Raw genomic sequence first — 55302 nt, 5'->3', positions numbered from 1 at the left:
CGCGGGCGCGCCGAGGTCCTCGACGGTCCGTGCCCACACGACCCGGACACCGCGCGCGCGGGCCGCGCCGGCTTCGGCGACCGAGGTCTTCCCGATGCCCGCCTCGCCCTCCAGCAGCACCATCCGCCCGCTTCCGCGCGCGGCCCCGGCGACGGCGTCGGCGATCGCGGCGAGTTCGCGCTCCCGTCCGACGAGCCGCGACTCCGGTTCCGGCATCGCGGGCGCGGGCACGGCGTCCAGGGCGGGGTCGCGGCGCAGGACCGCGAACTGGAGGTCGCGCAGCGCGGGTCCCGGTTCGAGGCCGAGTTCGGCGTCGAGGAGGTCGCGGCACTCCTGGTATGCGGTGAGCGCGTCGGCCTGGCGGCCGTCCCGGTAGCGGGCGCGCATCAGCAGCTCCCACGACCGCTCGCGCAGCGGCCGCTCCCGGACCAGCGTCTCGGCCTCGGCGGCGGCCTCGGCGGTGCGGTCGAGCCGCAGCAGCGCCTCGGTGCGCAGCTCCACCGCGCGCAGCCGCTGTTCCTCCAGCTCCGCGACGCGCACGGCGAGCTCGGGGTCGGCCTCGATTCCGGCGAACGGTCCACCCCGCCACAGGCCGAGCGCCTCGCCCAGCCGGCGCAGCGCCCCCGCGGCGTCACCGTCCGCCAGCTTCGCCTCGCCCTCCCCGAGGAGGTCGGCGAACCGCAGGGCGTCGAGCTCGGCCGGTTCGGCGGTGAGGACGTAGCCGGGGGCGCGTGTGACGATCCGGCTGGGCCCCGCGCGGCCGGGGTCGAGCGCGCGGCGCAGGTGGGAGACGTGCGCGAGGACGGCGCCGTGCGCGGACGGGGGCGGGCTGCCGTGCCACAGCGCCTCGGCGATCCGGTCCATCGACACGACCCTGCCGGGCTCGGACAGCAGCAGCGCCAGCAGGGTCCGGCGGCCGCCACCGAGCTTGACGGGCGTGCCTGCGGCGTCGGCGACCTCGAGCGGACCGAGCACCCGGAACGGAACGGGGGTCATGCCCCCATGATCCACCGTCCCGCTTGCGGCTTTCGCACCTTCGGACCGCAAGTGGGATGCCATCGAACAGCAAGTGGCTCCTGCGAGAAATGTGACAGACGCCCACCGGGGGCGTCGAAGGAGGAGCAGCATGCACACGTTCTCGGGGGCCGCCGCGCCCGACCTGCGGGCGCTGATGGCGGGGGCCGTCCTGGCGCCCGGCGAGGAGGGGTACGCGGAAGCGGTCGCCCCCTTCAACCTCGCGGTACCGCGCCGGCCCGCGCTCGTCGCCGTCGCGCAGGACGCGGCGGACGTCGCGGCCGCCGTCCGGTTCGCGCGGCGGCACCGGCTCCCGGTCGCCGTCCAGGCCACCGGGCACGGCGCCGTCGGGCCGGACGAAGGGGCCCTGCTGGTCAACACCGCGGCGCTCGACCACATCGCGATCGACCCGGTCGCGCGGACCGCGCGGATCGGCGCGGGCGTCCGGTTCGGCGCGCTGCTGGAGGCCGCGGCGCCGCACGGGCTCGCCCCGCTGACGGGTTCCGCGCCCGCCGTCGGCGTCGTCGGCTACACCCTCGGCGGCGGGCTGAGCCCCGTCGGCCGGGCGCTCGGGTACGCCGCCGACCACGTGCGGGCCTTGGAGGTCGTCACCGCCGACGGACGGATCCGGCAGGTCGACGCCGCGCACGAGCCCGACCTCTTCTGGGCGCTGCGCGGCGGCAAGGGCGGCTTCGGGATCGTCACGTCGATGACGGTCGGGCTGTTCTCGGTGCGGAGCCTGTTCGCGGGCGCCGTGTACTACGCGGGCGAGGACGCGCCCGAGGTCCTGCGCGCCTGGCGGAACTGGTCGGCCGAGCTGCCGGAGCGGTCGACGACCTCGGTCGCGCTGCTGCGCCTGCCGCCGCTGCCCGAGCTGCCCGAGCCGCTGCGCGGCAGGTTCGTCGTCGCGGTCAGGTACGCGCACGTCGGCGCGCCCGAAGAGGGCGCGGCGCTGCTCGTCCGGCTGCACGGCGCGCTCGGCGAGGTCCGGCCGGTCCTCGACGGGACGGGCGAGATCCCCTTCGCCGCCATCGGTTCCGTCCACGCCGATCCGACCGACCCGATGCCCGTGTGGGAGCGCGGCCTGCTCTTCGACGACCTGCCCGAGACCGCGCTCGGCGCGCTGGTGAAGACCGCGGGCGCCGACGCCGACGAGCCGCCGTTCATGGTGGAGATCCGGCAGCTCGGCGGGGCCCTGTCCCGTCAGCCGGAGGGCGGCAACGCGGTCGGAGGCCGCGACGCGGTCTACTCCCTCCTCGTCGTCGGCGCGCCGCCGCCCGAGGAGCTGACCTCCCTCGTCGCGCCCGCCGGGGCCCGCGTCATCGACGCCCTCCGGCCCTGCTCGCGCGACGCGGCCCTGCCCAACTTCCTGGGCTCCGCTCCCTCGCCCGCCGACATCGCGGCGGCCTGGCCCCCCGCCGTCCGCGACCGCCTCCGCGCGGTCAAGGCCGCGTACGACCCCTCCGGGCTGTTCCGTTTCGGCTGCGGGCACTGACGGACCCGCTTCACCGGCCTCCGCCGTCCGCGCTCACGCACGGCGGAGGCCGGCCGCCGCGCCCGCCGGTCCCGTCGGCAACCGGCCTGCCTGTCCGGACACGGACAGGCAGGCCGTCAGGGAAACCGGATGGACGGGCGTCGGGGTCGAAGTGGGTGCCTCCCGATCCCGACCAAAGGAGTTGCGCGTGGTGGCCTCCCCCTCCTCCGGTCCCATTCCTCGGCAAGATGCCCTGTCCGTCGACGAGGGCCTCGCGCGGGTGCACTGGCACCTGCTGCGCGGGGACCAGATGCGCGCCGGGGTGGCCGCCCGCGGCGGTACGGTCCTGAGCACCGACGCCCTGGTCGTCGCCGGGGTCGCGGTGGTGCTCTCGCTCAGCGGGGGGAAGCCCGACATCGTCCTCGTGCTGCTCGCGCTCACGGTGCTGGGCTGCGTCGCGATCTCGGCCTCGAACGCCGTCCTGGCCCTGGTGACCGTGCGCTCCTGGGAGCGGCACTTCGGCGAACCGGACACGCCCACCGCGCCCCTTTACTGTTTCGCCGAATACGGGAGGGCGGGCGAGTCCTTCGAGGATTTCCGGCGCATGGCGACGGAAGCGCCCTCCGCGGACGTGCTCGATCAGGCGGTCGCCGAGCTGTGGAGATGCGGCCGCCTGCACGGATACCGCTACCGGAGGCTGCGGGTGGCGATGCTCTGGCTGCTCGCGGCCCTCGTGTTCCTCCTCGTGGCCGCGGCCTGCGCGGGCCTGAGCTGAGCGATCCGGTCCCGGCCGTGCCGGTGGTCAAGATCACCATGGCGGTGGCGCGGGGGGTCGGGTAGCCATGGGAGGGGGCGGGACCAGTCCCCATGTGCTTCGGTGAGGAGGCTGCCGGTGATCCCCCATTCCGCGACGCTGGAGATCAACGAGAGGGTGCGGGCGCTGCGGCGGGACGGGCGCGACGTGCTCCATCTGGGGTTCGGGGAGGCCGGGCTGCCCGCGCACCCGCGGCTCGTGGAGCTGCTGCGCGAGAACGCCGCGGACAACAGGTACGCGCCGGTCGCGGGCGACGAGGGCGCGCGGCGGGCCGCGGCCGGGTACTGGACTCGGCGCGGGCTGGCGACCGATCCGGACCAGATCCTCTTCGCCCCCGGCAGCAAGCCGCTGCTCTTCGCGGCGCTCGCGGCCCTCGACGGCGACGTCGTGCTGCCCGTGCCGTCGTGGGTGACGTACGCGGCGCAGGCCGCACTGCTCGGCAGGCGCGTCATCGGGGTGCCGGTCCCGGCCGGGTGCGGCGGCGTGCCGGATCCGGACCTGCTGGCCGGTGCGCTGGACCGGGCGCGGGCCGAGGGCGCGGACCCGCGGATCCTCGTCGTGACGCTGCCGGACAATCCGACGGGCACGCTCGCCCCGCCGTCCGTCGTCGAGGCGGTCTGCGCGATCGCCGACCGGCAGGGGCTCGTCGTCGTCTCCGACGAGATCTACCGGGACCTCGTGCACGACGGGAGCGGCGTCCTCAGCCCGGCGAGCCTCCTGCCCGACCGCACGATCGTGACCGCGGGGCTCTCCAAGAACCTCGCGCTGGGCGGCTGGCGCGTCGGCTTCCTGCGCACGCCCGACTCGCCCGAGGGCCACCGCCGGCGGGACGCGCTGCGCGGCATCGCCTCGGAGGTCTGGTCCAACGTGGCGGCCCCGATGCAGGCCGCCGCCGAGTACGCGCTGGACGAGCCGGAGCCGATCCTCCGGCGCGTCGCGGAGAGCCGGCGGCTGCACGGGCGGGTCGCGCGGGCCGTCGCAAGCGTCTTCGAGGCGTCCGGGGCGCTGGTCCGGCCGCCGAGCGCGGGCTTCTACCTCTACCCGGACTTCGCGCCGCTGCGCCCCGCCGTCACCGCGCTCGGCCTCGCGACCGCCGCCGACCTCGGCCGCCACCTCCTGGACCGGCACGGCCTCGCTCTGCTCCCGGGCGACGTCTTCGGCGACGACCCCGCCGCGCTGCGCTTCCGGGTCGCGACGAGCCTCCTGTACGGCGACACCGAGCAGCGCCTGGCCGCGCTGGCCTCCCCGGAGCCCGAGGCGCTCCCCTGGATCGCCGCGTCCCTCCGGCGCCTCGATGGCGTCCTCGCCACCGTGCGTGAGCCCTGACGTCAGGCCGGAGCGCGGATCGCGCGCGCGAGCGGCCGCGCCTGGGCGAGCAGCCGGTCGACCGGGTAGGTGTCCGGCTCGGTGAGGTGGAGGCGGACCAGCTCGTCGGCGACCGCGTGCAGGACGCGGCCGGCGAGGGCCGGGTCGGGGTGCTGCGCGGTGAGGGGCTGGAGGCTCGCCCGGGTGACGGCGCGGGCCTGGGCCAGCCGTTCGTGGAGCGCGGGCGGGCCGCCCTCGGCGGGCAGCAGGAACAGACGCCAGGTGTCCGGGGCAGCGGCGACGGCTTCGAGGATGCCCGCGAGCGCCCAGGTGAAGGGGTCCTCGCCCTCCGGGACGGGCCTGGCCGCGGCCTTGCGGAACCCGGCGAAGGCGAGGTCCACCTCGCGGTCGATGAGCGCGACGAGCAGGCCGGGCAGGCTCGTGAACTGCTGGTAGATGACGGTCCGGGTGACCCCGCACGCCTCGGCGACCCGCTCGATCCCGACCGCGTGGTACCCCTCGCCGACGACGAGCGCACGGGTCACGTCGAGGATCTGGGCACGCCGCTCCGGGCCGCTCAGCCGCTTCCTCGCGCCCACGATCTCCCCCTTGTCCGAATAAGTTACATTCTGTAAGTTAGCGCCCGGCGCATCGGCCGTCCAGCCCCGGTGCCGGGGAGAAGGCGCAGGTGAACGATGGGAACCCCCTACCGCGTGGCCATCTGGGGTCCCGGCGAGGTCGGCGGCGCGATCGCGCGCGCCTGCCACCGCCGCCCCGACACCGCGCTCGTGGGCGCCAAGGTGTTCCGGGAGCGCAAGCACGGCGCGGACCTCGGTGAACTCGTGGGCATCGGCCCGATCGGGGTCGCCGCGACGACCTCGCGCGCGGAGATCCTGGCGCTCGACTGCGACGTCGTCATCGTGACGCCCCGGCCCGGGGTGCTCGGCAACGAACTCGACACCGACGTCATCGCGCTGCTCGAATCAGGCAAGAACGTCATCTCCACCGCCTCGTACCACAACCCGGCCATGCCGAACTGGCTGTCGGCGACCCGGCCGCCGCCGTCACGGCTGCTGAAGGCGTGCCACACGGGCGGGGTCACCCTGCACGGCACGGGGGTGCATCCGACGTTCATGGTCGAGCGGGTCGCGATGACGCTGGCTCGGGCCCTGTCGGAGGTGACCCATGTCCGGTGCGTCGAAGCCGTCGACTTCGCTGCGGCGTCCGGCTCGATGTGGGGAGGGCTGCGCCGCCTCGGGTTCGGCCTCGACCCCGCCGAGGTGAAGGCGGGCGCGCCCCTCGCGCTGTTCGGCGACCTCTACTACGGCGACCTGACGGGCAACGTGGCCCATCACCTGTACGGGGTCGGCATGGACGAGGTGAAGGTGGTGCACGACCTACGGGGCCTGCCCGCCGAGGAGCGCTACACGACGCGTTCGGGCTTCACCGTCGAGCCGGGCCAGACCGCCGCGCTGCACCTCACCCACCGCGGCTTCATCGGCGACCACCACTTCTTCACCAACGAGGAGTGCTGGTACCTCGGCCCGGAGAACGCCTACCTCGGCGACGACCTCCCGTTCGCCGACCACGGGACGCCCGGCCCGATCAACTACACGATCGAGATCACCGGCGAGCCTTCGGTCGTCCGCACCCGGGTCGCCTTCGAGCAGAACCGGGCGGGCGCCAACCCCGACCGGACCAATCCGATCACCGGCGCGTCCGTCCAGGCCGTCCTGGACGCGCTCCCCGCCGTCTGCGCGGCCGCGCCGGGCATCCTCACCGACGACCCGCGCCCGCGCTACGTCCACGACGCCCGCGTCACCCTCGAAGGGGCCGCCTCATGAACGGGCGGCAAGAGGTCGAGGCCTGGACGGAGGTCGTGGAGGCGCTGCGTACGGCGGGCGAGAAGATCGCCGCCTCTACCGAGGGCCTCGGCGAGGAGGAAAGGGCCGACGGGTTCCGGGCGCTGCTGCGCGGGCTGCACCACCAGCTCGCGCGGTTCGAGGTGGACCGGGAGCGGCCCGAGCTCGTCGAGTTCAACGGGTGGCGGCAGAAGTTCTTCATGGACAACCCGGACACCCGGTACTGGGTCGCGGACGTCCGGGACGACCGGTGCTACCGGATCACCGGGCATCCGGGCGGGTCGGTGTACCAGTCGGTGACGGCGTACGCGTCGGCGTCCGGCGGGGTCGGCACGACGGCCCGGATCGACTCCGACGCGATCGCGCTCGATGCCGACGGGGGGTTCACGCTCCTCGTCGGCGGGCCGGAGCCCGGCGACGGAACGGCCTGGCTGCCCCTCCCCGAGGGGGCCAAGCAGCTGTGGGTGCGCCACTTCCACGACGACGTGGCCGCCGACGCGCACGGATGGGCCGCGATCGAGCCCGTCGCCGCCCCGGCCGCGCCACCGCCCCCGATCGACCCCGCGCGCTTTTCGCACGGGTTGAGCCGACTCGCCAAGACCGTCGGGTTCATGCCCGGGGTGTTCGGCGCGGTGCAGGGCCAGGTGCCGGCCAACGCGGTGCACCACTGGGCGGAGATGGCGAACGGGGCGGCCTACACCGAGCCCGGCATCCACTACCTGCGCGGCGCCTGGAAGCTGGAGCCCGGACAGGCCCTCGTCGTCGAAGGCGCGACGGTGCCCTGCCGGCACTGGAGCGTGCTGCTCTACAGCAGGTTCCTCAACTCGCTCGACCACCGGCACCGGCAGGTGTCGCGGACCGGCGGCACCGCCACGGCGCCCGAGGGAACGTACCGGTTCGTCCTGGCCGCCGAGGACCCGGGCGTGCCCGACTGGCTCGACACCGAGGGCCGCGAGTCCGGCCTGTTCGTGCTGCGCTTCCTCCAGGCCGAGCGCGAACCCGTCCTTCCGACGGTGCGGGTGTGCCCGGTCGGCGCGCTGGAGCCCCGATGACGTGGCGGCCGAGCCCGCGAAGCCCGCAGGTGCAGGGCATCTACGCGGCGGCCGAGGCCGACCGGGCCGCGCGACCGGAGAAGTACACGCTCGATCCCGACAACGCGGTCGTCCGGGCTCTGCGCGGCTCGGATCCGGATGAACTCGGCGATCCGGCTCTCTGGCGCGAAGGGCTCGAGAATTACCTAACGTCCGCCAGGAACGACGGACGCCTCAACGCGCTCGGCGTGCAGATGGTCGGCGCCACCGCCGTCGGCCAGCTCAGGGCGCGGCGCGCGATGGCCCGGCTGCCGCGCGCGGACGAGCCGTTGCCCACCCCGCCGATCGTCATCGTCGGCGGCTGGCGGACCGGGACGACGTTCCTGTTCCGGCTGCTGGCCGCCGACCCGAGGCTGCGCGCGCCGCTGTCGGCCGAACTGGGCGCCCCATGGCGCTTCGCGGGCGCCGACGACGCGCGCCGCGAGCGGCTCATCGAGGAGAGCGCCGCGGCTTCCGCGTTCCTCGACACGCTCAACCCGGACCTGGCGACCGTGCACGACTTCGGGGCCCGGCTGCCCGAGGAGTGCGTCGTCGGCATGGGCAGATCGTTCCGCAACTGGGGCTTCAGCTCGACCGTGCGCCTCGACTCCTACAGCACCTGGCTCGCCGACCAGGACCTCTCCGGCACCTACGCGGCCCACCGCCACGCCCTCGCCACCCTGGACCGGGGCGACGGCCGCCGCTGGCTGCTGAAGGCCCCCGCGCACACCCCCGAACTGGCCCGTCTCGCCGAGGCCTTCCCCGGCGCGTGCGTGGTCTTCCTCCACCGCGACATCGTCGAGACCGTCACCTCCGGCGCCAGCCTCTTCTCCGTCTTCCGCGCCACCTACAGCGACGAGGTCGACCCCGCCGACGTCGCCCGCTTCCAGACCGACCAGACCGAGCTCTGGCTCCGCCGCGCCCACGCCTTCCGCGCCTCCCCCGCAGCCTCCTCGATCACCCTCCTCGACCTCGCCTACCGCGACCTCGTCTCGGCCACCGAACCCGTCCTCCGCCGCATCTACGACGCCGCCTCCCTCCCCCCGCCCGACGACCTCCGCGCCATGATCACCGCCTACCACGCCGCCCACCCCCGCACCGCCAAGGGCACCCACCGCTACGCCCCCGCCGACTTCTCCCTCACCGAAGAGACCCTCCGCCCCCGCTTCGCCCCCCTCCTCCCCGCCCCGCCGACCTGACGGGCCCGGACGTTGGGACCGTGCCTGTTCCCGGACAACGGCGAGGTCGACGGACCCGACGCGTGCTTCTCCTACAGCGGTCTCGACCGGCTCCGCACGGCGTTCGCCGAGGCCGAGGGATTCGACCTCGGCGAGATGAGGGGATCCGGGGGGCGACACACCGTGGAACGCCGGTCGAACCGCTCTTCCCGTGAGGGCCGCCCGCGCGGGTCGGGGCGCGGGCGGCCGCGGCGGACCCGCGGGGCCGGAGGCGCGGTCAGCGGCCCCCGTGGGTGAGGGCGTCTATGCAGACGACTACGGCGAGGATGACGGGGAAGTCCTCGCCTTCGGCGATGGCGACGGTGTAGGTGTCGCGGGCCCGGATCCAGCGCTTGGCGATCTGGGCGACGCCGGTGCCGTCACGGGTGAGGCTGTAGTCGTGGTCGAGGATGTTGCCCTGGACGCGCAGTTCGCCGGCCTCGCCGAGGTCGACGCGGAAGCGGTCGCGGATGCCGACGAGGGCCTTGTGGAGGGTCGCGACGGTCTCGCCCGCCCGCTCGATCACGAACGTCTGGCGCAGCCGCAGCGCCTTCTCGTGGATCTTGAGCAGTTCGGCGCCGTGCACGTCCTCCAGCAGGAACGTCCGGCGCAGCCGCAGCATCTTGCCGTTGACCCGGTAGACCCGCTCGCCGACGCCGTTCTCGATCCAGAAGTCGTCGCCGAAGGAGAGCATCCGCTGCTGCATCTGGAACTGCACCGTCGTGGTCGGCGCGGTCTTGGCCTTGTTGCGGAACATCACGAGCCTCCCGGACGAGTCCCACCCCACCAAGACTGACTTTTCCGGACTTATCCCCAAGGCCGTCCCTCGGTCAGGCAAGAACCGCCCCACGACTCGGCCGGGCCCCGCGTGATCAGCCCTCCCCGACGGTCCCGACGGATTCCGTCCTGCCCCGGGTGGCCTCCACGACGACGGAGAAGCGGTCGGGCACGGTCCCGTCGAGCCTGACCAGGAGGTCCGCGGTCGGAGGCGGTTCCGCCGGGGTCGTGATCGAGACGCGGAAGGTCGTCGCAGCGGTGCTCACCCCGGTCACGGACGCCCCGGGCGTCCCCGCCAGCCAGGCCGTCGCCGCGGTCTTGACCCGGTTCTCCCAGACCGCCATGAGGCACGTCAGCGCGGTGTTCGCGACGAGGAGCAGGGTGACGACGACACCGAGGCCGCCCAGCGCGAAGACGGTCCGCCCTCGCGCGGCCGTGCCGACGACGGACGAGGCCCGGTCCAGCACCGCGAAGACGAAGGCCCCGGCGAGGACCATCGACAGGACATTGGACAGGAACAGGACGAACGCGCCGAGCGCCAGGGTGACGGCGCCGTCCCCGAGGCAGACGCCCACCACGACCAGCGGCGGGACGAGCGAGATCGCGATCGCCACGCCGGGCAGGACCGCGCCGACATCGCGGCGGGCGAGCGCGACGGCCCCCGCCAGCCCCGTCGCGAGCGCGCCGAGCAGATCGGTCAGCCCCGGGGACGTCCGCCCGGAGATCTGGCCGTTCGAGAGCAGATCGTAGGACTTCGGCACCACGAGGGACGCCATGAGCCCGACGGCGACGACCGCGACCGCCCCGCCGACCACGAACCGGCCCGCGCCGCCCCTGGCCCTCCGCACCAGCCCGACGGCCACGCCCATGATCGGGGTCGACAGCGGCGCGATGATCATGGCGCCGATGACCGTCGCGGTCGAGTCCGACAGCACGCCGGAGGCGGCGATGACCGAGGACAGCAGGAGCATCGTCCAGAACGCCGACCGCTCGGCCGTGCGGTCGGGGGAGGCCAGGTCCAGATCGTGGTCCAGCTCGGCGAGCGTCCGCCGCTGCGCCGCGGGGACGATCCACTCCCGCACCTTCCCCGTCATCGTCCCGCCGCCCGAGGAAAGCCGCTTCCCCGGGAAGCCCGGTGCGGCGTCACGGGGTGACGATGTCGAAGTCGCGGTCACCTTCGTCGAGCAGGCCCAGCAGGGTGCCGAGCGCGCCGCGGTCGCCCTCGGCCTGGATCCCGTCGAGACTCCCGGTGGCGAGCAGGCCCAGCAGCTGGGGCTTGGTGAGCGTGAGGGCCAGATCGGGCGGGGTGCCGTTGTGGGCGCGGCTCCGGGTGAGGACGCCGTTGGCGAGGCTCAGCCGGAACTCCTCCTTCAGGTCGGTGAGGTTCCAGTCGATGCTGAGCCGGGTGTCCCAGGCGCGCGGGCCGTTCACCCGGATCGCCAGGGAGTCGAAGAGCTGGTCGGTGCTCAGCGCCGCCATGACGTCGGGACTGGCGCTGTCGAGGGTGTTCACCGGCTTGTGCCCGCGCAGTTCGACCGCGCCCTGGAGGTAGAAGTTCCGCCAGGTGCCGTTCTCGCTGCCGTGACCCAGCCGGTCGTACACCTCGGCGAGGAGCTCCCGCGCGTCGGTGTCGCCGGGATCGGCGAACACGACGTAGTCGAGGACCTGGGCGGCCCAGCGCAGCTCGCCCGCCTCGACCGCGGCCCTGGCCTTCACCAGGACCGCCTCGGCGCCGCCCATGAACTCCACGTGCTTGCGCGCCGACTCCTCGGGCGGCAGTTCCCACAGGTGGGCGGGGTTGCCGTCGAACCAGCCCAGGTAGCGCTGGTAGATCGCCTTGACGTTGTGGGAGACCGAGCCGTAGTAGCCGCGCGCGTGCCAGGCGCCTTCGAGGGCCGGCGGCAGCTCGATCAGCTCGGCGATCTCGGTGCCGGTGTACCCCTGGTTGAGCAGCCGCAGGGTCTGGTCGTGCAGGTAGGCGTACAGGTCTCGCTGGTGGGTGAGGAACTCCGTGAGCGCGGCGGTGCTCCAGGTCGGCCAGTGGTGGGAGGCGAACAGGACGTCGGAGTCCCCCGCGAACAGCTGGACCGCCTCGGTGAGGTAGCGGGCCCACACCCGGGGGTCGCGCACCTGGGCGCCGCGCAGCGTCAGCACGTTGTGCAGGGTGTGCGTCGCGTTCTCGGCCATGCACAGCGCGCGGCGCTCGGGGAGGTGGAAGTTCATCTCGGCGGGCGCCTCGGTGCCCGGGGTGAGCTGGAAGACGAACCGGACGCCGTCGAGCACCTCCTCCTGACCGGTCTCGGTGACCGTCAGCGTGGGCTCGATCAGCGAGATCGTCCCGGTCGAGGTCGTCTGGCCGAGGCCCGCGCCGACCTGGCCGGCCGGGCCCTTGGCCAGCTCGGCCCCGTACATGAAGATCGCGCGCCGGTTCATCGCGGTGCCCGCGTAGACGTTCTCGGCGACCGCGTGCTCGAGGAACCCGGCGGGCGCGACGACGGGCACGTCCGCCGAGCCGTCGTGCACGCCGCGGACGCCGCCGAAGTGGTCGGCGTGGGAGTGCGTGTGCACGACCGCGGTCACCGGGCGGCCGCCCCGGTGCTCCCGGTACAGGGCGAGGGCGGCGGCCGCGCACTCGGTGGACAGCAGCGGGTCCACCACGACGACGCCGTGGCGGCCCTCGATGAAGGTCACGTTGGACAGGTCGAAGCCGCGCACCTGGTAGACGCCCTCGGCGACCCGGTAGAGGCCGTGCTTGGCGGTGAGCCTGGACTGCCGCCACAGGCTCGGATGCACCGTGTCCGGGCACTCGCCGTCGAGGAAGGCGTAGGCCGCGAAGTCCCAGACGACGCGGCCCTGGGCGTCCTTGATCACCTGATCCGAGGTGGTCCCGACGAACCCGCGCTCGGCGGAGTGGAAGTCGGTCCGGTCGGCGAACGACGGCAGGACGGCCACGGCATCTCCTCGGGAATCGGCTGGACCACGCCCATGATTCGTTCCCCTGAGCGCGGCCCGCCGGATACCGCGAACCGGCAAAGAAGGCATGGCACGGGACAGGGGGCCGGAACGACCGGCCCCCTTCTCGAGGTGGGTCTCATCATCCGGACGATGACCACGTTCGGGTCGGCCGCGACGATAACGATCAAGAAAGCCTGCGTGGGTGACATGTAACCGATTGAGGTGTTTTGGGTTTTTTTACCCTGACCTGGGGCAGGGATCACCTATGGTTACGAACGCGGAACGGAGTGTGCGAAGCGCGTCGCGCGGCAGTGCGATGGGGGCCGCGGCGCGGCTGGGGCTCGCCGGCAGAGGGGTGTTGTACCTGCTCATGGGGGTGCTGGCACTGCGCGTCGCATTCGGCGCCGGCGGGCAGGAGGCCGACAGTTCCGGCGCGGTGCAGACGCTGGCCCGGCAGCCCGGCGGCGAGGTGATGCTGTGGCTGCTCGTCGCGGGGCTGTTCGGGCTCGCGCTGTGGCGGCTGGCCGAGGCCGCGTTCGGCGCCGCGGGACCCGACGGGCACAAGGCGTCCGCCCGCGCGATGTCGCTCGGACGCGGCGTCTTCTACACCGGGCTCGGCACGACGACCCTGCTGTTCGTCCTCGGGGCGCGCGGCCAGAAGTCCTCCGACGAGCAGTCGCGCGACCTCACCGGACGGGCGATGCACGATCTGCCGGGCGGCCGCTGGCTGGTCCTGCTCGCGGGCGTCGTGCTCGTCGGCGGCGCGCTGTGGATGGCGTACAAGTCGGTGGTGAAGCGCGACTTCATGGATAAGCTTCACGTGTCGGGGCAGGCCAGGCCCGTGGTGGAGACGCTGGGCCGGGTCGGTTACGCCGCGCGCTGCACGGTCTTCACCGGCGTCGGCGTGTTCCTCGCGTACGCGGGCGCGACCGTCGACCCCGGCAAGGCCGAAGGCGTCGACGGAACCCTCCGGGAGCTGGCCGCGGCCCCGTTCGGCCCGTGGCTCCTCGCCGTCGTCGCCGCGGGGCTCACCGTCTTCGGCGTCTATTCCGCCTGCGAGGCCCGCTGGCGGAACGTCACTCCTGGCTGACCGGACGCCCGGAGGCGGCGACCACCCGGGATGGGGCTCACACGGCGTGAGAGCATGCTTCTGGAATTTCGGGAAAGGTGCTTCCGGGCGGGCCGGAGGCCGGGTGCGGGAGGTCGCGGTGGCGGAGGGGAACGGACGGGCCGGAGGCGTCGCCTTCGAGCTGGAAGGCCATGTGCTCGAGGTGATGGGCCTCTACGACGTGCCCGCGCCGGAAGGGGCGGACCTCGCGATGGCGATGGCGCTCACCCCGCGCGTCGTGAACACCAGGGGCGGGCTGCAGGGCGGGCTCGTGGCCACGCTCGTCGACCTGGCCGCGGCCCGTGCCGTCGCCCTCGGACTCGGCGACGGGGAGAGTTCGGCCACCGCCGACTTGAACATCCGCTACCTGTCCTCGGTCTCGGTCGGCCCGGCCGTCGCCGCCGCGCGGGTCCTGCGCCGCGGCCGGAACCTCACGGTCGTCGAGGTCACCGTCCGGGACGAGGGCCGCGACCTCGTCGCCGCGGTCGCGACGCTCTCGTTCTCCATCGTCGCCCTCCGGCCCGGCCAGCCCCATCCCCGCGACCTGTCCCCACGGGACTGACCCCGGCCACGACCGCGGCAGGTCTGATTGTGGCGTTTTATACACTTTGCGAGGTTTGCCGGGATTTCTGGATCGGCGCCGAACCGTCCGGACCTCCCGGGAGCCTTGCATGTACTCTCCGACCGCGCCGGTGCGCCCTGCGCTGCACCGGCTCCTGGCCTACCGCCTGCTCGGCGTGCGTGTGCCCTACCAGAACCGGTACTGGGTCCGCGACGACGTGCTCCGCCCGGGGTTCGCGACCCGCCAGGCCCTCGTCCTCTTTCCGGTCATCTTCGTGGTGTACGGCGTGCTGATCCCCTTCGGGGTCGCCGTGGCCATGTTCCTGCAGTACGGCGAGTTCGAGTACCTCGGCCCACCGATCTGGTGGCCGGTCACCGTCCCGGTCGGCATGGTCCTCCTCGAGACCGCGCTGGACAGGCTGTTCCCTCGGCTCTTCGGCTACAGGCGCCGGAGCATGCTGCGCAGGCACGACTTCCATCCCGACGGCAGCCCGATCGCCTACCCGCCTTTCTGGATCCCCTACCCGCCCATGCCCCCGCGCTGACCCGCCGGCACGCCGGCCCGCCGAGGCCGCGGGGGCAGAGTGGCGGGACGCATCGCGCTGATGCCGGGGACCGCCGCGGTCTTCGGCCGGTTCGTCGGCGGCGTGATCATCGCGGTCGGCCGTTCGGACGCGGCCTGCGCGGCCGTTTCCTCGTCAACGTGCCGATCGGGCTCGCCGTCCTGGCGCTCGAGGTGTTTCCCCTGGTCATATGTGCGGTATCTCGGGTTTATGAGGCTTGTCCGGCTGCCTGGGGTCTACCGGCCGCGCCGGGACACCTGGATCCTGTGCCGGGCCGTGGGCGAGGTCGCCATGCCGCCGGGCGCGCGGGCGCTGGACCTGTGCACCGGGACCGGGCGGGTGGCGATCGCCGCGGCGCGGCGCGGGGCGGCCCGGGTGACCGCCGTCGACATCTCGCGCAGGGCGGTGCTCTGCGCGGCGCTGAACGGCTTTCTCCGACGACTCCGGGTGCGGGTGCGGTGCGGCGACCTGTTCGCGCCCGTCACCGGTGAGCGCTTCGACCTCATCACCGCGAACCCGCCCTACGTGCCGCGCGCCCGCGGGCGTCCGCGCAGGCACGGCAGGGCCCTTGCCTGGGACGCGGGTCCGGACGGACGCGCCGCGGTGGACCGCATCTGCGCCGGGGCCGCCGACCTCCTCACGCCGGGAGGCGTCCTGCTCCTGGTCCACTCCGACCTCTGCGGCGTCGGCCGGACCCTGGCCGCGCTCCGCGCCGCGGGCCTGCGCGCGGCGGTCGTGCACCGCGAGCCCGAGCGGTTCGGTCCGATCATCGGGCCCAGGACCTCCGATCTCCTCGCCCGCGGGCTCATCGAGCCGGGGCAGGACCGCGACGACCTTGTGGTGATCCGTGCCGAGCGCCGGTGACCGGCCGCGCCGCCGGGTCAGGATCGTCCCGCGCGGGCCGCTGCTGATCGAGGGCCCGGTGGAGATCGTGCTGCCCGACGGCACCGAGGTCGTCTGCGACAGGTTCGTGGTCGCGATCTGCCAGTGCCATCGCAGCCGCATCTATCCGCTCTGCGACACCAGCCACCGGCGGGCCCGCCCGTCACGGCGGCGCGAGGAGTGAGCACTCCCCCTCCCGCCATCGGTCCAGCAGATGGGCGCCCAGCCGGTCCTCCAGCCACTCGGTGGCCCCGATGCCGAAGACGACGTCGCCCGCGAGGTCCGGCTCCCGCGCCAGCAGGTCTCCGATGACGTCGTGCCTGAGCACCTGTTCGTGGACGGCGTCGGCCTCGATGTGCTCGGTGTAGAACACCAGCGCCCGCTCGTCGGCGCCGAGGCGGGCGAGGGCGGCGGCCATGCGCCGGGCGCTGGGCGGGGTGGAGATCTCGGCCGCGGCGAAGTGGCCGACCATCGCGCCGCGCAGCGCCCGGTGCAGGCCGAACAGGGACATCATGTTCACGATCGCCAGGGAGACCGCGGGGACCAGGTCGAGATAACGCAGGTAAGAGCCGTCCAGGCCGGTCGCCTCCATGAGGTCGGCGAACAGGCGGGCGTGCACGCGCGCGGCCCGGCCGCCCCCGTACTCGTCGTACTCCACCGCCACCAGGGACGCCTTGGCCTGGCCTTCCAGGCGCGGGATCACGAACGCGTGCGGGTCCGCCTCCTTGAGGTGGTAGGCCGAGCGGTGGACGAGGAACTCGCGCAGCTCCCGCCACGAACCCTCCCGCGCGAGGTGATGGGACGGCCCGCGCGCCGCCGGATCCACCACGAGCAATGGCGCGAGCGCGGCCTCGACGTCCACGCCGTCCGGGACGTTCCCGCGCAACGCGTCGAGGAAGCCGCGCTCCAGCGTCCGGCGCAATCCGAGCAGGCCGACATCCCACTCCCACTCGGGATCCACCCCGGCGAAACCGCGATAATGCAGCTCGTAACAGGTGTACAGGGCGAGCTGCGCGTCCTCTCCCAGCGGGTCGGCGACGCGCGGCACGGACGGCGGCGCCGTCCCCGGCGGTGCGCCGAGCGTCGTGACGACCGCCGCGGAGAGCGGTCCGCGTGGTGCGGGCAGGCGCGCGGAGCCGTGCGTGCGGTCCGGCCTCACCGGTGTCGAGGTCATGTCTCCCCCTCGTCCTCGGTCTCCTTCTGGCTCGTCTGTTCGGCGAGCATCCTCAGCACGGCGGGGATCCCCGCCGCACCCGCGTTGCGCTGCCGTTCCGCGCCGGTGCCTCGGTCCAGGACGCGCCGCAGCAGCCGATCGGTCTCCTTGAAGTCCCCTGCCTCCTCCAGGGCCGGACGGACCGCGGTGAGGAGCGCCGAGACCCGCGTCCGAGCCGGCACCAGCCTTCCCTCGACCGGATCCACGGCGGCGCCGGCGAGCCCGTGGCGCGCGGCGTTCCACTGGCCCGCCGCGCAGATCTGCGGGTCGACGGGGACCGCCTCCCGTCCCGCGGCGAGTTCGGCGAGGGCCGTGGCGACCAATGCCCTGGCCAGCGCCGCCTGCAGGACCGCCTCGTCGACGGTGCCGCAGGCGTCCGCGGCCCGGACCTCGACCGTCGGGTAGCGCGGGGAAGGCCGGGCGGTCCAGAAGGTCATCCCCGCGTCGATGAGAATGCCGCACGCGACGAGCCGGTCGACCGCCCTGTCGTGCTCCGCCGCCGAGCGGAAGCAGGGCGGCGCGCCCCCACCGGGGAAGCGTGCCTGCTCGATCATCCGCCAGCTCGCGTATCCCGAGTCCCTGCCCCGGTCGTACGGCGAGTTCACCGACAGCGCGAGGAGCGTCGGCAGCCACGGGCGGAGATGGCCGACGACGGCCACCGCGGTGTCCCGGTCGGGCACCCCGACGTGGACGTGGCAGCCGCACACCTCATAGCGCCGGGTGACGTCGGCGAAGGCGCGCCGGGCCACGGAGAAGCGCTCACCGGGCGCCACCGGCGGATCCGGCGAAGGGGCCACCGGCGTCCCCGAACTGATCAGCACGAGGCCCTTCGCGCGGGCCGCGTCGGCGAGCATGCCCCTGCCGCGCACGAGATCGCGCCTCAGGTCGGTGAGCCGGGTGTGCACCTCGGTGGCCGACTCGACCTGGGTCGCCTGGAGCTCAGCGTGGAATCCGCCGGGCGGTCGCGGCCCGTGGTCGGCCACTGCGGCGAGCACCTCGGGCCCCCGCCCCCGCGTCTCCCCGCTCTCCGGATCGACCAGGAGGAACTCCTCCTCGACTCCTACCGTGCAGACCGGACGGTCGGCCATGCCGCGCGACCCCTCAGCCGGTGAGATCCCGCCGCAGACCGGTCGGGATCACCCCGTCGTATGCGTTCCTCGGACATGCGGACCATGCCCGGCGATAAACGCACCAAAAGCCATCTTTGCCACTTTTCACCGTCACCACCCGCACTCGAGAACACACCAGCACTCTTAGTGAGTGATGCACTTCGGAATGTGACAGTGTCGTCGCGACGGAGACCCGTGGCGCAGGAGGCGGCGAGTGACGAGACAGACCCCCGCGGCGAGTCCGCCCCAGGCGCTCACCTCGCACCGCAAAGGGGCCCGGCTGAGGAACGTGCTGGCGACCACCGACCACAAGGTCGTCGGGTACCTGTATCTCGCCACCTCCTTCACCATGTTCCTCCTCGCCGGACTGATGGCGATGGTGATGCGCGCGGAACTCCTCGAACCCGGCATGCAGCTCGTGACGCACCAGGGCTACAACGAGCTCCTCACCATCCACGGCACGATCATGCTGCTGCTGTTCGCCACCCCGCTGTTCTCCGGATTCGCCAACGTCCTCATCCCCCTCCAGATCGGGGCGCCCGACGTCGCCTTTCCCCGGCTCAACACCCTCGGCTACTACCTCTTCCTGTTCGGCGCCCTGCTCGTCGTGTCGGGCTTCCTCATCGAAGGCGGGGCCGCGGCCTTCGGCTGGACGGGATACGCGCCGCTGTCCGACTCCTCCCGCTCCCCCGGTGCCGGGCCCGACCTGTGGATCGCCGGCCTCGTCCTGTCCGGGCTCGGCACCATCCTCAGCTCCGTCAACCTCGTCACCACCATCACGGTCATGCGCGCGCCGGGCATGCTGATGTTCCGGATGCCGATCTTCACGTGGAACGTCCTGTTCACCGCGCTCATGGTGCTCATCGCGTTCCCGGTGCTGGCCGCGGCGCTGCTCATGCTGTACGCCGACCGCGAGTTCGGCGCGCACGTCTTCGACGCGGCCAACGGCGGCGCGATCCTCTGGCAGCACCTGTTCTGGTTCTTCGGCCACCCCGAGGTCTACATCGTCGCGCTGCCGTTCTTCGGAGTCGTCACCGAGATCCTTCCGGTGTTCAGCCGCAAGCCCCTCTTCGGCTACTTCGGCATGGTCGGCGCGACCATCGCCATCACCGGCCTGTCGATGACGGTCTGGGCGCACCACATGTTCGCCACCGGCCAGGTGCTCCTCCCGTTCTTCTCCCTGATGTCGTTCTTCATCGCCGTCCCCACCGGCATCAAGTTCTTCAATTGGATCGGCACGATGTGGCACGGCCACCTCACGTTCGAGGCGCCGATGCTGTTCGCGGTCGGCTTCCTCGTGACGTTCCTGTTCGGCGGGCTCACCGGCGTCATCCTCGCCTCGCCGCCGCTTGACTTCGCCACCACCGACAGCTATTTCGTCGTCGGGCACCTGCACTACGTCCTGTTCGGCACCGTCGTCTTCGCGATGTTCGGCGGCTTCTACTTCTGGTGGCCGAAGATGACCGGTAAGAGGCTCGACGAGAAATGGGGGCGCGTCCATTTCTGGGCGCTGTTCACCGGATTCCAGGTGACGTTCCTCGTCCAGCACGTGCTCGGCGCGCAGGGCATGCCGCGCCGGTACGCCGACTACGCGTCGGAGTTCACCGCCCTGAACCTCGTCTCGTCCCTCGGGTCGTTCCTGCTCGGCGCGTCGACGTTCGCCTTCCTCTGGAACGTCTGGATCACCCACCGGCGCGGCGTCCCCGTCGGCGTCGACGACCCGTGGGGCGCGGGCTGCTCCCTGGAATGGGCGACCTCGTGCCCGCCGCCCCGGCACAACTTCGACGCCATCCCCCCGATCCGCAGCAACCGTCCCGCGTTCGACCTCCACCACGGGACCGGCTGACCCCGTCGGGCGTGTCGCGGAACCGCGGTGCGGAAGATCGTCAAATGTTGGAAGGGAGCGGGTGTGTCTGGGCCATCCCGGATTGAGTGATCATGGACGCGGTGATGATCCGTGCATGATCATCACTAGGACGGCGGGCGCTTCCCTTGCCGCTCTCGCCATCACCACCGCCCTGACGGGCACCGCCGAGGCGCGCGCCCCGGAAGGCACCCCGTGCCCCTGGCCCGCCACCGTGACGAACCTCGACGACGACTTCGACAACGACCGCTGCCCGGGTCCCCGCGGCCCGCGCGGCCCGCGTGGACCGCGCGGGCCGGCCGGGCCGGAAGGCGCCACCGGGCCTCGGGGACCCGCAGGGCCACAGGGCGAACAAGGCCCGCGCGGCCCGCAGGGGCTGACGGGCGATCGCGGCCCGCAAGGGCTCCCGGGGGATCGGGGCCCGCAGGGCCTGCCCGGGGAACAAGGGGTCGCCGGGCCCACGCTCCCGCCGGTGATCGTGCCTCCGGCGCAGCCGACCAACATCGCCGCCGGCGCCAGCGCCATCGTCCAGGGGGGCGAGTGCCCGGACGACTACTACCCCGTCAACGGGACCATGACGTACACGGGCATGGGAGTTCCCTATCTGCTGGGGGACTCGAACAACGGGAGCCGCTGGCAGTACAACGTCCTGTCGCTCGCGGGAGGGGCGCAGATCACCGTCACCGTGTCCACGGTGTGCCAGTTCGCGTCGGGCTGACGCCGCGGCGAGCCGCCCCGCGTGCGAGGGCGGCTCTTCCGTCGGCGCGAGCCTCGGCGTCGTGTGTGGGGCGGCGCGTCCGTCAGCCCGCGTCGCCCACTTTCTGGACGGGCGCCGCACCGGCCCAGGCGATGGCGGCGTCGAGATCGGCGTAGTCGAAGTGGCGCACCTCGGCGTGGACGAAGTGGTTCACCAGAGCGGGCGCCAGGTCGGCGACCCTGCTGTCGGACACCAGCGCCGCCCTTCTGACCCTGCGGTGGTGGTCGCGGACGAAGCGGGCGTGCTTGAGGAGTCCCTTCACGTTCTCCCAGCCGGGGAACGTGCGGACGTGCACGACGATCCCGGCGAGTTCGGCGTGCGTCGCGAGCCAGGTGTCGGCGGTCTGCGCCAGCGCCTCGAAGTCCTGCGCCCGCAGGGGCGCCGCGACCTCGATGACCATGACGTTCGACTCGGGAACGAGCCGGTGGGAGACTCCGGGGCCCTCGGGCAGGGTGCTCAGCCACGCGGCCGCGGCTTCGCGCTCGCCCAGCGGGAAGACCCGCACCGGGCAGGGCATGAAGAAGGACGCGAGCCTGGTCGACTCGCGGATCCACTTGGTGTCCGTGACGATCGCGCAGCCCTCGAACAGCCGCAGGGCGCTCGACCCGACCTTGAGGTCCTCCCACATGGCACCCGGGGTGAGCCCGTGGAAATCCGGTCCCACCTCCGACAGCACCCGGAGCTTCCTGCCCTCTTTCCGCGCCTCCTCGACCACCGGGACGATCACCGTCTCGTAGTCCTCCCTTGACAGGGTGCCGACGGCCCTGACCCCGTAGACCCCGGCGGGCAGCCCCTCCAGCCGTTCCAGCATGTCCGTCGCCCTCCTCGCGTCGCCCGGCGCCGACGGGGGGAATCCGACACTCATCACATTCCACCCCTACCCGGAATCTCCGGAAGCGCACCGGGCGGGCCGTCAGAGGCCGGTGCGGTCGGCGATACCGTCGAAGGCCTCCTCGACGACGGCCTCGAGCGGGCCCGCGTCGTCGTGGAGCGCCCAGTGCTCGAGGGCCGTGGTGGCGACGTTGATGAGGAACCCGGCCGTCACCGCGGCCCGGAGCTCCCCGGTCCCGGGGCCGAGCCTGTCGCGGAGGACGGGGGCGAGGAGGTCCTGGGCCTGCCTGCCGGCCGCGAGCCAGCGCGCCTTGAGCGACGGTTCGCCGAGCATGACGCGGGCGATGTTCCGGCTGCCCTCCCCGGTGGGCGCGATGGACTCCACCAGCGCGGCCCGCGCGGACACGGCCAGGGGCTCGCCGACGGGACGGGCCGCCAGCAGCGCGACCATGTCGTGGACGCCCTGGGCGAGCAGCGGGGTCAGGGCGTCGTCCTTGACGGCGCAGTGCCGGTAGAACGTCCGCAGGGAGATGCCCGCGGCCTCCGCGATCTCCTCGACGGTGGTCGCCTGGAGACCCTGCCGCTGGAACAGCTCGGCGGCACGCACGCCGATCACGTGCTGGAGCTCGGCCCTGCGCCGCTCGCGCAGCGTCGGCCGGGCTGCCTCCCGGTTCGCGGTCACCCTGACGGCCTCTCTCGCGGCGACGGACGGCCCATTCTGGCACGTCGCCCCCGCCCCCTCCGATCTTCCGCGGGAGAAGTTGACACGTCATGTCATCTTAATAATTCATGCCATATATACGTAAGATGCCGCTCATGCCGGTGGAGGTGCGGGGCGGGCGGCCCGTGTCGCCGCCCGTCCGCCCCCGGCCGCACCACGAAAGAGGGAACGCACGAACGCCCCACCCCGCCGAAGGGCCATGCATGCCGAGATGGTCGTCGGGGACACGATCAAGCCGATCGCCGAGGTGGTCCGCACCGAGGACGCGCTCGCCACCTGGGGCTGAGTCCTCACGCCGAAAGTTGGGCCCTTGACGGGCGCGTCCGGCGATGTATTTTCGAAGCGATTTCAAAAAATCATTCGGAAATGAGGTCGCAGGTGACCACCCCGCCAACCGAACTCCTCTCCCCTCCGGAACCGCCACCGCCGCGCAACCTCCCCGGCCTGCCCATGCCGGGGGATCCGCGCCTGCTGTTCGAGCCCGAGCGCAGGCCGCGGGTGCTCAAGGAGTCCCGCGGCCGCTTCCCCTTTCCCGTCCCGAACGGCTGGTTCATCGTCGCCGCGTCGGCCGATCTCGCGCCCGGCGACGTGGTGCCGCTGTACTGCTTCGGGCGCGAACTCGTCCTGTTCCGCGGGCTGGACGGCGCGGCGCGGCTCCTCGACGCGCACTGCTCCCACCTCGGCGCGCATCTCGCCGTCGGCGGGCAGGTCGAGGACTCGTGCATCCGCTGCCCGTTCCACGGCTGGAAGTTCCACGGTGCCACCGGCGAGTGCGTCGAGGTGCCTTACGACGACGTCGACCACATCCCCCAGCGCGCCGCCATGCGGGCGTATCCGACGCTCGAGCGGAACCACATGATCTGGGCCTGGCACCACCTCGAAGGCGGCGCGCCGTTCTACGACGTGCCCGAGGTGCCGGAGTTCCACGATCCGGACTGGCTGCCGATCGCCGTCCGCGAGTTCCAGCTCGCCACCTGCTGCCAGGAGATGGCGGAGAACAACGTGGACCGGGCGCACTTCAAGTTCGTACACGGCACCGACGCCGTCCCGGAGGAGGAGTTCCACGTGGACGGCGCCTACAAGCGGGCCGTCGGGCAAGGCGGGGCGTTCGTCCGCGAAGGGTTCGGGCTCGGCCTCGGCGTTCTTCGGGTGCGGGGCCTGACCACGTTCCTGTCGAGCACGACCCCGCTGGACGAGGACACCGTGCACGTCAGATGGATCTTCACCGCACCGCGCGGCAGCGGGGAGGACGCGGCCGAGCAGGCCGCCGAGATGTTCTGCACCGGGCTGAGCCAGGACATCCCGATCTGGGAGAACAAGGTCTATCGCGACCCGCCCGTGCTGCGGCCCATGGAGAAGGACATCAGCGAGCACCGCCGCTGGTCCGCGCAGTTCTATTCGAAGCCGGTCGACGCTCGGCCGGTCGACGCAGAGCAGGAGACGCGATGAGCCTGACCCGCTGGGTCCAGCCCCCGAGCGAGCCGACCGCGAGCCTGACGGACGGGCTGCCCCCGCTGCCCTCCCTGGAGGCCGTCTACCTCACGGACCCCGCGGCCCTAGCCGAGGTCCTGCCGCCCCCGCTGAAGCCGCCCGCCGAACCCCGGGTCCACGTCCGGATCACCGACATCGACCTCGGCTTCGGGACCCACCGGCACAAGGAGCTCGTCGGCTACTTCGCGGTCGAGGCCGAGCTGGACGGGGAGCCCGGCGAGTACCCGCTGCTCATCCCGATCGACCTGGAACCGGCGATCGCGATCAGCCGGGAGCGGTTCGGCGAGCCGAAGAAGCTCGCGGACCTCACGCTCACCCGGAACGGCGCCGACGTCGCGGGCACGGTCACCCGGCAGGGCGTCGCCTTCCTCGAGATGTCCGGACGGGTCACCGGGGAACTCCCGACTCCGGCGCCCTATCCGGCCCGGCAGTTCTGGATCAAGTTCTCGCCATCGGTCTCCGGGGCCGGCTTCGACGGGGATCCGCTGCTGATCGTCGTCGAGCAGACCCGGACGCCGCACGCGATCGAGCGCGTCGAGGGCGATCTCGTCCTGCGGGAGCTGCCCGGCTGCCCGGTCGTCGACCTTCCCGTCCGCGAACTCGTCTCCCTGACGTGGCAGCTCAGGTCCAGCGCGAACACGCCGAAGGTGGTCGGCCCCCTCGACCCCGTGGCGTTCGCCCCGTTCGCCCCGATCCGGTACCAGTGAAGGACACCTCATGAGCGATAGCTATGTCCTCATCTCCACCGACTCCCACGCGGGCCTGCCCGCCGAGGGCTACCGCGACTACATCGACGCCGAGTACCGCGAGGCGTTCGACGCTGCCCAGGAGGAGGCCGAGGCGATGCGGCAGCTCGCCGAGAACGACGAGCACCGCAGTTTCCTCGCCGAGTGGAACGCCGAGATCGGCCACCACGGCGGCATGAAGGGCGCCTACGACCCCGCCGTCCGCACCAAGGAGATGGACCACGACGGGGTCGCCGCCGAGGTCGTCTTCCCCGACGCCGACTCCGCGGGCGTCGGCGGCGTCGCCAAGACCCCGTTCGCCGCGGGCCTCGGCTCCACCGGTGACGACGACGCCGAGATGACCCTCGCCGGAGCCTGGGCGCACAACCGGTGGATCGCCGAGTTCTGCCAGGACAGCCCCGAGCGCCGCGCGGGTGTCGCGATCGTGCCCCTGCACGACGTCGCCGCCGCGGTGAAGATGATCGAGTGGTCGGCCGACCACGGGCTGCGCGGCGGCATCATGATCCCCACCAAGTGGGGAGCCCTGCCGTCGTACAACGACCCCGTCTACGACCCCGTCTGGGCGGCCGCCTCCGCGACCGGCCTTCCGGTGCACACCCACTCCGGCGTAGGACCCGACCCGGATGACTACGGCTACACGCCCGGCCTCATCGCCATCTACGCGACGGAGGCCTACTGGTGGGCCGCGCGGCCGCTGTGGGCGCTCATCCTCGGCGGCGTCTTCGAACGGCACCCCGCGCTCAAGTACGTCGTCGCCGAGAACGGCGCCTGGTGGACGCCGGACATCGTCAGCCGGATGGACAGCAAGTGGGAGGGCCACCACGCGACCCGCAAGTTCGGCCCGGCCGCCTTCCGCGCCGGCCTGACCATGAAACCCGGCGACTACTTCCGCCGGAACTGCTTCATGGCCGCGTCCGTCATGGGCGACGTCGAGGTCGACCGGCGGCACGAGATCGGCGTCGGGAACCTCATGTGGGGCAGCGACTATCCGCACCCCGAAGGCACCTGGCCGAACACGCGGCCGTGGCTGGCCGAGCGGTTCGGGCGCGTCCCGCAGGAGGACGTGCGGCAGATCCTCGGGCTCACCGCCGCGGAGGTGTACGGCTTCGACCTCGACGCGCTGGCCCCGCACGTCGACCGGGTCGGGCCGACCGTCGCCGACATCCACGGGTCCGAACGATGACCGCCCATCTCACCGGCTACGCGGGCCGGACCGTCGTCGTCACCGGGGGCGCTTCCGGCATCGGCCGCGCGCTGGGCGAGGCGTTCGCTGCGGAGCGGGCCCGGGTCGTCCTCTCCGACGTCGAGGAGGCCGCGCTCACCGCGACGGTCGCCGAACTCGTCGCGCAAGGGCACGACGTCGTCGGGGTGCGATGCGACGTCACCGACCCCGCGTCCGTCGAGGCGCTCGCCGAAGGGGTGTTCGCGAGCCACGGGGCGGTCCACGTGCTGGTGAACAACGCCGGCGTGGGCGCCCCGTCGGCCAGGCCCTGGGAGACGACGCCCAACGACTGGCGCTGGGTCCACTCCGTCAACGTGTTCGGGGTCGCCCACGGCGTCCAGGCGTTCGTGCCGCGGATGCTGGCGAGCGGTGAGCCCGGGCACGTCGTCAACACCGCGTCGTCCGACGGGGCGGTGAACCCGCTGCCGGACGCGTCGGTGTACGCGGCGAGCAAGGCCGCCGTGGCGACGCTCACCGAGTGCCTCGCCGCCCAGCTCGAGGCCGAGGCGGCGCCGATCGGCGTCTCGCTGTTCCTTCCGGGCGGCGGCGTCCTGGACACCGGCCTGTGGACCGCCGACCGCAACCGCCCGGCCGACCTCGCCAGAGAGCGGCCCCGCGCGCGGCCCGGCATGACCGTCAAGGAGTTCCAGGCGCTCATGGCCGAGCGCGGCGCGGAACTCCAGCTGAAGCCGCTCGACGAACTCGCCGCCGAACTCCTCGAAGGCGTCCTCAAGGGCGTCTACTGCGTCGCCGACGATCTCGGCGCGGAGGTCGGGAGGCTGCACGCCCGTGCCGACCGGCTCGCGGAGGGGCGGCACCCCACCTTGGAGGCGGGTCTGGGATCCTGACGACCGGACCCCGTCCCGCTACCTTCGGAGCACCGTGAGCGAACGCCAGCCGCCCGGCCCCGCGGACCGGGCGGCCCCGGCGCGGGCCTCGACCCGCAAGGGCCGGCCGCCGCGCATCGACCGGGCCGCCATCGCGGCCGCGGCCGGCGCCCTCCCGCTGACCGACCTCACCATGCGCTCGGTCGCCGAACGCCTCGGCGTGACCGTCTCCAGCCTCTACCACTACGTCGCGGGACGCGACGACCTGTTCGCCCTCGCCGCCGAGCAGACCGCGCACCGGCTCACCCTGCCCGCCGACCACGGGCAGCACTGGGCCGTCTGGTTCCACGAGTGGGCGACCTACATCCAGCGGGCCTTCGTCGCCGATCCCGGTCTGCTCAAGCAGTACATCGACGGCGCCATCAGCGTCGAGGCGATGGCCGACAACATCGACGCGGCCCTCGACCTGTGCGTTCGCCAGGGCTTCACCCCCGCCGAAGCCCTGCACGCCTACGACCTCGTCTCCGAGTGCGCCCTGGGCGCCGCGGTCGCCCGCATCCGAGCCGACGCCGCGGCCTCCGCGGGCCGCGACCTCACCCGCGACGTCCGGCGCCTCATCGCCGACGGCCGCCCCCTCCCCCACCTCTCCGCGCTGGCCTCCACCGGCGCCCTGGACGCCCCGCCCCCCTTCCACGACCACATCACCACGGTCCTCCTCGGCCTCGCCCTTCGCCGCGGCGAGGACCCCGCCGAGACCGTCGCCCTCCTCGAAGCCCAGCGCCCCGTGGCTTAGCCGCCCGGTGAAAGGATGATCGGCATGGCCGTCATCCACCGCACCACCCTCAAGCCGTCCAAGCTCGAACTGCTCACCTCCTGGCTGCCCTCGCGTCCGTGGTACGCGGGCGGCGCGGGCGCGCCGGACCTCGCCAAGGCGGGCGGCTTCCGGCTGGACGACCCGGACGGCGAGGTCGGCATCGAGTTCCTGATCGCCGCCGACCCGACCGCCGCCTACCTCGTGCCGCTCACCTACCGCGGCGCGCCGCTCACGGGCGCGGAACACGCCCTCGTGGGCGTCATGGAACACGGGGTGCTGGGCCGGCGCTGGGCCTACGACGGAGCCCACGACCCGGTCATGGTCGCCCAGCTGCTCGCGCTGATCGAAGGCCGCGTCGAGGCCCAGGACCAGGACACCAGCGATGTCCCCGACCGGGACGTCACCCGGTCCTGCCTCCCCGGCGCGGACCTCGCCGGCTTCACGGCCGCGACCGACACCCCGGAAGGCACCGACTTGTCTGGACGTTCTGGTGCCACGCTCCACCTGCACCGGGTTCTGCGCCCCGCGCCGGACGGCGTCCCCGTCCTCCCGCCGGGCACGGCCGGCCACGTCTCCGGCCCCTGGCGGGGGCCCGACGGCACCCGCTCCCGCGGCCTGTTCGCCACCGTGCGAACCGTCGCCTAGAACGCCCGCCCGGGTCCCGCGCCCGGGCTACCGGGCGGGGAGGGCGAGGCGGAGCTGGCGGGCCGAACCGAGGTGGGCGCCGTCCTCGGACCAGGCGTCGATGTGCTCGTCGATCCAGCCGCCAGGGCTCGCCGAGTGCGTCCTGGCGTGCAGCAGGACCCAGGGCGTGGTCATGGCGTCGAGGGCGGGGCCGATCCGGACGGACAATTCGACCGTGGGAACGAACAGGAGCGTGTCGAGCACCGCGGCGTAGGACGGGGCCAGCGCGTCCATGAGGAAGAGGAAGAGCGCGGCGTCGGGCGGGGTGTCCCTGCCCGCCGGCCTGATCCACGCCGTCAGCGCGGGCTCGGTGCCGCCCGCGTAGGGCCGGTTCGACCCGACGGCCCTGATCTCGCTGTACCGGCCGACGGGCACGAACTCCGGCGGGATCTCGAAGACCTCGCATTCCTCCGGGCGCGGCACCGCGGGCATCGCCGGTGCGAAAGGCGGCCATGCCTCCTCGCGCGCGTGGGCGAAGACCGCCGACGCGTCGACGAGGACTCCCCGCTCGCCTACGGCCTGTGCGGACGCCTCGGTGAGGGTCCGCCCGGCGCGGTCGAGCGACGTCCGCACCTGGAACGCGTCGGAGAGCGACCGGTGGAACCGCGCGGTCGCCGACCGCAGCGCGCCGCCCGCCGCGTGCTCCCGCATCCCCTCCGCCAGCAGCCCGAGCGCCAGGCCTCCGTGCAGCCCGCCGAAACCCCACAACTCCCTCGGCGGTACGACCGCCTCCCCGCTCGGCACCCGCAGCAGATCGAACGACGCGTCGAGACCCATGCCGACTCCCTCATAAGTTTGAAAATCAAACTTAATGTAGCCCGTCGACGGCCTTCGGCTCAACAGCGCACCTCCGCGTGGGCCACAGATCAGGGGGCGAGGGAGCGGGCGAGGCGGAAGCCCACGTCGTCGATGCGAAAGGTCGGGTGGCTGCGGCGGCGGGCCGACGCGCGGCAGCTCCAGTGCTCGTCGAACCATCCGCCACCGCGGAGCACCCGGTAGGCGCCGTAGACCTCCGGGTCGTACAGGTCCCAGCACCAGTCCCAGACGTTGCCGAGCATGTCGTGGAAGCCCCAGGCATTGGCGAGCCTGCCGCCCACCTCATGGACGCGCTCCCCCGAGTTGCCCCGGTGCCACGCGATCTCGTCGAGCGGCCCGTAGCGCGGCCCCTCCGATCCCGCGCGGCAGGCGTACTCCCACTCTGCCTCGGTCGGCAACCGGTACCCGTCGGCTCCCGCATCCCACGAGACGTTGTCGCCGTCCATGCGATAGGCGAGCGCGAGCCCTTCACGCTCGGACAGCGCGTTGCAGAACCGGACCGCGTCCCACCAGGAGACGCCCTCGACGGGCAGGCGATCCCCCCTCGCGGTACTCGGCCGCACCCCGGTGACCCGCTCGTACTGCTCCTGCGTGACCGGGACGACCCCGAGCGCATAGGGCCCGAACTCGACCGACCAACCGCGCTCCGTCCGCCGATCCGACAGGGACACCCGCCCCGACGGAACGGAGATCATCTCGACCCGCACCGACGATTCCATGATCGAACGAGCCTAGCCGGTCCGGCCGCGAGCGGCGTCCCGGCGCGGTTCCGCCGGCTCGGCCGGGGCTCGCACACGGCGAGAGCGCGGTGCGGCGCCCGTCAGCCCGGAGAGCCGGGGAATCGGATCGGCTGCTGCGGCGGGTCGGGGCAGGGCTCGGCGGAGTTCAGGCGGCGGCTGCACAGGGTGCACCAGTCTGCGTCGGACGCGTCGGCTCCCGCCGTCGCTCGCTTCCAGGACTCGACCGCCGCCGGGAGGTCGGCGGCGGTCCGGGTGAAGCAGTTGGCGGTCCAGTCGTCGTCGCCGTACCACCAGCCGTGAAGGCTGAGATGGACGGCGGTGTCCCCGTCGGACCACCACAGGTCGGCGGGGCCCGTAGCGGCGTCGTCGCGGGGCGGGAGGAACGCCTCGGCGAGGACCGGCGCCACCTCAGGCGCGGTCCTGACCCGGAAGGTCGCGTGCGGCAGGCGGCGGACGCTCGCCAGGAGCGCGTGCGCCTCGATCCGCTGGGCCACGTCCCGGTTGACGACCCTGCGACGCCCCTGGAGGGTCATCGTCGTGCGCCCGTCGATCAGCACGTCGAGCGGCCACGTCCAGTCGCCGTCCGAGATCCCCGGGAAGGACCAGCCGTCACCGTCGGCGTGGACCGTCGCGTCCCACTCCAGCCCGTATTCGATGCCGTTCGAGTTGAGCAGGGGGTAGGCCAGTCCCCCGTACCTCTCCTCGAAGCGGATCATCGCCACGACCGCCTCGGCCGGCGCGGGCCCGACGGACCCGTCCGCGGCCTTCGCGCGCCCGGTCTCCCTGATCCGGTCGGCGGGCATCGCCGGATACCTGCGGGCCCCGGCGAGCAGCGCCCGGACCCGGTGCGGGACATCCGGATCGTCGAGAATGTGCACGCGGTCAGAGTAACCGCGCCGGGTGCTACGGCAGGGCGCTGAACCTCGGGATGAGGTGCTCGGCCACCTGCGCGGCCTCCTCGGTGAGGGGCCAGCCGCCGAGGATGAGAGCGGTCAGGCCCGTGCGGGCGCGGAGATCGGCGACGGTGCCGGTCAGGCCGTCCGGGGTGCCCACGAGATAGACGGCGGACGAGCCCGTGCTGAAGATGTCCAGCGGGGACCAGGCGGTGATGCCCGCGTAGAGGTTGTCGCCGATCTTCAGGTCGCGAGGGTGCGGGAGCTGCCCGGCGAGCAGGGTGTCGACCCACTTCTGGCGGAGCGGGTCGCGCGCGGTGAAGGTCTTCAGGTCCTGTGCGCCGTGGGTGCGGCGGCGGACCGCCTGGTCGAGCACCTCGGTCATCCGCTCGATGCCGGTCCGCTCGAAGAGCGACGCGAGGCGGTCCAGCGCCTCGGCCTCGGTCGGGCGGACGATCACCCCGGCGAGGGCGCCGTAGTCCGTGAGCTCGCGGCCCGCGGCCTCGGCCGACGCCCGGGCCGTCGCGAACTTCTCTGCGAGGAAGTCGGGGTGCCGCATCATCGTCAGGTAGGCGTCGAGGACCTGACCGGAGTTCGCCAGACCGGCCTCGGAGTCGCCCGCGCCCCACACCGGCACGCCGTCCGTGGCCGTCGGCTCCATCCGCAGCGGGGTGTTGGGGAAGTTGGAGTCCGCGCCCTCCCCGTACAGGCGGCGGAAGTCCTCCCAGTAGGAGCGGCCGAGCTCGTACCGCTCGTCGTGCTCGGTCTCCATCCCGTACTTGGTGAGGATGTTGTCGCGCCCGTTGACCGAGTTGATGAGCAGGCGACCGTTGCTGAACGCGTCGAACGTCAGGGCCTTCTCGGCGAGGAGCCGCGCGGGGATCATCCGGGCGTACACCGCGACCAGGAACTTCATCGACGTGGTGTGCAGGGCCGCCATGGAGGCCGAGACGAACGGGTCGTTCGGCCAGGTGGCGACCAGTGCGCCTTCGAAGCCGCCCTGGTCGATGGCCTTCGCCAGGCCGACATAGCGCGCTGGGTCGAACTCGTAGAGGCCGTCCGGGCTCCACGGGTACTCGCCGTCCGCGGCGCTGAGGTACCAGAAGGTCTTGACGGTCATGCGATCACCCGTTCGATGCGGGCGCTGCGCCGCAGGTCGTCCGGCGTGACCGAGGCGAGCGCGTCGAGGAAGGCCGGGGCGAAGGTGCCGGGGCCCGCGGAGTTCTGGGCGGCGAGCTCGGACGCCACGGCGAAGTGCGCGTGCGCGGCGACCAGGCCGGTGAAGGGGTCGGCGACGGCCAGGTAGGCCGCCGAGAGCGCGCCGAGCGAGCAGCCGGTGGCGGTCACCCGCGGCAGGAGGTCGCTCCCGCCGAGGACCCGGACGGTCTGCGGGGCGTCCCCGACCCGTCCGACGACGTAGTCCACCGGGCCGGAGGCCGAGACCGCCCCGGCGACGTCCAGGAGGGCCAGCGCGGCGGGGACCGCGTCGGCCGCGTCGGCGGCGCTGTCGACCCCGCGGCCCTCGCCGCCGAGCCCGGCGACCGCGGCGATCTCCGAGCCGTTGCCGCGGATCGCGGTGGGCCGGTGCGTCAGCAGCTCGGCGGCGAGCTTGGTGCGCCAGGGCAGGCCGCCGACGCCGACCGGGTCGAGCACCCACGGGGTGCCCTTCTCGTGCGCGGTCCGCGCGGCTTCTTCGAAGGCCGCGGCCTGGAAGTCGGTCGGGGTGCCGAGGTTGACCAGGACGCCCCCGGCGATCCCGGCGAAGAACGCGGCCTCGTGCGGGTTGTCGATGACGGCGTTGGTGGCGCCCGCCGCGAGGAGCACGTTGGTCAGGTAGTTGGCCGACACGATGTTGGTGAGCGACTGGACGAGCGGGACGGTCTCGCGCAGGCGCTCGAGCGCGACGGCCGAGGTCTCGGCGGAGGGCGTCACGGCGGCGGTGGAGGTCATGGAAGGTTCCCTTCGGTAGGGGAGGTCGGGGGGATCAAGAGAAGACGAGAGGCAGAGACGGGTCGGCGCTCCACTCGTCGAGGGAGCCGTCGTAGACGCGCACATCGCTGTACCCGCCGAGGACGAGGCCGAGGGCGGTGAGACAGGCCGAGACGCCGCCGCCGCAGTAGACGACGATGGGCTCGTCCAGCCGTCCCTCGACGGGCCGTAGCGCCGAGGAGAGCGCCTCGCCGGAGAGCACGGTGCCTTCGGGGCCGATGAGGCTCTTGGCGGGGAGGCTCAGGCTGCCGGGGATGTGGCCGCGGCGGGTGTAGCGGGTGGGGACTGTGCCGGCGAGGTATTCGGGGCCCAGCGCGCACACGAGCTCGTCGGGGACCTTGCCGAGGCTGATCGCCTCGACCTCCGCGCGGTCCGCCCACAGGCCGCGGCTCTCGCCCGGGTCGGGCAGGTGCCCGGCGGAACGGGCGGGCTCCTCGCCCGAGGCGAAGGGGCCCTGCCAGGCGGGGAGGCCGCCGTCCAGGATGCGGGCGTCGAATCCCGCGTCCCTGAGCGTCCACCACGCGCGCGAGGCCCACTGCATGGATCCCGCGTCGTACAGGACGACGGGGGTGCCCGGGACGGCGCCGAGAGCGGCGAGTTCGGCGGCCACCTGGGCGGGGGAGGGCTTTCCGAAGTGGTAGGACGCGGCCGGGTCGGCGAAGACCGTCCGCAGGTCCACGTGCGCCGAACCGGGGATGTGCCGGTCGAGCCAGAGGCCCCGGCCGGACTCCGACCGGTAGTCGCCGTCGAACTCGGGCGCGGCCAGCTGCACGGTCACGTCGAGGACGAGGGCGTCGGTGGTGGCGGCCAGCTCGGCCGCGGAGATCAACGCCTGCACTCCGGAAACTCCCCCTTGTGTCTGAGTGTGTCGAACCATGTCGACGCGTGTCGACACATGCCTCCATAAGACTACACAGTTGGTAGGATTACCCGAACCCTCCCGGAGGCCCGCTTGACCGAGACGCCGCACCCCGACCGACTCACCCACTACTGGCAGCTCCGCCAGGACATCCTGGACGGCGCGTTCCCGCGCGACTCCCCGCTGCTGGAGACGTCGCTCAGCGCCCGCTACGGGACGTCTCGGGCGCCGATCCGCGAAGCGCTCGGCCTGCTGGAGCACGACGGGCTGATCGAGCGGGCCGTCCGCGGGTACCGGGTCCGATCGGGGCGGCCCGAGGACGTCGTGGAGATCTACGAGGCCCGGATCGCCCTGGAGGCCGAGGCCGCCGGGGCCGCGGCACTGCGCCGCACCGATCTCGACCTGGCCCGGCTGGCCAGGCAACACGACCTGTGCCGCACCGCACCGGACGACGCCACCGGCCGGGCCGGGCACTTCCGCTTCCACGAAGCCCTGTGGCAGGCCGCGCACAATGTGACGATCACCTCACTGCTGGAGCGGCTCACCACCCGGCTGCGGATCTACGACAGCGGACCGCCCGCCTCCTATGGCGACCCCGACCTCCTCAACGCCGAGCACGAGCAGATCATGGCCGCCCTGCGGGCCCGCGACGCCGAGACCGCCCGCGCCGAGATGCGCGGCCACCTCCAGCGCAGCCTCGACCTCCGGATCCAGTCCATCGCCGAAGAGAACTGAGCCCTGACGCGAGATCTCCCGCCCGCAAGATCACTCGCGCGAGGGAGGCGAGGGTCCGTCCAGCCGCGATGACATGGGTTCATCGGCGATGACGCCGGGGAACGCATCGGGGGGACGAAATGGGCACATGGCGAAGGATCTTGCGCTTCGGTCGAAGGCTGCTCCGGCTTGACGGGAGACCGGACCCCGGTAGGGCACTCGGGATGCCCTCCGCCCCCGCGCGAACGGACGTCCTGGGGGCGACCCGGCGGTCGGTGATCCCTGACCGATCAGATATCAATGCGGGCTATGAGCGAACAGACCATGCCGCACCCCTCCGCGCCCGAGAGCTGGGGCGTCATCTGGCCCGCGGATCACGGCGGCCCGGACTTCGCGCCGATGATCGAGGCGCTGCGGGTGCTGAACGACCGGCTGATCGCGGCCGACGTGCCGCCGACGCTCGCCGCCGAGATGCGGGGCCAGTTCGAGCGGATCTCGGCGCAACTCGCCGCGCACCGGGTCCCCGAGTCCCTCCAGGTGGTCGGGCACCTCGACGCCCCGGGTCAGGGCCAGACCTTCGTCCCGGTCTACGCCGTGGACCACTGCGACGCCACGTCCCTCCGGGGCCGGGTCACCTTCGGCCGCCACTACCTGGGCCGTGCCTCCGCCGTCCACGGCGGCGCCATCACCCTGCTGTTCGACGCCCTCCTCGGCCACCTGGCCAACTCCTCCGGCACCCGCCCGCCCTCGCGCACCGCCTACCTCAACACCTCGTTCCGCGCCATCACCCCCATCGAGACCGAACTCCACTTCGAGCTCGACTACACCCGCGAGGAAGGCCGCAAGCGCTTCGCCCACGGCCGCCTCCTCCACGACACCACCCTCTGCTCCGAATTCGAGGGCCTCTCCGTCCAACTCAACCCCGGCCAACGCTGACCCTCCCCCGGCCACACCGCTCGCCGTCGGCCCCGTCGGGTCCGCGACCCCGACGCCGCAAGCGCGGAGGACTCGCGAACCCGATGTCTCAGCACGGAGGTCTGGCGAACACGACGGGCTCGCCCGGCTCGAGTAGCGGGGCCGACTCGGTGCTGGAGCCGGTGGCGACCGTCCGACGGCACCTCGTCGGCTCTTACGACGAGCCCCGCGGCCAGGCGGTCGCCTCGGGGGCCTGATTCGCTGATGAGGACGTGGGACGAGGAGGGGGAGGCCGAACCGCCAGGTGATCGGGTTCCAGATGATGGCGCCGGTGCCGACACCCTTCCCGGCCGAAAGCCGGGCCGACGGTAGCGGCACGGTCGGCAGCACTCGCCTTGCGGGGTGGGTCCCGCACGAATCGGGGAGCCCTCGGGCCGAGCCGTGAGCAATGCGCGAGGTGGGTCCCGCGCACAGATCGAGGAGCCCTCGGGCCGAGCCGTGAGCGATGCGTGGTGGGTTCGTGGGGGGCGGGGGTCAGCGGAGTCCCGGGCTGTTCCGTAGGCGGTGCGCGGGGCGGTGGGGTTCGTGGAGGTGCGGGTCAGTGGGGGGTCCAGGGGCGGTCGAACCAGCGGTGGACTCGGGTGGTGCCGAAGGAGGATTTGTCGTGGGCGGTGGTGCGGTCGGGGGGGTCGAAGGTGCCGTTCGGGGGGTGTCCGGGGAGGAAGGTCACTTCCACACGGGCGACTCGGTCGGCGCCGAACTCCAGATAGCAGGTGCCTGTGCCGTTGTACGTCGCGGAGTCTGCGCCGCTGCGGGCGCGGGCGATGAGCCGGGCGGCGACGACTCCGGCTTGGCCTTCGGCGAAGACGCCCGCCTTGGGGGTGCCGACGCTGGTGACGTCGCCTACGGCGTAGACGTTCGGGTAGCGGGTCTCCAGGGTGCGGGGGTCGACCGGGATCCAGCCGTCCTCGCACATCCCGGAGGCCAGGACGACGTCGGGGGCCCGGTGGACGGGGACGCCGAGGAACAGGTCGAACGGCAGCTCCGCGCCGTCGGCCAGGACGGCGACCTTGCGGTCCGGGTCGAGGGCGCGGACCAGGCGTTCGGGGTGCCAGGAGATGCCTCGTTCCGCGAAGGCCGTGAGCAGGGCCGCCGAAGCGGCCGGGGAGGGCGGGATCGGGGTGCCGAGCGGCATGACGAGCGCGATCTCCGACGTCTCGCGCAATCCACGCGCCGTGAGGAAGTCGTGCAGCATCAGCGCGGTCTCGCTCGGGGCGGGCGGGCACTTGAACGGGGTGGAGGTCACGCCCACGACGACCCGGCCGCCCCCGAAAGAGGCCAGGACGTCGCGGAGCGCGAACGCACCGGGCACCGTGTAGAACTCGTGGCCCGCCTCCACGAGGCCGGGCGTCGCCGACGGGTCGAGGTCGGCGCCGAGCGCGACCACCATCACGTCGGCCTCGAACGGGCCCGCGTCCGTCTCGACCCGCACCCGCTCCGGGTCGATCACCCGGATCGTGGTCCGTATGAAGCGCACGCCCGGCTTGACCACGTCGGCGTACGCGTGCCGCACCTCCTCGGCGGAAGTGCGGCCGAACATCACATCGAGCTTCGAGAAGCCGAAGACGAATCCTTCGGCCTTGTCGATGAGCACGATGTCGGCGGTGTCCCCCAGCTCCTCCGAGAGCCGCGCCGTCAACTCGAGGCCGCCGAAGCCGGCGCCCAGCACGAGAACTCGCATCCTGTCCCTCCACCTGTCTCTCACGGAAAAGACCGCGGCCCTTGCCCGGCGACCGCGGTCGGCTCTGCTCCCCCGGCCCCCGCCGGTCGCCGGTACCCGAAGAACGAAGCCCATCGCTCTGGGCGGGCCCGCGACGCCGGGCCGGACCGTACGCGGCCCCTCCCGGCCCACCGGCCCGCCGGGACGGCGGGCGGGCGGGCGGTCGGGGAAGGCGCGGGGCTACTTCGGCTGGGGGACGATGCGGATGTAGGGCTTGGGCTCGGCCCAGGTGCCGAAGATGTCCTTGGCCTGGTCGTTGGAGACCGAGCCGGCGATGACGACGTCCTCGCCCTGCTGCCAGTTCACCGGGGTGGCGACCTTGTGCTTGGCGGTGAGCTGGAGCGAGTCGATGACGCGGAGGATCTCGTCGAAATTGCGGCCCGTGGTCATCGGGTAGAGCATGATCAGCTTGATCTTCTTGTCCGGGCCGATGACGAAGACGCCGCGTACCGTCTGGTTGTCGGCGGCGGTGCGGTCGGCGGGGTCGCCGCTGACGTCGGCGCCGAGCATGCCGTAGGCCTTGGAGACGGTGAAGTCGGCGTCGCCGATCATCGGGTAGTTCGGGGCGGTGCCCTGGGTCTCCTCGATGTCGGCGGCCCACGCGGCGTGCTTGTCGACGGGGTCGACGGACAGCGCCATGATCTTCACGCCGCGCCGGTCGAACTCGGGCTTGACCTTCGCCATGTAGCCGAGTTCGGTGGTGCAGATCGGGGTGAAGTCCTTGGGGTGCGAGAACAGCACCGCCCAGGAGTCGCCGATCCACTCGTGGAACGAGATCGCGCCGTCGGTGGTGGCCGCGACGAAGTCGGGGGCGGTGTCGCCGATGGTGAGGCTCATGAGATTCTCCGTCTCGTCAAGGCGTCCGGCCCCCGTATGGGGCCGGACCGCCCTGTTGAAGAAGAACCTACGGACTCCGCGTTCCCTGAGCGTTCCCTCGGGCTATCCGGCGCCGACCGTGTCCCGCTGCGCGAGGGAACGGGCCGCCCAGAACGGGTGGTCCGCCTTCTCGTAGAGGACCGCCGCGGCCTGGAACCGCGCGCGGGCCGCGTCGAGGTCTCCGTCGGTGACGGCGGCGCTCGCGGAGGTCGCCTCGGCCATCGCACTCCACGCCGAGCTGGGGAAGGACTCGGCGAACTGGGCCGCGGACAGGGCGAGGGCGTGCGCGCCCTCCCGGTCGCCGACCAGGGCGAAGGCCTGCGCGCCGACGGGATTGAGGAGCGCGCTGCACGTGGGGCAGTCGCCGTAACGGGCTGCCGCCTTCTGGGTGGCGCGGACCGCGCGGATGGCGTCCTCCGGCGCGCCGCGCTCCATGGCCGCCAGCGCGGCGGTGGCGTGCAGCCGCGCCCACGCGTGCCTGGCCATCGGGGTGACCATCGCGATCGAGGTCGCGCGCCGCAGGTAGGCCGAGGCGTCGGCGTGCGCGCCCGTGCAGGCCGCGAGTTCCGCGCGGCGCAGCCACGGGAGCGCGACCGAGCGGCTGCCCAGCGGCGTGTACAGCTCGCAGCTCCGTTCGAGGCAGGCGTCCGCTTCGTCCCAGACGGCGCGCAGCAGGAGCGACTCGCCGAGCAGGCACCAGGCGAACGCCTGCGCGGGGACGGCGTCGGTCCGCTCGGCGACGGCGAGCGTCTCCCTGGCGTACTCCTCGACGCTGTCGGCGAAGTCGTCGCCGTGCAGCTGGTACTGCGCGAGGCAGTGGTTGAAGTCGCAGAACCTCGCGACGCGGACGCCGAGGGCCACGCCGGCGAGCCCTTCGATCTGGGCGTGCAGGCCGGGCCGCCAGTCCCCCTGGACGTGCGAGATGAACGCGAGCGCCTCCAGGGCGGCGGCGACGTCGCTCGGGTCGTCTTCGGCGCGGGCGATGTCGTGGGCCTGCTCGGCGAGACCGCGGGCCGCGGTGAAGTCACCGCGCTCCCAGGCGAGGTTCGCGCGCAGGCAGAGGAGCCGTCCGCGCTCGGCGGGGTCCGGTGCGCGGCCCTCGGCGGCCGTGAGGTGCGGCTCGGCCGCGTCGGGCCGGTGCCGCATCAGCCACGCGCTCGCGGACTTGCGGTGGATGCGCCCGGCCGTGGCGTCGTCGGCGGCGGTGGTGAGCGCCTGGTCGAACGCCTTCACCGCCCCGTCCGGGTCGCCCGACTGCACACGGAGGTCGCCGACGCGTTCCCACAGCTCCGTCGTCAGGTCGGGTTCGGCGGTCTCGGCGCTGCTGATCTCCGCGTGCTGCCGCTGGGTCTCCGGGCTCGGCTCGACGCCGAGCTCGGTGTCGAGCACCTCTTCCAGCCGCGCGTACTGGCGGCGGGCCTCGTCGCGGCGTCCGGCGAGTGCGTACAGCCGCATCAGCCAGACGTGCGCGGTCTCGCGCAGCGGGTCCGCCGCGACGATGCGCTGCACCGCCCGCGCCGCGCCGTTGAGATCACCGCGGGCCTCCAGCAGCCCGGCGAACTCCTCGGCGGCGGCCATCCAGTCGAGCCGGAGCTCATCGCGCGGCGCGGCGGCCCAGTCCTCGTAGACGTCCTCGGGAAGCAGCCCGTCCCGGTAGATCTCGAGCGCCGCGGCGTAGGAGTCGGCCTCCCGGGTCTTGCGGGCGGCGGCCATGAGCGACCAGTACTCGGCGACGTCCACCGAAAGGCCCGAGGAAGGCAAACAAAGCAGATCCCCCGCAGACAAGATTATATCTGCGCCTTTGTCGGCGTGCAGACTGCGACGTGCAGAATGCAATGCCTTGCGGAGATTCGCCCCCGCCGCGCGCTGGTCGAGCTCCGGCCACAGCGCGTCCATCACCTGCTCCCGGCGCAGCCGGTGCCCCGGTGCCAGCGCCAGCAGCTTGACCAGCGCCGCGGGCTTCCGCTGCGACCACGCCTCAGGCGGGACGGCACGCCCGTCCACCTCCACCCGAAACCCACCGAACAGGCCGATCCGAAAATGCGTCACCAAACCCCCGAGCCCGATCTCTCCCTGATGATCAAAATAATGACATAACCACCCACGACCCGAGTCTCGTCCACGAACCGCCGAACCACCCAGAATCGTCCAATCACCCTGTTTCGGCAAATAACGGGACGACGTGGCCGGTGGGCGGGGTCAGGGAATGAGGAAGGTGGTGAGGTCGGTGGCCAGTTCGGCGGGGTGCTCGCCGTTGAGGGCGTGGGAGGCGTGCGGGTAGAGCTTGACGGTGGCGTGCGGGAGGGCGCGTTCGGCGACGGTGCGGGAGGTGGCGGGGTCGTGCATCACCGAGTCGCCGGCGAGGATCGCCAGGACCGGCATGGTGAGGCGGCGCAGATCCTTCTCGGGGAGGAGGGCGGGCTGCGGGAGACGCCGGGTGTGGTTGCGCATGCCGGATTCGATCATCGCGGCGACGGGCACGTCGGTGACGGCGGCGCCGCCTGCGGTGTAGGAGGTGAAGGAGTCGCGCCAGGACTTGGGCAGCCAGGGGACGGCGGCCGGGATCGCGCGGAGCGCCGTAGCGAACGGGATGTCGGAGAACGTGTAGACCGGGTCGATGAGCGTCAGGGTGGCGACGCGCCGGGGCGCGCGGAGCGCGAGGTGCACCGCGGCCCATCCGCCGATCGACAGCCCTACGACGTGAAAGGCGTGCTCCGGCAGTCGCTCGAGCACCTGGTCCAGCCAGGCCGCCTGGTCGGCCGCGGAGGTGATCGGCGCGTCCTGGACGCTCCGGCCCGGCTCGCCGAGCAGGTCGAGCGTGTAAACGTCGCCGATCCGGAGCAGGGACGGCATGTTGTCCGCCCAGACCGGTGACGCCGAGGCCCTGCCCGGCAGCAGCACGAGCGGTTCCGCCCGGCCCGCGGCACCCGCGTACCGATAGACCCGGACGAATCCGAAATCGGTCGGCACATCGAGCGTCGCCGCGGGACGCGGCATCGCGGCCATCGCCCGGTCATAGGCGGCCAGGAAGTCCGCGCGGCCCTCGGCGCTGTTCCAGTGCCCGACCGGCGACGGTGCGCGCAGCGCGAAGGCCACCGCGACGACCGCTCCGGCGACGGCACCCGCCGTGATCCTCAACGCGCGGCGCCGACGGCGTCCACCCCCGGGCCGCGTCTCCTCCACGGGCTCGTCGCCCCGCCCGATGCCCGCCACAGCGCCCCCCGCTGAACGTCGGCCGAAGTCCCGACCGTATGGCCGTACGGGGCCCGCGCCCCGGAGCGGTCACCGAGCGCCGCCGATTCCTCCCCGCAATCGGCATCCCCAGGACGGGCCGCATACATGTGCCGCTCAACCGACCGGGCTTCGCGGAGCCGAGGGTGCGGACCGTCAGGTCCGGTGGCCGGGCTCAGCCCGCACGGGGACGGCGGGATGCGTCATCGCCGCACGGCGCGAGTACCCGAGCCCCCGGCCTCGGCCCGGCCGCCGGCGGACGCGGGTCGGCCGGGGCGTCAGGCGTCGAACCAGTGGATGTGGCGGCAGCGGGCGCAGATGAGGAGGGTGGCGTTCCGGTTGGCCCAGGCGAGGTTCATGAACTCCATGCCCGTGGAGTTGAGCTTGCGGGTGTCCCGCTCGAAGAGCTCGTGCGCGCAGACCACACAGACGAGATTCACGCCGTGCGGCAACTGGTATTCGGAGGGCTCAGGGTCTCGGGCGGGGCTCATCACGGCAGTTTAGGCGACATGGCGGCCAAGCCTTCCCGTCGATCCCCCCACCGACGGCAGCCGCTCGATCAGCGCGCTGTTGTCCTCCACCACGTGCTCCGGCGCCCCCGCCCGGAACACCGCCGGCCGGTACGGCTCCGCAGCGTCGAAGACCACCTTCCACCCCAGCGCCATGTCCTCCCCCTCACCACGTCGGGTGCTCCCGGCATCCCGCCGAGAACCGTCCGCTCCCCCGAGGTATCAGCCCCCTCCGGCGGTTTCCCGAACCCGCGCGTCAGCCCCCCTCATCGGGTTCCCGCCCCTGGTCCCGCGCGATCGCCGCGCGCGCCCACCCGCTCATCCGCAACCGCGGCACGACGTCCGGGGCGAACCAGTGGAACATGATGCCCTCTCCGACGGGCAGGGCCGCCGCGTCGCCGTTCCACACCGCGCGGAACACCTGGACGCGCCCCTTCGCGAGACCGTCGTGCCCCACGCTCTCCGCGACGGTGAACCGCACGAGATCCGGCAGGTCCAGCCCGGCCTCTTCCTTCAGTTCTCGGCGGATCGTCTCCTCGGAGGTCTCCCCGGAATCGCGGTTCCCGCCGATGAGCGACCAGGCACCCGGATCACAGATGCCCGGAATGTCGTCCCGAAGGTGCAGCAGGTACTCGCCCGCGTCGTTCACCACGAGCGCCCCGGCTCCCCTGGCCTCTTCCGCGTCGTCGTCCATGCCTCGAGGATGCCCGGACGCGGCGGCCGTGTCCGCCGACCCGCCGGTCAGTCCGTCAGGCGGATGAGGCGGCGGTCGGCGGCGGTGGTGACGGCGGCGGTGCGGGAGTCGACGCCGAGTTTGGCGTAGATGTGGAGGAGGTGGGTCTTGACGGTGGCTTCGCTGATGTAGAGGTGGCGGGCCAGGTCGCGGTTGGTGCGGCCTTCGGCGAGGAGGGTGAGGATCTCTATCTCGCGGGGGGTGAGGGAGACGGACGGGCGGCGGACGCGGTTCATGAGCTTGCCGGCGACCTTGGGAGACAGCGCGGTCTCGCCTCGGGCGGCGGCGCGGACGCCGGCGAAGAGCTCGTCGGGCGGGCCCGCCTTGAGGAGGTAGCCGGTGGCGCCGGCGTCGATCGCGCGGGCGAGGTCGGCGTCGGAGTCGTAGGTGGTGAGGACGAGGACGTGCGGTGGGGCGGGCAGGGCGAGGACGCGCCGGGTGGCCTCGACGCCGTCGATGCCGCCGTCGAGCCGGAGGTCCATGAGGACGACGTCGGGCGCGTCGAGGGCGGCGCGCCGGACGGCCTCCTCCCCGTCGGACGCCTCGGCGACGAGTTCGAGGTCGTCCTCCCCGGCCAGGAGCGCCCGCAGCCCGGCCCGGACGACCGCGTGATCGTCGACGATCATCACTCGGACGGTCACGGCGTCCTCCGGGGCACCGTCGCGGCGATCGTGGTGCCCTCGCCTGGAGCGGTCTCGACGGTCAGGGTCCCGGCGACGGCGTCGAGCCTGTCCCGCATGGCGCGCAGCCCGAAGCCGCGGCCGGGGGCGCTCGTGACGGAGGTCCGGTCGAAGCCCGAGCCGTCGTCGTAGACGTCGAGCGTGACGGTGTCGTCGAGGTAGGACAGGGTGATCACGACCCGTTCGGCGGTCGCGTGCTCGGCGGCGTTGGCGAGCGCGCCCTGCGCGACCCGCAGCAGCGCCTCCCGCTGATCGGGTGGCAGGTCGTACTCGGCGCCTTCCGTCCGCACCTCGACGGGGGCGAGGCCGCGGCCCGCCAGCGCGCGCAGGGCGTCGGGCAGGCTTCCCTCCGGCGCGTTGAGGCCGCGCAGGAACCGGCGGGCGTCCTCCAGGCTCGCCGAGGCGGTGCCGGCGGCCTGGGCGGCGAGGGCCCGCGCCCGTGCCGGATCGTGGTCGAAGGCCCGGTCGGCGGCCTGGAGCAGCATGCCCATGCTGGTCAGGCCCTGGGCCAGGCTGTCGTGGATCTCCCTGGCGAGCCTTTCACGCTCGGCCAGGACGCCCGCCGCGCGCTGGGCCGTGGCGAGTTCCCCGCGGGTCCGGGTGAGATCGTCGATCAGCCGCTCGAGCACCACGAACACCGTCGACGTCATCGCCGCGACGCCGATCGGCGCGAGGACGAGGCTGGGGTCGAATCTGTCGGCGACCTGGATCTGCACCGAGATCACCGCCACGGTGAGGACGAGCACCACGACCGCGGTGAACCGGTGCGGCAGCACCCGCAGGCTGACGAAGAAGAGCGGGATCGCACACCAGCTGAAGCTCGGCGCGATCTCGGTGAGCGCCAGCCAGCAGCCGACGAGCGCGAGCAGCCACCGGACGCGGTGGCGGCCGAGCGCCTCCCAGCACAGGACGCCCGCGCCGTACAGGACGGCGAGGACCGCGGAGAGGGTCAGCGGCAGGACCGTGTACTCGACCGCCCCGTGCCGGGTGATCATGCGCAGCACTGAGGCGAGGAGCAGCAGGTAGAAGCCCGCGCTGACGGCCGCCGTCAGCCTCTTGTCCGATTCACCCATCATCACCTTCCGTAGCCGACCAGATCCGGGACGTCGGCGCATCCACCTTACGGCCGATATCGACCTCCACCTACCGGCGTTTTCGGATCGGCCTTTTCCCCGACGGATCGGGAGGCGTCCGGGCGAAGAGTGGGAGGTGCGAGGCCGCAGGGGCCCTCGCAGAACTGGAGGAACCCCATGAAGAAGCTGGTCGCCGCCGTCGCCGGAGGGCTCGTCCTCACCGCCGGGACCGCGGCCTTCACGGCGGCTTCGGCCTCCGCCGCGCCCGACCGCGACACCGTCGTCACCGGGAGCACGCTGACGGCCGAGGCCGCCCTCCGGGCCGCCGACGCGGTGCAGAAGGCCGCGGGCAAGGAGAACCAGCGGGTGACGGTCGCCATCGTGGAGCGCTCGGGTGCGGTCAAGATCATCCTGCGCGGGGACGGCGCGGGCCCGCAGACCGAGGAGTCGGCCAAGCGCAAGGCGTTCACCTCGGTCAGCTTCGGCCGCCCGACCGCCGAACTCGCCGCGAACGTCACGGGCTCGGGGGCCACCCTCCGCGACATTCCGGGCACCCTGTTCCTGGGCGGCGGGCTGCCGATCGCGTCGGGTGGCGCCCCGATCGCGGGGATCGGCGTCGCGGGCGCGCCGTCCGGCGACATCGACGCGCGCCTCGCCCAGGAGGGCCTCAAGGCCATCCAGCGCGGGCTGAACTGACCTTGCCAGGGGCCGCGGGTCCTCCCGCGGCCCCTCTTCGCGGGGACGAGAGGGGAAGATGTGACGATGGGCAGGCGGGCGTTCCTCGCGTCGCCGGTCGCGCTGACCGGCTGCGGCGCGGCCCCGCGGAACGAAGGGAGCACCGGCGTGGATCTACTGGAGGCCGCCGCGGCGGGCGACGCGCGGGCGGTCAGGGTCGCGCTGGCCGACGGCGCCGAGCTCGAGGCCCGCGACCCCGCGGGACGGACCGCGCTCCTCCTCGCCGCGACCTACGACCGTGTCGAGGCCGCCGAAGCACTCGTCGCGGCCGGGGCCGACCCCGACGCCCTCGACGGCCGCCACGACACCCCCTTCCTCGTCACCGGCGTGACCGGCAGCGTCGCCATGCTGCGCACCCTGCTCCCGGCCCGCCCCGACCTGACGATCCGCAACCGCTACGGCGGCATCGCTCTCATCCCCGCCTGCGAACGCGGCCACGTCCCCTATGTCCGCGAACTCCTGAAGACCGCGATCGACGTCGACCACGTCAACGACCTGGGCTGGACCGCCCTCCTCGAGGCGATCATCCTCGGCGACGGCTCCCGCCCCTACGTGGAGATCGTCACCCTCCTCATCGCCGCAGGAGCCGACCTCTCCATCGCCGACGACGACGGCATCACCCCTCGGCGCCACGCCGAGGCCCGCCGCCAGACCGGGATCGCCGCCCTCCTCGAAGCCGCCGGAGCCCGTTGAGCCCCGGCACCGCGTGCGGGCACGTCACGGGCGGAGCATCGGCGGCCGCGTCCCGAAGGCACCCGGTAGGCCCTCGCGGACGGGAGGATCCGCTGCCTCGCGTCCGCCCGGGACGCCCCCCGTCGTCGGCCGGCAGGGGAGGGCGAGGGCTTCGGCCAGACGGGTGCGGAGGACGGTGAGGCGGGCGATCTCGCTGTCGAGGGCGGCGAGGCGGGCTGCGGCGATGCCCTGGGAGGCGTCGCAGGCGGGGCCGCCGTGAGCAGGGAGTCCGTCGCCTTCGAAGGCGTCCAGCCGCGCGGCGGAGGAGTGGACGTCCTCGACGGTGAGGCCGAGCGAAAGCAGGAGGCGAATGGTGCGGATACGACCGAGTTCGGGTGGTCCGTACTCGCGCTGACCGGACGGGGTGCGCGGCACCGTCAGCAGGCCGCGCTCCTCGTAGAACCGCAGCGCTCGCGGCGTCGTTCCGGTGACCGCCGCCGCGTCGCCTATGCGCATGGCCCCTCCCGGGTCACAGCTCCACGATGACGGCGCCGAGGTGGACGCCCGCCAGCAGTTCGGTCAACGCCCGGGGCGCGCCGGACAATCCCGCCACCCGGGTGTGCGGGAAGGAGATCCGGCCCTCGCGCAGCCACACGCCGAGCCGCTCGGTGCCCGATCGGCGTTCGTCCGGCGAGAGGCCGCGGAACCCGCGCAGCGTGACCGCCTTGGCGACGAGCTGGAAGGTGTCCAGCTCGACCGGCGCGTCGGTGCCGGTCCGGCCCGGGGCGAGCTGGCCGCCGAGCGTGCCGACCAGCACGATCCGCGCCCCCGGACGCGCGGCGGCGACGGCGGCGCGCAACTGCGCTCCCCCGACGGTGTCGATGACGACGTCGAGCCCTTCCGGCGCGGCCTCGGCGAGCCCTTCCGCATCCCGCGGCACCACGGCGTCATAGCCCAGCTCCGCCTTCATCCGCCGGGCCTTGTCCGGCGACCCCGTGCTCCCGACGACCCTTCCGGCACCGAGCAGCCGCGCCACCTGACCCGCCATCGACCCGACGGCCCCCGCCCCGCCCGTCACGAACACCGTCTCGCCCGGCCGCAGATCGGCGTCCCGCGTCAGCGCCGCGTACGCCAGTGCCCCCTGCGAGAGCTCCGCCGCCGGATCGGGCAGCACGTCGTCCAGCGGAACGGCCTGCGCCACCGGCACCGCGGCGTACTCCCGCCACCCCAGGAAGTGCGCCACCAGCGTCCCGGGCACCGGCCCGCCCGCGGCCGAGGCGACGACCTCCCCGACCGCGGGCCCGAACAGCGCGTCTCCCACCCGCAGCGCCGGGAACGGCGTCCCCGGCACCCCTCCCCCCAGCAGCGTCCGCACCGCGGGGAACACCGCGAACCACCGGTTCCGCACCAGCATCTCCCCTTCCCCCACCGCCGGAACCGGCGCCTCCACCACCGCGAAGTCCTCCTCCGACGGCAGCCCCTCCCGCACCGCCGCCACCCGGATCTCCCGCATCACGTCACCCCGCACCACGGCACCCATCACGAACCTCCCTGACGTCCCGGGCCCGCCCCTCGGACCCGGCGCCCGGCACCGTAACCCCTCACCCGCACGTCAGGGTCAACCGTTCCTGAGCACTGTCCAGGAGTGTTCCTCCCGGGGCCAGTGCGTCTGTCCCGAACGGTGCTGGACAGACTGGTCCCCGGCTTTCACGCGCCCGGTGGAGCGGCGGATCGTGTCCGCCCTCCGGTTCGAGCGGGGCGGGGTTCCTCACACCCGAGGCCGTGGTGCCGGGCCTGGAGGGTCCGATGCCCGGCACCATCGCTCTGGTGGTGTCGGGGCGGTGCCGTCCGTCGCCGGGCGCCATGTCCTTGGGCGCGCCGTCCGATCACGAGGCTCGCGGCCTCATGTCGGCTGGTCTTGTGTGCGGGTGTGCTGGTGGGCTGCTGCCGATGCTGGGCTCCCCACCGGCTGGTGTAGGCCGCATCCACCGCCACCGAGGCGATCGCGTGTTCGGCGGCCATCGACACCAGCCGGGCCTCCAACCGGGCCGTCGGGATTCCGTGGACGACCTGGCGCAGGCGCCGTCTGCCGTGCTTCTCGCGGGTTTTGACGTCGGTGAAGTCGAGATCCTCCACAGCGATCGCCGCGACGCCGAGGTGGCGGGTCCAGTTCAGGAGCCGGGTGAGGGCGTGGCGGAGTTGCGCGTCGCGGTGCGAGGCGGTGCCCGACAGGTCGTAGGAGAACCGGCGCGGCCTCCCCACCGGGTTACCGTGAACGTCCAGGTGCCAGGCCGCGAGGTGGTCGGCGTTGGTGTCGATTCCGATCACACCCGCAGCCAGTGCCGCCTCCAGCGAGATCGTCTGCACGGGCGGGCGCTGCCAGGACACGTCCACGTACCAGCGGCCCCGTGCGGGGTCCACGTGGATGCGGTAGGCCACCGCCCGGTCCGCCTCGACCCGATCTGCCCACTCCCGGCCGCAATGGGCGAAGGAGGCGCGGGCGGACACTGTGTACCGGCCGTGGGGCGCGTTCGCGAGGTCCGCCAGTGGGGCGGGCAGCTTGATGAAGACCTGTCCGTCGGGCGTGATGCGGAGGGTTTCGTTGCCGTGCCGTTTGCCGGTCTCACCGTCGGCGGACAGGAACCAGCGGGCCGCCTCCCACCGACCCCTCCACTCCTGCTCACTCACCCCGGCCGCCTCCAGATGATGCCGGCCACGAGCGAGGCTCTTTCCGCCGTCCACTGTGCCCCAGACCGTCAGCGCACCGCGCCTTGAGGTCCCGGGAAGCGAGCGATCCCAGATGCGCGCCGACCCTCCGCAGCACCTCCTCGTCCTGGGCGGTGAGGCCTTTCAGACGGGTCCGCACCGACACCCCGCAGGCCTCGGAGATCACGAACGGCGCCGCCATCGACCGGAGCGGCATCGACCCCACCCACAGCAGACGACCCCCTCACCCGGCCGATATCACTCAATGTGATCAATCGAGAACCTACTCCCGGTGCCGGGGCCATGTCCGGGGAATCGGGCAACACACATTCCCTGCCATGCTGCCGGAACCAGCGGCCGTGCACCCCGGCCAGGGAGACAACGACGATCAGCACCACGGACACCACGGACACCACGGACACGACCTTGTGGGCGCTTCCGAACACTCCTGAACACTCAACGGGCAACGGTTCAGAACCCCTTCCGGGCGGTCCGCACGTTCAAGGAAGCCGAGTCGTCAGTCGAAATGGGCGTCGCCGAGGAAGGGGTCGTCGAAGGAGCCCGTGTCGTGGGCGCGAAGGTACGGGGCCCAGGGCGGGTTCGCCCGGTGGAGGGTCAGTGTCCGGGCGCCGCGGGCGCGCAGCCGCCGCAGGTAGAAGGTGGCGAACCACAGCGACGCCACGAGGCTCAGGACGCTCGCACCGATCAGGCCCGCGACGAAGAGCGTGTTGTCGGCGTCCGTGGTCTCACCATCGCCCACCTTCAAGGCCACGCCGAAGAACACGGCGATCCAGGAGCAGAACGCCGCCGTCACCAGCACGACGGCAAAGACCCCGATCCAGATGCCCACCCCGGCCAGAACGCGGCGGCCGCGCAGCCGCAGCCCGTCGGGCGGCCCTAGGTCGAGCATCCCCGTGCACACCTCGCGGGAGAAGGCGTGCAGAGTGTCGCGGTCGAACGGCGCCGACGGGGAGGGGACCAGCGTGGCGAGGCGGTCTGCCACCGCGTCGGACAGCCGCTGCCGCTCCTCCTCCGGCAGGTCCGGCCAGAGGCCGCGCAGGTGGGCGAAGGTCGGCTCGCTCTCCAGGGGGTCGGTCAGTAGCGCGGAGTAGGCGTCCGTGGCCAGGCTAGGCGCCAGGCGGGCCGCGGCCCGGATCTGGCTCGGCCGGCCCTGGGCCAGCGACGAGGCGAGCCGCCAGGAGAGATCCGAATCCCCGGACACCAGCGTGGACGCCTCGGGCAGGCCCCCGTCCGTCCGGGCGAGGACCCCGGCCCGCATCAGGACCACCCGGCGATCGTCCGGGCAGAGCCGCAGCGCGGTCCCGCTCTGGGTGTCGTTCACCTCGCCGGGATCGGTCCGGTACCGCTCGACGAGCGCCTCCACCCAGGCCCCGGCGATCCCCGGGTCGTCGGGGGCCAGGGCGAACGCCTCGTCGTGGTGGCCGTCCTCGTCCAGGGCCCGGGCGTAGGTGAGGGTGAACTCGGAGTCCTCCGGGTCGATCTCGTACGCGAGTTCGAGGTCCTCGAGCCCGTCGCCTTCGCGCAGCGCCCGCTCGGCGAGGCCGCGCACGCGGTGGCAGCGGGCCTCGTCCCGGGTCAGCCGCAGGGCCTCCTGGCCGTCGGCGCGCGCCAGGCCCTGGTCGGCGTACCGGATCGCGAGGGCGTAGCGGCCCCTGCGCAGGGCCTCCTCGGCCATCGCCGCGAACCCGGCGGATCCCGAGGCCAGGTCGGCGCCCTGGCTCATCGCCTGGCCGTCCGTCAGGGTCCCCGGCAGCCCGGTGAGGAGGCCCAGCACCCGCCGTGCGGTCGGCCGGCGCCGCGGGTCGGCCGACAGGCACTCGGCCACCGCGTCGGCGAGCGGCCGGTCCAGGGCGGTCGGGACGGGTGCGCCCGCACCCACCTTCGCGAGGATGTCGCGCACCGAGCCGCCGCGGAAGACATCGCGGCCGGTCGCGGCGAACACCATCGTGAGCGCCCACGCCCACAGGTCGGTGGCGGGGCCGGGCAGGACGTCCCCGTGCGCCTGCTCCGGGGCCATGTAGGCGGGCGTGCCGATGCGGGCCGCGCCACCGGTGATGGTCTCCCGCAGCCGCGCGATGCCGAAGTCGATCACCCGCGGGCCATCGGCGCCGACGATGATGTTCGCGGGCTTGAAGTCGAGGTGGACCACATCCGCCTGGTGGATGGCGATCAGCGCGGTCGCCGTGGCGACGGCGAGCCGGTCCAGGTCGCCGCCCGTGTGCGGGCCCCTCCGGCGGACCGCCGCCGCCAGCGACGGCCCCGGAACGTACTCGCTGACCACGTAGGGCGGGTCCGCGTACGCGTCGGCCGCGAGGACCGCCGCGATGCAGAACCGGGGAACGCGCATGACGTGCTCGGCCTCGGCCGCGAACCGCTCCCGAGCGATGCCGCTGGGAGCGCGCAGGGTTTTCACCGCGACGTGCCGCCCGCTCCCGTCCGCGCCCAGGTAGACGACACCCTGGCCGCCCGCGCCGAGCCTGCCGTGCAGGCGGTACCCACCTAGCGCGCGTGGATCCTCAGGGGTGAGCGGTGCCGTCTCCGCGTGCCACGCCATGGTCGCATTGTGGTGGTGCCGGACGCCCCGCCGAAGCGCCTGTCCGCTGTGGGCCACCGGCGGTCCGACACCCGTGGCAGGACAGGTCACTCCGGCATTCGCGCTTCATCGAAACCGAGCTCGTCCTCGACGCCCAGCCCGACCGGATCCGCTTCGAGGATCCCGCAGAGCTCCGCACCCAGCCCGGGAGGGGCGAGCGGAGCCGCGAGATTCGCCAGCCTCTCCACCCTCCGCCAGTTCCCCGCAGCGGCCGCATCGCGGATCCACCCGACCACCGACCCGACGACCTCGGGATACTCGCGCGCGATCCCGTCCGCCATCTCCATCGTGACGAACCCCGTGACCGCCGCCTCCACCAGGGAAACCAGCGCCCCGCCGTCCCCGAACTCGGCGTTCAGGAATTCGGTGAACGACTCCCATTCCCGGGCGATCCCGTCGTCGCCCTCCTGGTAGAAGAAGACCTTCGGGTCGTCGGCGGACACGTCCTCCATCCAGTAGACCTGGTAGCCCTGGTGCATGGCGAAGACGAGCGCCCCGGGCGGAATGCCCTCGAACGCCGTCCCCTCGGAGAGTTCGGGTGCGCTCTTCTTGAGCCCGAAGATCGCGGGATGGAACGCGTCGGTACCCGCCAGAAGCCTTCCCGCGCGGCGCCCCATCAGGGCGAGGAACTCACGATAGGCGCCCGGCAACCGGCCCAGTCCCTGGTCTGCCATGACCGCGAGGATCTCTTCTTCGCCGACCCCCACTAACGCGCCCGCCCCGTCCCGGACCCGCACGGCGTCTGCGATCCTCTGCACGCCCGCATTCGGCATCTTCCGCACCTTCCCGAGCAGAGGCCGACCGTACAGGGCGTCGGCGGGCGCAGGCCATGGTCCGATCGCGCTCGACCATCCTCGAGTTCCGTTCCGGGTGGTGTCTGGGGTGGGTCAGGTGGAGGTTCTGGGGGGAGGGGGTTCTTCCGGGTTCTTGTGGGCGGGGGTTAAGGGGTGGTCATGTGGGGAGCGGCGGGGTGGGGGGTGGCGGCATTGTCGCGGGCATGACGACGGGGTATGTGGATGAGGACGACAGGCTGCTCAGGGCGGTTCTGGATGTGCTCGGGGTGCTGGATCCGCCGGCGGAGTCGCGGATGTGGCGGTGGGCCGAGGAGCTGTTCGACGGGGCCGCCTGAGGACGACCGAAGGCCCGGGGCCGTCTGGGACGGCGCCCGGGCCGGAAGATCGGAAAGGGTCAGCGGTAGCCGGAGGCTTCGGGTTCGTGGCCGTTGACGAAGTAGCGGCCCAGCTCGTGCTGCTTGTAGGCGACCGGGTCGTGGAGGCTCAGGGTGCGGAGGTCGCGCCAGAAGCGGCCGAGGCCGACGTCGGTGGCGGTGGACCGGGCGCCGGTCAGGTCGAACAGCTCCGACGCGGCGGTCAGCGAAGCCTCCGTGGAGGAGATCTTCAAGCTCACGATCGTCTCGGCGACCGCCGCGCGCTCGGCGGGTGTCGCCTCCTCGCCGCGCTCGTAGAGCCAGAGCAGCGCCTTCTCGGCCCGGTCGACCAGCGCGGAGACCGCCTGGAGCCGGGCGACGTGGCCGCCGTAGCCCTGGAGGATGAACGGCTCGTCGCTGCCCTTCTCCACGAGCGAGTGGTACCAGGGCCTGGTGCGGGTCCGCGTGTACTCGGCGCCCTCCAGCAGCGCGCCCTCGGCGACGCCCAGTTGCAGCGTGCCGAAGATGAGCTGGAAGTTGAGCACGCCGAGCGCCTGGTACGGCGGCGGCGCGGCGTCCAGTGGCCCGAGGTCGGCGAGGATCGCGGCGTCGGGGACGGGCACCTCGGTCAGCGTGATCTCGCGGCTCGCGGTGAGGCGCTGCCCGAGCACGTCCCAGGTCCCGGTGTAGGCGATGCCCTCGGCGGCGGCGTCCAGCGCGACGGCCATCGCACGCCCGGTCCCGGCGTGCACGACGCGGGTGAAGATCCGGTCGCAGACCGGGGCTCCCGTGGCGAAGCCGCTGTCACCGGTGACGACCTGGCCGCCTTCGACCGGGATCAGCTTGGGGAACCCCGCCCGGTTGTGCCCCGGGCTCGCCCACACCAGCCCGCGCGCGGCGGTCTCGCGGAGCTGCCCGTCGGACTCGGGCGTCCGGAAGTACTCCAGCACCCGCAGCCACGCGTAGTGGTAGGCGAGGATGTGCGCGACGGAGGCGTCGGTGCGGGCGATGAGCCGGGAGACCTGGAGGCCCGTCCGCCACGGCTGCCCGTGCCCGCCGAACTCGGCCGGGACGGTCAGCGAGAGCAGCCCGTGCTCGCGCAGCAGCGCCATCTCGGTGTGCGGCTCCATGTTCGCCGCGTCGCGCTCGATGACGTCGGCGCGCAGCTTCGCGGCGACCTCGGCGGCGACGCCGGTCCAGTGGCGCAGCGCGGGGTCGTCCGGGACGCTCGGGTCCGGGATGAGGTCCAGCTCGTTCACTTCCGTACTCCCACGATCCACGAGTAGGCCGGGGCCGCCTGGTTCACCAGGTGGTCGCCGACCACGCGTTCCTTGTAGATGACCGGGTTGTGCACCGCGAGGGTGCGCGCGTTGCGCCAGTGCCGGTCGAGCGCCTTGGTGCGCTGGACGGTCGAGGCGCCCCCGGTCTCGAACAGCAGGTTCGCCGCCCGCAGGACGGTGTCGGCGACCGTGATGTGCGCCTGCGACGCGGCGATCTCGGCCGCGTCGAAGACCTCCTGCGGCACCTCCCCCGCGGCGCGGAGCGCGTTGATCGCCTCGAGCCGGGCGACGGCGGCGAGGGTCGTCGCCTCGGCCGCGAACGCCAGCCCGGAGATCCGCCCGACGACCTGCTGGACCAGCGGGTCCTCCGCCGGGGACGGGCCGCTGCCGTGGCTGAACACCCGCTTGCGCCCGCGGACGTACTCGGCGGCGTCCCGCACGACGGCCCGGCCGATCCCGCTGAGCGTCGCCAGGTGGAACAGCTGGTAGAAGGCGATCATGTAGTTGGGGCCGCGGTCGGCGAACCAGAACACGTCGGCGGGCTCGACCTCGGCGCCTTCCAGCACGGTGGTGCCCGAGCCGGTGAGGCGCTGGCCGAAGCCGTCCCAGTCGTCGATCCGTTCGACGCCCGGGGCGTCGGCGGCGACCAGCGCGAAGCCCTGCGCCTCCTCGCCGCGCCGGGCGAGGACCGCGATCCAGTCGGCGTACAGGCTGCCGGTGCTGTAGTGCTTGGTGCCGGTCAGCTCCCACGTCGGCCCGTCGCCGGTGAGCGTGGTCCCGACGGCGCCGAGGGCGCCGCCGCCGATCTCGGTCGTGGCGTTCCCGATGATCGCGCCCGCGCCGATCCGCTTCAGCCAGCGTTCGCGGGCGTCGCCGTCGGCGTCGTGCAGCCGCTCTTCGAGCAGGCCGAAGTGGGCGCGCAGGATCTGCGGCAGGTTGGAGTCGGCCTCGCCGAGCTCGACGAGCAGCCGGAACAGCTGGGTGACGGACGCGCCGGACCCGCCGAGCTCGACCGGCACCCGCACCGCGCCGAACCCGGCCTCTTTCAACCACGCGACGGGTTCGTGGGCGAGGCCGCGGTGGAGCTCCCGGTCCACCGTGCCCTCCGCGATCCGCGCGAAGACGGGGCGGAACCGCGCCGCGAGCCGCTCGTAGGCGGCCTCGTCATCGGCGACGGGGAGCGGGGCGGTCATCGGGACTCCTTGAACGCGCCGCGGTGGCGGGCGGCGGGGTGGCGGTCGTTGATCAGGTCGGTGCCGAACAGCTTCTTGCGCAGCGAGCCCTCGGTGTACTCCTCCTGGGCGAGCCCGCGCTTGCGCAGGACGGGCATGACGTGGTCGATGAACTCCTGGTAGGAGCCGGGAAGCCGCCAGTTGACGACGTTGATGCCGTCGACTCCGGCGTCCTTCCAGACCTGGAGGCCGTCAGCGATCTGCTCGGGCGTCCCGACGAGCCGGGTGGCCCGCCTGGCGACGATGTCGGCGAGGTCGGCGACGGTCGGCTCCCGGTCGGTGACGCTGCGCCGCAGCCACTCCAGGATGCCCTTGCTGGTCTCGGTGTCGATGTCCTTGAGGAGCGTCTCGGGCGGGTAGGCGGTGCCGTCGGGCCGCGTCCCGAAGTTCATGTGGGCGAGCATGCCCTCGGCGCTGATGTACTCCTCGAGGTCCGCCTCCTTGCGCCTCGCCTCCTCCTCGGTGCTGCCGACGACGAACGAGATGCCCTGGAAGAACTTGATGTCGGAGGCGAGCCGTCCCGCCTCCACGGCGAGCCGCCGGGTCTCGGTGATGCCTTCGGCGGCGACCTCGGGGCTGGGCGCCGCGATGAACACGGCCTCCGCGTGCCGGGCGGCGAAGGACCGCCCGGTGGCCGACGCGCCGGCCTGGAACAGCAGAGGGGTGCGCTGGCGCGACGGCGAAGGCAGGTGCGGGCCCTCGACGGAGTAGAACTCGCCCTTGTGCCGGATCTTGTGGATCTTGGACGCGTCCGCGTAGACGCCGCGCGCCCGGTCCTTCAGCAGCGCGCCGTCGTCCCAGGAGCCCTCCCAGAGCTGGTAGGTGACGTCCACGAACTCCTCGGCCTGCCGGTAGCGCTCATCGTGCGGGATGAGCCCGGGCAGCCCGAGGTTGCGGGCGCCGTTCTCCTGGGTGCCGGTGACGACGTTCCAGGCGACCCGGCCGCGGGAGATGTGGTCGAGGGTGGAGATCTGCCGGGCGAAGGTGAACGGCGGCATCTGGAGGATGCCGCTGGTGTAGGCGAGACCGAGGTGCTCGGTGTTGACCGCGAGCGCCGACAGCAGCACCGCCGGGTCGTTGCTGGGGATCTGGAGCCCGTTGCGGGCGTGCACCTCGTAGTCGCCGTCGGCGGGCCCGTACAGCCCGGACACGTCGGCGAAGAAGATCGCGTCGAAGCGGCCCGCCTCCAGCCGCTTGGCGAGATCGACCCAGAAATCGACGTCGTCG

Annotated in this window: 57 protein-coding genes (2 of these 57 only partly in view); 25 read left to right on the top strand and 32 right to left on the bottom strand. The window is 72.9% G+C overall.

From position 1 onward, the window contains the following. Nucleotides 1-996, bottom strand: the start of a protein-coding gene (locus EDD29_RS14820; RefSeq protein WP_170201411.1) for an ATP-binding protein. The gene continues 2205 nt to the left of window position 1, outside the view; only the first 996 of its 3201 coding nucleotides appear in the window; it begins with the start codon at nt 994-996; its stop codon lies beyond the left edge, outside the window. Between the two features lie 130 nt (nt 997-1126). Between EDD29_RS14820 and EDD29_RS14815 the strand changes: the two genes are divergently transcribed. From EDD29_RS14815 to EDD29_RS14805, 3 genes are all read left to right on the top strand, one after another. Next, nucleotides 1127-2509 (top strand): FAD-binding oxidoreductase, encoded by a 1383-nt coding sequence (locus EDD29_RS14815; protein WP_123664966.1) that lies wholly within the window; start codon nt 1127-1129, stop codon nt 2507-2509. A 187-nt stretch (nt 2510-2696) separates the two neighbouring features. Continuing rightward, nucleotides 2697-3263 (top strand): Pycsar system effector family protein, encoded by a 567-nt coding sequence (locus EDD29_RS14810; protein WP_123664965.1) that lies wholly within the window; start codon nt 2697-2699, stop codon nt 3261-3263. Nucleotides 3264-3380: 117 nt separating this feature from the next. Then, nucleotides 3381-4628, top strand: coding sequence for a pyridoxal phosphate-dependent aminotransferase (locus tag EDD29_RS14805; protein ID WP_123664964.1), 1248 nt, complete (start codon nt 3381-3383; stop codon nt 4626-4628). A gap of 2 nt (nt 4629-4630) precedes the next feature. Here the strand turns inward: EDD29_RS14805 and EDD29_RS14800 are convergent, their stop codons facing one another. Continuing rightward, nucleotides 4631-5206, bottom strand: a complete 576-nt coding sequence (locus tag EDD29_RS14800; protein WP_211359725.1) for a TetR/AcrR family transcriptional regulator — start codon at nt 5204-5206, stop codon at nt 4631-4633. 96 nt (nt 5207-5302) lie between these two features. Between EDD29_RS14800 and EDD29_RS14795 the strand changes: the two genes are divergently transcribed. Genes EDD29_RS14795 through EDD29_RS14780 form a run of 3 tightly spaced genes read left to right on the top strand, consistent with a single transcriptional unit; the run spans nt 5303 to nt 8738 of the window. Beyond that, nucleotides 5303-6451, top strand: a complete 1149-nt coding sequence (locus EDD29_RS14795; RefSeq protein ID WP_123664963.1) for a hypothetical protein — start codon at nt 5303-5305, stop codon at nt 6449-6451. Beyond that, nucleotides 6448-7521 (top strand): DUF1214 domain-containing protein, encoded by a 1074-nt coding sequence (locus tag EDD29_RS45460; RefSeq protein ID WP_170201410.1) that lies wholly within the window; start codon nt 6448-6450, stop codon nt 7519-7521. The genes EDD29_RS14795 and EDD29_RS45460 overlap by 4 nt, the downstream gene beginning before the upstream one ends. After that, on the top strand, nt 7518-8738 hold the full coding sequence (locus tag EDD29_RS14780) for a sulfotransferase family protein (protein ID WP_123664961.1): 1221 nt from the start codon (nt 7518-7520) through the stop codon (nt 8736-8738). Before EDD29_RS45460 ends, EDD29_RS14780 begins: the two co-directional genes overlap by 4 nt. A 256-nt stretch (nt 8739-8994) precedes the next feature. Here the strand turns inward: EDD29_RS14780 and EDD29_RS14770 are convergent, their stop codons facing one another. From EDD29_RS14770 to EDD29_RS14760, 3 genes are all read right to left on the bottom strand, one after another. Next, nucleotides 8995-9513, bottom strand: coding sequence for an LURP-one-related/scramblase family protein (locus tag EDD29_RS14770; RefSeq protein WP_211359724.1), 519 nt, complete (start codon nt 9511-9513; stop codon nt 8995-8997). Between the two features lie 115 nt (nt 9514-9628). Continuing rightward, complete coding sequence (locus tag EDD29_RS14765) at nt 9629-10627, bottom strand: DUF389 domain-containing protein (protein ID WP_123664959.1); 999 nt, start codon at nt 10625-10627, stop codon at nt 9629-9631. A gap of 49 nt (nt 10628-10676) precedes the next feature. Then, a complete protein-coding gene (locus EDD29_RS14760) occupies nt 10677-12485 on the bottom strand; it encodes an alkyl/aryl-sulfatase (RefSeq protein ID WP_246052771.1) in 1809 nt (602 codons plus the stop codon). 292 nt (nt 12486-12777) lie between these two features. Here EDD29_RS14760 and EDD29_RS14755 point away from each other — a divergent pair, with 292 nt between their 5' ends. The 5 genes from EDD29_RS14755 to EDD29_RS14735 all read left to right on the top strand — a co-directional run bounded on the left by EDD29_RS14755 (nt 12778) and on the right by EDD29_RS14735 (nt 15786). Then, nucleotides 12778-13578, top strand: a complete 801-nt coding sequence (locus EDD29_RS14755; protein WP_211359723.1) for a DUF1206 domain-containing protein — start codon at nt 12778-12780, stop codon at nt 13576-13578. A 118-nt stretch (nt 13579-13696) separates the two neighbouring features. Then, nucleotides 13697-14158 carry a PaaI family thioesterase gene (locus tag EDD29_RS14750; protein WP_148085962.1) on the top strand — a complete coding sequence of 154 codons (462 nt, stop codon included), beginning with the start codon at nt 13697-13699 and terminating at the stop codon, nt 14156-14158. A 109-nt stretch (nt 14159-14267) separates the two neighbouring features. After that, a complete protein-coding gene (locus tag EDD29_RS14745; RefSeq protein ID WP_123664955.1) occupies nt 14268-14702 on the top strand; it encodes a hypothetical protein in 435 nt (144 codons plus the stop codon). Nucleotides 14703-14930: 228 nt separating this feature from the next. Beyond that, nucleotides 14931-15584 carry a HemK2/MTQ2 family protein methyltransferase gene (locus EDD29_RS14740; RefSeq protein WP_123664954.1) on the top strand — a complete coding sequence of 218 codons (654 nt, stop codon included), beginning with the start codon at nt 14931-14933 and terminating at the stop codon, nt 15582-15584. After that, nucleotides 15568-15786: a CDGSH iron-sulfur domain-containing protein gene (locus tag EDD29_RS14735; RefSeq protein WP_123664953.1), complete on the top strand. Its 219-nt coding sequence runs from the start codon at nt 15568-15570 to the stop codon at nt 15784-15786. Before EDD29_RS14740 ends, EDD29_RS14735 begins: the two co-directional genes overlap by 17 nt. Here the strand turns inward: EDD29_RS14735 and EDD29_RS14730 are convergent. Together EDD29_RS14730 and EDD29_RS14725 are read right to left on the bottom strand one after the other, a co-directional pair. After that, complete coding sequence (locus tag EDD29_RS14730; RefSeq protein WP_123664952.1) at nt 15766-16776, bottom strand: iron-containing redox enzyme family protein; 1011 nt, start codon at nt 16774-16776, stop codon at nt 15766-15768. The two genes, EDD29_RS14735 and EDD29_RS14730, sit on opposite strands and share 21 nt — an antisense overlap. Then, nucleotides 16773-17903 carry a carboxylate-amine ligase gene (locus EDD29_RS14725; RefSeq protein WP_123664951.1) on the bottom strand — a complete coding sequence of 377 codons (1131 nt, stop codon included), beginning with the start codon at nt 17901-17903 and terminating at the stop codon, nt 16773-16775. Before EDD29_RS14725 ends, EDD29_RS14730 begins: the two co-directional genes overlap by 4 nt. A 235-nt stretch (nt 17904-18138) precedes the next feature. On the opposite strand from EDD29_RS14725, the gene ctaD reads away from it, so the two are divergent. Both ctaD and EDD29_RS45455 read left to right on the top strand, forming a co-directional pair. Continuing rightward, nucleotides 18139-19770, top strand: a complete 1632-nt coding sequence (gene ctaD, locus EDD29_RS14720; RefSeq protein ID WP_123664950.1) for an aa3-type cytochrome oxidase subunit I — start codon at nt 18139-18141, stop codon at nt 19768-19770. A 115-nt stretch (nt 19771-19885) separates the two neighbouring features. Then, on the top strand, nt 19886-20506 hold the full coding sequence (locus EDD29_RS45455; RefSeq protein ID WP_170201409.1) for a collagen-like protein: 621 nt from the start codon (nt 19886-19888) through the stop codon (nt 20504-20506). Between the two features lie 82 nt (nt 20507-20588). Here EDD29_RS45455 and EDD29_RS14705 read toward each other — a convergent pair whose 3' ends face one another. Then, nucleotides 20589-21410: a SpoIIAA family protein gene (locus EDD29_RS14705; RefSeq protein WP_246052769.1), complete on the bottom strand. Its 822-nt coding sequence runs from the start codon at nt 21408-21410 to the stop codon at nt 20589-20591. A gap of 48 nt (nt 21411-21458) precedes the next feature. After that, nucleotides 21459-22058, bottom strand: a complete 600-nt coding sequence (locus EDD29_RS14700) for a TetR/AcrR family transcriptional regulator (protein ID WP_123664946.1) — start codon at nt 22056-22058, stop codon at nt 21459-21461. 417 nt (nt 22059-22475) lie between these two features. Between EDD29_RS14700 and EDD29_RS14695 the strand changes: the two genes are divergently transcribed. The 6 genes from EDD29_RS14695 to EDD29_RS14670 are packed head-to-tail and all read left to right on the top strand — an operon-like array spanning nt 22476 to nt 27842. Then, nucleotides 22476-23546, top strand: a complete 1071-nt coding sequence (locus tag EDD29_RS14695; RefSeq protein WP_246052767.1) for a Rieske 2Fe-2S domain-containing protein — start codon at nt 22476-22478, stop codon at nt 23544-23546. Then, complete coding sequence (locus tag EDD29_RS14690; protein ID WP_123664944.1) at nt 23543-24295, top strand: acetoacetate decarboxylase family protein; 753 nt, start codon at nt 23543-23545, stop codon at nt 24293-24295. Before EDD29_RS14695 ends, EDD29_RS14690 begins: the two co-directional genes overlap by 4 nt. 10 nt (nt 24296-24305) lie before the next feature. Then, nucleotides 24306-25517, top strand: coding sequence for an amidohydrolase family protein (locus tag EDD29_RS14685; RefSeq protein WP_123664943.1), 1212 nt, complete (start codon nt 24306-24308; stop codon nt 25515-25517). Continuing rightward, nucleotides 25514-26404 (top strand): SDR family NAD(P)-dependent oxidoreductase, encoded by an 891-nt coding sequence (locus EDD29_RS14680; RefSeq protein ID WP_123664942.1) that lies wholly within the window; start codon nt 25514-25516, stop codon nt 26402-26404. The genes EDD29_RS14685 and EDD29_RS14680 overlap by 4 nt, the downstream gene beginning before the upstream one ends. A 34-nt stretch (nt 26405-26438) precedes the next feature. Then, nucleotides 26439-27176 (top strand): TetR/AcrR family transcriptional regulator, encoded by a 738-nt coding sequence (locus tag EDD29_RS14675; protein ID WP_123664941.1) that lies wholly within the window; start codon nt 26439-26441, stop codon nt 27174-27176. A gap of 24 nt (nt 27177-27200) precedes the next feature. Then, nucleotides 27201-27842, top strand: coding sequence for a maltokinase N-terminal cap-like domain-containing protein (locus tag EDD29_RS14670; protein WP_123664940.1), 642 nt, complete (start codon nt 27201-27203; stop codon nt 27840-27842). Nucleotides 27843-27869: 27 nt separating this feature from the next. Here the strand turns inward: EDD29_RS14670 and EDD29_RS14665 are convergent, their stop codons facing one another. The 6 genes from EDD29_RS14665 to EDD29_RS14640 all read right to left on the bottom strand — a co-directional run bounded on the left by EDD29_RS14665 (nt 27870) and on the right by EDD29_RS14640 (nt 33157). Beyond that, the gene (locus EDD29_RS14665) at nt 27870-28658 is read right to left on the bottom strand and encodes a thioesterase family protein (protein WP_123664939.1); all 789 of its coding nucleotides are present in this window, start codon (nt 28656-28658) and stop codon (nt 27870-27872) included. Between the two features lie 89 nt (nt 28659-28747). After that, nucleotides 28748-29416 (bottom strand): formylglycine-generating enzyme family protein, encoded by a 669-nt coding sequence (locus EDD29_RS14660; RefSeq protein ID WP_123664938.1) that lies wholly within the window; start codon nt 29414-29416, stop codon nt 28748-28750. A 101-nt stretch (nt 29417-29517) separates the two neighbouring features. Continuing rightward, nucleotides 29518-30315, bottom strand: coding sequence for a hypothetical protein (locus EDD29_RS14655; RefSeq protein ID WP_123664937.1), 798 nt, complete (start codon nt 30313-30315; stop codon nt 29518-29520). Nucleotides 30316-30340: 25 nt separating this feature from the next. Beyond that, the gene (locus tag EDD29_RS14650; RefSeq protein WP_123664936.1) at nt 30341-31450 is read right to left on the bottom strand and encodes an LLM class flavin-dependent oxidoreductase; all 1110 of its coding nucleotides are present in this window, start codon (nt 31448-31450) and stop codon (nt 30341-30343) included. After that, on the bottom strand, nt 31447-32280 hold the full coding sequence (gene thiM / locus EDD29_RS14645) for a hydroxyethylthiazole kinase (protein WP_123664935.1): 834 nt from the start codon (nt 32278-32280) through the stop codon (nt 31447-31449). The genes EDD29_RS14650 and thiM overlap by 4 nt, the downstream gene beginning before the upstream one ends. Nucleotides 32281-32314: 34 nt before the next feature. Then, nucleotides 32315-33157 carry a sulfurtransferase gene (locus tag EDD29_RS14640; RefSeq protein ID WP_211359722.1) on the bottom strand — a complete coding sequence of 281 codons (843 nt, stop codon included), beginning with the start codon at nt 33155-33157 and terminating at the stop codon, nt 32315-32317. Between the two features lie 114 nt (nt 33158-33271). On the opposite strand from EDD29_RS14640, the gene EDD29_RS14635 reads away from it, so the two are divergent. From EDD29_RS14635 to EDD29_RS45450, 3 genes are all read left to right on the top strand, one after another. After that, nucleotides 33272-33913 (top strand): GntR family transcriptional regulator, encoded by a 642-nt coding sequence (locus tag EDD29_RS14635; RefSeq protein WP_211359721.1) that lies wholly within the window; start codon nt 33272-33274, stop codon nt 33911-33913. A 288-nt stretch (nt 33914-34201) separates the two neighbouring features. Continuing rightward, nucleotides 34202-34828 (top strand): PaaI family thioesterase, encoded by a 627-nt coding sequence (locus tag EDD29_RS14630; protein ID WP_148085961.1) that lies wholly within the window; start codon nt 34202-34204, stop codon nt 34826-34828. A gap of 83 nt (nt 34829-34911) precedes the next feature. Continuing rightward, entirely contained in the window at nt 34912-35064 is a 153-nt protein-coding gene (locus tag EDD29_RS45450) for a hypothetical protein (RefSeq protein ID WP_170201408.1), read from the top strand. A 341-nt stretch (nt 35065-35405) separates the two neighbouring features. On the opposite strand, the gene EDD29_RS14625 is transcribed toward EDD29_RS45450, so the two are convergent. The 9 genes from EDD29_RS14625 to EDD29_RS14590 form a co-directional block, all read right to left on the bottom strand. Continuing rightward, nucleotides 35406-36548: an NAD(P)/FAD-dependent oxidoreductase gene (locus EDD29_RS14625; RefSeq protein WP_123664931.1), complete on the bottom strand. Its 1143-nt coding sequence runs from the start codon at nt 36546-36548 to the stop codon at nt 35406-35408. A 219-nt stretch (nt 36549-36767) separates the two neighbouring features. After that, nucleotides 36768-37424 carry a peroxiredoxin gene (locus EDD29_RS14620; RefSeq protein ID WP_123664930.1) on the bottom strand — a complete coding sequence of 219 codons (657 nt, stop codon included), beginning with the start codon at nt 37422-37424 and terminating at the stop codon, nt 36768-36770. Between the two features lie 102 nt (nt 37425-37526). After that, nucleotides 37527-39467, bottom strand: a complete 1941-nt coding sequence (locus EDD29_RS14615; protein ID WP_211359720.1) for a BTAD domain-containing putative transcriptional regulator — start codon at nt 39465-39467, stop codon at nt 37527-37529. Nucleotides 39468-39662: 195 nt separating this feature from the next. Beyond that, on the bottom strand, nt 39663-40601 hold the full coding sequence (locus EDD29_RS14610; protein ID WP_246052765.1) for an alpha/beta fold hydrolase: 939 nt from the start codon (nt 40599-40601) through the stop codon (nt 39663-39665). A gap of 371 nt (nt 40602-40972) precedes the next feature. Further along, nucleotides 40973-41185, bottom strand: coding sequence for a hypothetical protein (locus EDD29_RS14605; RefSeq protein WP_123664929.1), 213 nt, complete (start codon nt 41183-41185; stop codon nt 40973-40975). Between the two features lie 9 nt (nt 41186-41194). After that, nucleotides 41195-41359 carry a hypothetical protein gene (locus tag EDD29_RS45445; RefSeq protein ID WP_170201407.1) on the bottom strand — a complete coding sequence of 55 codons (165 nt, stop codon included), beginning with the start codon at nt 41357-41359 and terminating at the stop codon, nt 41195-41197. Nucleotides 41360-41459: 100 nt separating this feature from the next. Next, a complete protein-coding gene (locus EDD29_RS14600; RefSeq protein ID WP_123664928.1) occupies nt 41460-41897 on the bottom strand; it encodes an NUDIX domain-containing protein in 438 nt (145 codons plus the stop codon). Nucleotides 41898-41944: 47 nt separating this feature from the next. Then, entirely contained in the window at nt 41945-42562 is a 618-nt protein-coding gene (locus tag EDD29_RS14595; RefSeq protein WP_123670479.1) for a response regulator, read from the bottom strand. A gap of 11 nt (nt 42563-42573) precedes the next feature. Next, a complete protein-coding gene (locus EDD29_RS14590) occupies nt 42574-43692 on the bottom strand; it encodes a sensor histidine kinase (protein WP_123664927.1) in 1119 nt (372 codons plus the stop codon). Nucleotides 43693-43866: 174 nt separating this feature from the next. Here EDD29_RS14590 and EDD29_RS14585 point away from each other — a divergent pair, with 174 nt between their 5' ends. Both EDD29_RS14585 and EDD29_RS14580 read left to right on the top strand, forming a co-directional pair. Next, complete coding sequence (locus EDD29_RS14585) at nt 43867-44385, top strand: GlcG/HbpS family heme-binding protein (protein WP_123664926.1); 519 nt, start codon at nt 43867-43869, stop codon at nt 44383-44385. Nucleotides 44386-44451: 66 nt separating this feature from the next. After that, entirely contained in the window at nt 44452-45117 is a 666-nt protein-coding gene (locus tag EDD29_RS14580) for an ankyrin repeat domain-containing protein (protein WP_123664925.1), read from the top strand. A gap of 24 nt (nt 45118-45141) precedes the next feature. Here the strand turns inward: EDD29_RS14580 and EDD29_RS14575 are convergent, their stop codons facing one another. From EDD29_RS14575 to EDD29_RS14555, 5 genes are all read right to left on the bottom strand, one after another. Continuing rightward, nucleotides 45142-45612: a MerR family transcriptional regulator gene (locus EDD29_RS14575; protein ID WP_123664924.1), complete on the bottom strand. Its 471-nt coding sequence runs from the start codon at nt 45610-45612 to the stop codon at nt 45142-45144. A gap of 13 nt (nt 45613-45625) precedes the next feature. Further along, nucleotides 45626-46636: an MDR family NADP-dependent oxidoreductase gene (locus tag EDD29_RS14570; protein WP_123664923.1), complete on the bottom strand. Its 1011-nt coding sequence runs from the start codon at nt 46634-46636 to the stop codon at nt 45626-45628. Between the two features lie 167 nt (nt 46637-46803). Continuing rightward, entirely contained in the window at nt 46804-47784 is a 981-nt protein-coding gene (locus EDD29_RS14565; protein ID WP_211359719.1) for a hypothetical protein, read from the bottom strand. A 535-nt stretch (nt 47785-48319) separates the two neighbouring features. Next, nucleotides 48320-50377 (bottom strand): serine/threonine-protein kinase, encoded by a 2058-nt coding sequence (locus EDD29_RS14560; protein WP_148085960.1) that lies wholly within the window; start codon nt 50375-50377, stop codon nt 48320-48322. Nucleotides 50378-50463: 86 nt separating this feature from the next. Further along, on the bottom strand, nt 50464-51174 hold the full coding sequence (locus EDD29_RS14555; RefSeq protein ID WP_148085959.1) for an SMI1/KNR4 family protein: 711 nt from the start codon (nt 51172-51174) through the stop codon (nt 50464-50466). 239 nt (nt 51175-51413) lie between these two features. Here EDD29_RS14555 and EDD29_RS47680 point away from each other — a divergent pair, with 239 nt between their 5' ends. Then, nucleotides 51414-51545, top strand: coding sequence for a hypothetical protein (locus EDD29_RS47680; RefSeq protein WP_281280890.1), 132 nt, complete (start codon nt 51414-51416; stop codon nt 51543-51545). Nucleotides 51546-51604: 59 nt separating this feature from the next. On the opposite strand, the gene EDD29_RS45440 is transcribed toward EDD29_RS47680, so the two are convergent. The 3 genes in view from EDD29_RS45440 to EDD29_RS14535 are tightly spaced (each overlapping or abutting the next) and all read right to left on the bottom strand, a layout consistent with a single transcriptional unit that may run on beyond the window. Next, nucleotides 51605-52822: an acyl-CoA dehydrogenase family protein gene (locus EDD29_RS45440; RefSeq protein ID WP_170201405.1), complete on the bottom strand. Its 1218-nt coding sequence runs from the start codon at nt 52820-52822 to the stop codon at nt 51605-51607. Continuing rightward, on the bottom strand, nt 52819-54036 hold the full coding sequence (locus EDD29_RS14540; RefSeq protein WP_123664920.1) for an acyl-CoA dehydrogenase family protein: 1218 nt from the start codon (nt 54034-54036) through the stop codon (nt 52819-52821). Before EDD29_RS14540 ends, EDD29_RS45440 begins: the two co-directional genes overlap by 4 nt. Continuing rightward, nucleotides 54033-55302, bottom strand: partial view of an LLM class flavin-dependent oxidoreductase gene (locus EDD29_RS14535; RefSeq protein WP_123664919.1) — the 3' portion only. 92 nt of this gene lie beyond the right edge of the window; 1270 of the gene's 1362 nt are visible here — the last part of the coding sequence; the start codon falls outside the window, past its right edge; the stop codon is at nt 54033-54035. The genes EDD29_RS14540 and EDD29_RS14535 overlap by 4 nt, the downstream gene beginning before the upstream one ends.

Origin of the sequence: Actinocorallia herbida, from assembly GCF_003751225.1 — a bacterium.
Taxonomy (GTDB): Bacteria; Actinomycetota; Actinomycetes; order Streptosporangiales; family Streptosporangiaceae; genus Actinocorallia; species Actinocorallia herbida.
Note: the sequence above shows the minus strand (reverse complement) of the source record. Positions and strands in the feature narration are given on the sequence as shown.

Bases quoted from the DNA above. Each gene is read 5' to 3' on its own strand.
- EDD29_RS47680 (WP_281280890.1), top strand. From the start codon at position 51,414: ATGACGACGGGGTATGTGGATGAGGACGACAGGCTGCTCAGGGCGGTT.
- EDD29_RS14570 (WP_123664923.1), bottom strand. From the start codon at position 46,636: ATGGGTGCCGTGGTGCGGGGTGACGTGATGCGGGAGATCCGGGTGGCG.
- EDD29_RS14680 (WP_123664942.1), top strand. From the start codon at position 25,514: ATGACCGCCCATCTCACCGGCTACGCGGGCCGGACCGTCGTCGTCACC.
- EDD29_RS14670 (WP_123664940.1), top strand. From the start codon at position 27,201: ATGGCCGTCATCCACCGCACCACCCTCAAGCCGTCCAAGCTCGAACTG.
- EDD29_RS14770 (WP_211359724.1), bottom strand. From the start codon at position 9,513: ATGTTCCGCAACAAGGCCAAGACCGCGCCGACCACGACGGTGCAGTTC.
- EDD29_RS14630 (WP_148085961.1), top strand. From the start codon at position 34,202: ATGAGCGAACAGACCATGCCGCACCCCTCCGCGCCCGAGAGCTGGGGC.
- EDD29_RS14685 (WP_123664943.1), top strand. From the start codon at position 24,306: ATGAGCGATAGCTATGTCCTCATCTCCACCGACTCCCACGCGGGCCTG.
- EDD29_RS14665 (WP_123664939.1), bottom strand. From the start codon at position 28,658: ATGGGTCTCGACGCGTCGTTCGATCTGCTGCGGGTGCCGAGCGGGGAG.
- EDD29_RS14595 (WP_123670479.1), bottom strand. From the start codon at position 42,562: ATGATCGTCGACGATCACGCGGTCGTCCGGGCCGGGCTGCGGGCGCTC.
- EDD29_RS14740 (WP_123664954.1), top strand. From the start codon at position 14,931: ATGAGGCTTGTCCGGCTGCCTGGGGTCTACCGGCCGCGCCGGGACACC.
- EDD29_RS14730 (WP_123664952.1), bottom strand. From the start codon at position 16,776: ATGACCTCGACACCGGTGAGGCCGGACCGCACGCACGGCTCCGCGCGC.
- EDD29_RS45450 (WP_170201408.1), top strand. From the start codon at position 34,912: ATGTCTCAGCACGGAGGTCTGGCGAACACGACGGGCTCGCCCGGCTCG.
- EDD29_RS14620 (WP_123664930.1), bottom strand. From the start codon at position 37,424: ATGAGCCTCACCATCGGCGACACCGCCCCCGACTTCGTCGCGGCCACC.
- EDD29_RS14585 (WP_123664926.1), top strand. From the start codon at position 43,867: ATGAAGAAGCTGGTCGCCGCCGTCGCCGGAGGGCTCGTCCTCACCGCC.
- EDD29_RS14590 (WP_123664927.1), bottom strand. From the start codon at position 43,692: ATGATGGGTGAATCGGACAAGAGGCTGACGGCGGCCGTCAGCGCGGGC.
- EDD29_RS14605 (WP_123664929.1), bottom strand. From the start codon at position 41,185: ATGAGCCCCGCCCGAGACCCTGAGCCCTCCGAATACCAGTTGCCGCAC.
- EDD29_RS45455 (WP_170201409.1), top strand. From the start codon at position 19,886: ATGATCATCACTAGGACGGCGGGCGCTTCCCTTGCCGCTCTCGCCATC.
- EDD29_RS14650 (WP_123664936.1), bottom strand. From the start codon at position 31,450: ATGACCGTCAAGACCTTCTGGTACCTCAGCGCCGCGGACGGCGAGTAC.
- thiM (WP_123664935.1), bottom strand. From the start codon at position 32,280: ATGACCTCCACCGCCGCCGTGACGCCCTCCGCCGAGACCTCGGCCGTC.
- EDD29_RS14690 (WP_123664944.1), top strand. From the start codon at position 23,543: ATGAGCCTGACCCGCTGGGTCCAGCCCCCGAGCGAGCCGACCGCGAGC.
- EDD29_RS14575 (WP_123664924.1), bottom strand. From the start codon at position 45,612: ATGCGCATAGGCGACGCGGCGGCGGTCACCGGAACGACGCCGCGAGCG.
- EDD29_RS14540 (WP_123664920.1), bottom strand. From the start codon at position 54,036: ATGACCGCCCCGCTCCCCGTCGCCGATGACGAGGCCGCCTACGAGCGG.
- EDD29_RS14745 (WP_123664955.1), top strand. From the start codon at position 14,268: ATGTACTCTCCGACCGCGCCGGTGCGCCCTGCGCTGCACCGGCTCCTG.
- EDD29_RS14765 (WP_123664959.1), bottom strand. From the start codon at position 10,627: ATGACGGGGAAGGTGCGGGAGTGGATCGTCCCCGCGGCGCAGCGGCGG.
- EDD29_RS14580 (WP_123664925.1), top strand. From the start codon at position 44,452: ATGGGCAGGCGGGCGTTCCTCGCGTCGCCGGTCGCGCTGACCGGCTGC.
- EDD29_RS45445 (WP_170201407.1), bottom strand. From the start codon at position 41,359: ATGGCGCTGGGGTGGAAGGTGGTCTTCGACGCTGCGGAGCCGTACCGG.
- EDD29_RS14600 (WP_123664928.1), bottom strand. From the start codon at position 41,897: ATGGACGACGACGCGGAAGAGGCCAGGGGAGCCGGGGCGCTCGTGGTG.
- EDD29_RS45460 (WP_170201410.1), top strand. From the start codon at position 6,448: ATGAACGGGCGGCAAGAGGTCGAGGCCTGGACGGAGGTCGTGGAGGCG.
- EDD29_RS14560 (WP_148085960.1), bottom strand. From the start codon at position 50,377: ATGGCGTGGCACGCGGAGACGGCACCGCTCACCCCTGAGGATCCACGC.
- EDD29_RS14725 (WP_123664951.1), bottom strand. From the start codon at position 17,903: ATGGCCGACCGTCCGGTCTGCACGGTAGGAGTCGAGGAGGAGTTCCTC.
- EDD29_RS14795 (WP_123664963.1), top strand. From the start codon at position 5,303: ATGGGAACCCCCTACCGCGTGGCCATCTGGGGTCCCGGCGAGGTCGGC.
- EDD29_RS14660 (WP_123664938.1), bottom strand. From the start codon at position 29,416: ATGGAATCGTCGGTGCGGGTCGAGATGATCTCCGTTCCGTCGGGGCGG.
- EDD29_RS14815 (WP_123664966.1), top strand. From the start codon at position 1,127: ATGCACACGTTCTCGGGGGCCGCCGCGCCCGACCTGCGGGCGCTGATG.
- EDD29_RS14780 (WP_123664961.1), top strand. From the start codon at position 7,518: ATGACGTGGCGGCCGAGCCCGCGAAGCCCGCAGGTGCAGGGCATCTAC.
- EDD29_RS14625 (WP_123664931.1), bottom strand. From the start codon at position 36,548: ATGCGAGTTCTCGTGCTGGGCGCCGGCTTCGGCGGCCTCGAGTTGACG.
- EDD29_RS14705 (WP_246052769.1), bottom strand. From the start codon at position 21,410: ATGAGTGTCGGATTCCCCCCGTCGGCGCCGGGCGACGCGAGGAGGGCG.